The sequence below is a fragment of the Streptomyces sp. TLI_55 genome (assembly GCF_900206255.1).
GTDB lineage: Bacteria > Actinomycetota > Actinomycetes > Streptomycetales > Streptomycetaceae > Streptomyces > Streptomyces aquilus.
Genome location: NZ_OAOJ01000001.1, coordinates 8,545,505 through 8,601,350, shown reverse-complemented (window position 1 = coordinate 8,601,350; position 55,846 = coordinate 8,545,505). Strand labels below are relative to the sequence as shown.

The 55,846-nt window shown below is 71.4% G+C and carries 53 protein-coding genes and 2 pseudogenes (2 of these 55 cut by a window edge); 27 read left to right on the top strand and 28 right to left on the bottom strand.

The window, feature by feature from the left end; all coding sequences use genetic code 11:
• The 8 genes from CRP56_RS39425 to CRP56_RS39395 all read right to left on the bottom strand — a co-directional run.
• Positions 1-1,060, bottom strand: partial view of an NADH:flavin oxidoreductase gene (locus tag CRP56_RS39425; protein ID WP_097272399.1) — the 5' portion only. The gene continues 68 nt to the left of window position 1, outside the view; the window shows 1,060 of its 1,128 coding nt (coding positions 1-1,060); it begins with the start codon at positions 1,058-1,060; its stop codon lies off the left edge, out of view.
• A gap of 85 nt (positions 1,061-1,145) precedes the next feature.
• The gene (locus CRP56_RS39420; RefSeq protein ID WP_257041566.1) at positions 1,146-1,889 is read right to left on the bottom strand and encodes an ATP-binding protein; all 744 of its coding nucleotides are present in this window, start codon (positions 1,887-1,889) and stop codon (positions 1,146-1,148) included.
• The gene (locus CRP56_RS39415) at positions 1,886-2,923 is read right to left on the bottom strand and encodes an AvrD family protein (RefSeq protein ID WP_097272397.1); all 1,038 of its coding nucleotides are present in this window, start codon (positions 2,921-2,923) and stop codon (positions 1,886-1,888) included. Before CRP56_RS39415 ends, CRP56_RS39420 begins: the two co-directional genes overlap by 4 nt.
• A complete protein-coding gene (locus CRP56_RS47275) occupies positions 2,920-3,171 on the bottom strand; it encodes a hypothetical protein (RefSeq protein WP_143664973.1) in 252 nt (83 codons plus the stop codon). Before CRP56_RS47275 ends, CRP56_RS39415 begins: the two co-directional genes overlap by 4 nt.
• A 244-nt stretch (positions 3,172-3,415) precedes the next feature.
• Positions 3,416-5,134: an acyl-CoA dehydrogenase family protein gene (locus CRP56_RS39410; RefSeq protein ID WP_097272395.1), complete on the bottom strand. Its 1,719-nt coding sequence runs from the start codon at positions 5,132-5,134 to the stop codon at positions 3,416-3,418.
• A 1-nt stretch (position 5,135) separates the two neighbouring features.
• Positions 5,136-6,257, bottom strand: a complete 1,122-nt coding sequence (locus CRP56_RS39405; RefSeq protein ID WP_097272392.1) for a Gfo/Idh/MocA family protein — start codon at positions 6,255-6,257, stop codon at positions 5,136-5,138.
• Between the two features lie 107 nt (positions 6,258-6,364).
• A complete protein-coding gene (locus CRP56_RS39400; RefSeq protein ID WP_097274929.1) occupies positions 6,365-10,996 on the bottom strand; it encodes a type I polyketide synthase in 4,632 nt (1,543 codons plus the stop codon).
• Positions 10,997-11,355: 359 nt separating this feature from the next.
• Entirely contained in the window at positions 11,356-12,081 is a 726-nt protein-coding gene (locus tag CRP56_RS39395) for a TetR/AcrR family transcriptional regulator (RefSeq protein ID WP_097272390.1), read from the bottom strand.
• Between the two features lie 323 nt (positions 12,082-12,404).
• On the opposite strand from CRP56_RS39395, the gene CRP56_RS39390 reads away from it, so the two are divergent.
• From CRP56_RS39390 to CRP56_RS39370, 5 genes are all read left to right on the top strand, one after another.
• Positions 12,405-14,663 (top strand): MMPL family transporter, encoded by a 2,259-nt coding sequence (locus CRP56_RS39390; RefSeq protein ID WP_097272388.1) that lies wholly within the window; start codon positions 12,405-12,407, stop codon positions 14,661-14,663.
• Entirely contained in the window at positions 14,660-15,682 is a 1,023-nt protein-coding gene (locus CRP56_RS39385; protein WP_097272386.1) for a hypothetical protein, read from the top strand. Before CRP56_RS39390 ends, CRP56_RS39385 begins: the two co-directional genes overlap by 4 nt.
• A gap of 190 nt (positions 15,683-15,872) precedes the next feature.
• Complete coding sequence (locus CRP56_RS39380; protein ID WP_179851229.1) at positions 15,873-16,715, top strand: IclR family transcriptional regulator; 843 nt, start codon at positions 15,873-15,875, stop codon at positions 16,713-16,715.
• 121 nt (positions 16,716-16,836) lie between these two features.
• Positions 16,837-17,082 (top strand): acyl carrier protein, encoded by a 246-nt coding sequence (locus CRP56_RS39375; RefSeq protein WP_097272382.1) that lies wholly within the window; start codon positions 16,837-16,839, stop codon positions 17,080-17,082.
• Between the two features lie 19 nt (positions 17,083-17,101).
• The gene (locus tag CRP56_RS39370) at positions 17,102-18,364 is read left to right on the top strand and encodes a beta-ketoacyl-[acyl-carrier-protein] synthase family protein (RefSeq protein ID WP_097272380.1); all 1,263 of its coding nucleotides are present in this window, start codon (positions 17,102-17,104) and stop codon (positions 18,362-18,364) included.
• Positions 18,365-18,490: 126 nt separating this feature from the next.
• Here the strand turns inward: CRP56_RS39370 and CRP56_RS39365 are convergent, their stop codons facing one another.
• A complete protein-coding gene (locus CRP56_RS39365) occupies positions 18,491-19,483 on the bottom strand; it encodes a helix-turn-helix domain-containing protein (RefSeq protein WP_097272377.1) in 993 nt (330 codons plus the stop codon).
• A gap of 137 nt (positions 19,484-19,620) precedes the next feature.
• Here CRP56_RS39365 and CRP56_RS39360 point away from each other — a divergent pair, with 137 nt between their 5' ends.
• On the top strand, positions 19,621-20,388 hold the full coding sequence (locus CRP56_RS39360; protein WP_097272376.1) for an IclR family transcriptional regulator: 768 nt from the start codon (positions 19,621-19,623) through the stop codon (positions 20,386-20,388).
• Positions 20,389-20,413: 25 nt separating this feature from the next.
• Here the strand turns inward: CRP56_RS39360 and CRP56_RS39355 are convergent, their stop codons facing one another.
• Positions 20,414-20,851, bottom strand: coding sequence for a methyltransferase domain-containing protein (locus CRP56_RS39355; protein WP_097272374.1), 438 nt, complete (start codon positions 20,849-20,851; stop codon positions 20,414-20,416).
• On the opposite strand from CRP56_RS39355, the gene CRP56_RS39350 reads away from it, so the two are divergent.
• Positions 20,741-21,358 carry a LuxR C-terminal-related transcriptional regulator gene (locus tag CRP56_RS39350; RefSeq protein WP_257041558.1) on the top strand — a complete coding sequence of 206 codons (618 nt, stop codon included), beginning with the start codon at positions 20,741-20,743 and terminating at the stop codon, positions 21,356-21,358. The two genes, CRP56_RS39355 and CRP56_RS39350, sit on opposite strands and share 111 nt — an antisense overlap.
• A 20-nt stretch (positions 21,359-21,378) precedes the next feature.
• On the opposite strand, the gene CRP56_RS39345 is transcribed toward CRP56_RS39350, so the two are convergent.
• The gene (locus CRP56_RS39345; protein WP_097272369.1) at positions 21,379-22,518 is read right to left on the bottom strand and encodes a helix-turn-helix domain-containing protein; all 1,140 of its coding nucleotides are present in this window, start codon (positions 22,516-22,518) and stop codon (positions 21,379-21,381) included.
• An 87-nt stretch (positions 22,519-22,605) separates the two neighbouring features.
• Between CRP56_RS39345 and CRP56_RS39340 the strand changes: the two genes are divergently transcribed.
• Positions 22,606-23,661: a ferredoxin reductase gene (locus CRP56_RS39340; RefSeq protein WP_097272367.1), complete on the top strand. Its 1,056-nt coding sequence runs from the start codon at positions 22,606-22,608 to the stop codon at positions 23,659-23,661.
• A gap of 7 nt (positions 23,662-23,668) precedes the next feature.
• Positions 23,669-24,793: a fatty acid desaturase family protein gene (locus CRP56_RS39335; protein WP_097272365.1), complete on the top strand. Its 1,125-nt coding sequence runs from the start codon at positions 23,669-23,671 to the stop codon at positions 24,791-24,793.
• 12 nt (positions 24,794-24,805) lie between these two features.
• Here the strand turns inward: CRP56_RS39335 and CRP56_RS39330 are convergent, their stop codons facing one another.
• Positions 24,806-25,678 (bottom strand): LLM class F420-dependent oxidoreductase, encoded by an 873-nt coding sequence (locus CRP56_RS39330; RefSeq protein WP_097272363.1) that lies wholly within the window; start codon positions 25,676-25,678, stop codon positions 24,806-24,808.
• 261 nt (positions 25,679-25,939) lie between these two features.
• A complete protein-coding gene (locus tag CRP56_RS39325; protein ID WP_179851355.1) occupies positions 25,940-26,461 on the bottom strand; it encodes an HAD domain-containing protein in 522 nt (173 codons plus the stop codon).
• 101 nt (positions 26,462-26,562) lie between these two features.
• On the opposite strand from CRP56_RS39325, the gene CRP56_RS39320 reads away from it, so the two are divergent.
• The 3 genes and pseudogenes from CRP56_RS39320 (at position 26,563) to CRP56_RS39310 (ending at position 28,027) form a co-directional block, all read left to right on the top strand.
• Positions 26,563-27,366, top strand: a complete 804-nt coding sequence (locus CRP56_RS39320) for a phosphotransferase (protein ID WP_097274927.1) — start codon at positions 26,563-26,565, stop codon at positions 27,364-27,366.
• Between the two features lie 71 nt (positions 27,367-27,437).
• Positions 27,438-27,584: pseudogene (locus CRP56_RS39315) on the top strand (peptidase E); the annotation flags it as partial.
• A gap of 53 nt (positions 27,585-27,637) precedes the next feature.
• A complete protein-coding gene (locus CRP56_RS39310; protein WP_179851228.1) occupies positions 27,638-28,027 on the top strand; it encodes a hypothetical protein in 390 nt (129 codons plus the stop codon).
• A 14-nt stretch (positions 28,028-28,041) separates the two neighbouring features.
• Here the strand turns inward: CRP56_RS39310 and CRP56_RS47270 are convergent, their stop codons facing one another.
• The 3 genes from CRP56_RS47270 to CRP56_RS39300 form a co-directional block, all read right to left on the bottom strand.
• On the bottom strand, positions 28,042-28,239 hold the full coding sequence (locus tag CRP56_RS47270; RefSeq protein ID WP_143664972.1) for a hypothetical protein: 198 nt from the start codon (positions 28,237-28,239) through the stop codon (positions 28,042-28,044).
• A 70-nt stretch (positions 28,240-28,309) separates the two neighbouring features.
• Positions 28,310-29,023 (bottom strand): TetR/AcrR family transcriptional regulator, encoded by a 714-nt coding sequence (locus CRP56_RS39305; protein WP_097272357.1) that lies wholly within the window; start codon positions 29,021-29,023, stop codon positions 28,310-28,312.
• Positions 29,024-29,128: 105 nt separating this feature from the next.
• Complete coding sequence (locus CRP56_RS39300; protein WP_097272355.1) at positions 29,129-29,959, bottom strand: oxidoreductase; 831 nt, start codon at positions 29,957-29,959, stop codon at positions 29,129-29,131.
• A 91-nt stretch (positions 29,960-30,050) separates the two neighbouring features.
• On the opposite strand from CRP56_RS39300, the gene CRP56_RS39295 reads away from it, so the two are divergent.
• Entirely contained in the window at positions 30,051-30,629 is a 579-nt protein-coding gene (locus CRP56_RS39295; protein WP_097272353.1) for a TetR/AcrR family transcriptional regulator, read from the top strand.
• Between the two features lie 24 nt (positions 30,630-30,653).
• On the opposite strand, the gene CRP56_RS39290 is transcribed toward CRP56_RS39295, so the two are convergent.
• Entirely contained in the window at positions 30,654-31,550 is an 897-nt protein-coding gene (locus tag CRP56_RS39290; RefSeq protein ID WP_097272351.1) for an NAD(P)-dependent oxidoreductase, read from the bottom strand.
• A gap of 97 nt (positions 31,551-31,647) precedes the next feature.
• Here CRP56_RS39290 and CRP56_RS39285 point away from each other — a divergent pair, with 97 nt between their 5' ends.
• Together CRP56_RS39285 and CRP56_RS39280 are read left to right on the top strand one after the other, a co-directional pair.
• Positions 31,648-32,007 (top strand): winged helix-turn-helix transcriptional regulator, encoded by a 360-nt coding sequence (locus tag CRP56_RS39285; RefSeq protein ID WP_097272349.1) that lies wholly within the window; start codon positions 31,648-31,650, stop codon positions 32,005-32,007.
• Between the two features lie 14 nt (positions 32,008-32,021).
• Positions 32,022-33,044: an LLM class flavin-dependent oxidoreductase gene (locus CRP56_RS39280; protein ID WP_097272347.1), complete on the top strand. Its 1,023-nt coding sequence runs from the start codon at positions 32,022-32,024 to the stop codon at positions 33,042-33,044.
• Positions 33,045-33,099: 55 nt separating this feature from the next.
• Here the strand turns inward: CRP56_RS39280 and CRP56_RS39275 are convergent, their stop codons facing one another.
• On the bottom strand, positions 33,100-34,704 hold the full coding sequence (locus CRP56_RS39275; RefSeq protein WP_373559734.1) for a DUF4246 domain-containing protein: 1,605 nt from the start codon (positions 34,702-34,704) through the stop codon (positions 33,100-33,102).
• Positions 34,705-34,775: 71 nt separating this feature from the next.
• Here CRP56_RS39275 and CRP56_RS39270 point away from each other — a divergent pair, with 71 nt between their 5' ends.
• On the top strand, positions 34,776-35,966 hold the full coding sequence (locus tag CRP56_RS39270) for an acyltransferase family protein (protein WP_097272343.1): 1,191 nt from the start codon (positions 34,776-34,778) through the stop codon (positions 35,964-35,966).
• A gap of 107 nt (positions 35,967-36,073) precedes the next feature.
• Entirely contained in the window at positions 36,074-36,892 is an 819-nt protein-coding gene (locus tag CRP56_RS39265) for an SAM-dependent methyltransferase (RefSeq protein ID WP_097274925.1), read from the top strand.
• 15 nt (positions 36,893-36,907) lie between these two features.
• Here CRP56_RS39265 and CRP56_RS39260 read toward each other — a convergent pair whose 3' ends face one another.
• Positions 36,908-37,828 (bottom strand): helix-turn-helix domain-containing protein, encoded by a 921-nt coding sequence (locus tag CRP56_RS39260; RefSeq protein WP_097272341.1) that lies wholly within the window; start codon positions 37,826-37,828, stop codon positions 36,908-36,910.
• Positions 37,829-37,933: 105 nt separating this feature from the next.
• On the bottom strand, positions 37,934-38,164 hold the full coding sequence (locus CRP56_RS39255) for a DUF397 domain-containing protein (RefSeq protein WP_097272339.1): 231 nt from the start codon (positions 38,162-38,164) through the stop codon (positions 37,934-37,936).
• A 150-nt stretch (positions 38,165-38,314) separates the two neighbouring features.
• Between CRP56_RS39255 and CRP56_RS39250 the strand changes: the two genes are divergently transcribed.
• On the top strand, positions 38,315-38,815 hold the full coding sequence (locus tag CRP56_RS39250; RefSeq protein ID WP_257041556.1) for an ATP-binding protein: 501 nt from the start codon (positions 38,315-38,317) through the stop codon (positions 38,813-38,815).
• 1 nt (position 38,816) lies between these two features.
• Entirely contained in the window at positions 38,817-39,341 is a 525-nt protein-coding gene (locus CRP56_RS39245) for a hypothetical protein (protein WP_257041555.1), read from the top strand.
• A 222-nt stretch (positions 39,342-39,563) separates the two neighbouring features.
• Here CRP56_RS39245 and CRP56_RS39235 read toward each other — a convergent pair whose 3' ends face one another.
• From CRP56_RS39235 to CRP56_RS39220, 4 genes are all read right to left on the bottom strand, one after another.
• Positions 39,564-40,862: an MFS transporter gene (locus CRP56_RS39235; protein WP_097272337.1), complete on the bottom strand. Its 1,299-nt coding sequence runs from the start codon at positions 40,860-40,862 to the stop codon at positions 39,564-39,566.
• Complete coding sequence (locus CRP56_RS39230) at positions 40,859-41,965, bottom strand: PLP-dependent cysteine synthase family protein (protein ID WP_097272335.1); 1,107 nt, start codon at positions 41,963-41,965, stop codon at positions 40,859-40,861. Before CRP56_RS39230 ends, CRP56_RS39235 begins: the two co-directional genes overlap by 4 nt.
• Before the next feature lie 139 nt (positions 41,966-42,104).
• Entirely contained in the window at positions 42,105-42,524 is a 420-nt protein-coding gene (locus CRP56_RS47265; RefSeq protein ID WP_143664971.1) for a hypothetical protein, read from the bottom strand.
• Positions 42,525-42,635: 111 nt separating this feature from the next.
• Positions 42,636-43,088 (bottom strand): hypothetical protein, encoded by a 453-nt coding sequence (locus CRP56_RS39220; protein ID WP_097272331.1) that lies wholly within the window; start codon positions 43,086-43,088, stop codon positions 42,636-42,638.
• Positions 43,089-43,261: 173 nt separating this feature from the next.
• On the opposite strand from CRP56_RS39220, the gene CRP56_RS39215 reads away from it, so the two are divergent.
• From CRP56_RS39215 to CRP56_RS39200, 3 genes and pseudogenes are all read left to right on the top strand, one after another.
• Entirely contained in the window at positions 43,262-43,612 is a 351-nt protein-coding gene (locus CRP56_RS39215; RefSeq protein ID WP_097272329.1) for a VOC family protein, read from the top strand.
• A 153-nt stretch (positions 43,613-43,765) separates the two neighbouring features.
• The gene (locus CRP56_RS48665; protein WP_257041548.1) at positions 43,766-44,746 is read left to right on the top strand and encodes a hypothetical protein; all 981 of its coding nucleotides are present in this window, start codon (positions 43,766-43,768) and stop codon (positions 44,744-44,746) included.
• Positions 44,747-44,967: 221 nt separating this feature from the next.
• Positions 44,968-45,323, top strand: a pseudogene (locus CRP56_RS39200) (cytochrome P450); the annotation flags it as partial.
• 69 nt (positions 45,324-45,392) lie between these two features.
• On the opposite strand, the gene CRP56_RS39195 reads toward CRP56_RS39200, so the two are convergent.
• Positions 45,393-46,823: a DHA2 family efflux MFS transporter permease subunit gene (locus CRP56_RS39195; RefSeq protein WP_257041547.1), complete on the bottom strand. Its 1,431-nt coding sequence runs from the start codon at positions 46,821-46,823 to the stop codon at positions 45,393-45,395.
• Positions 46,824-46,992: 169 nt separating this feature from the next.
• On the opposite strand from CRP56_RS39195, the gene CRP56_RS39190 reads away from it, so the two are divergent.
• Positions 46,993-47,484 carry a MarR family winged helix-turn-helix transcriptional regulator gene (locus CRP56_RS39190; protein WP_306459462.1) on the top strand — a complete coding sequence of 164 codons (492 nt, stop codon included), beginning with the start codon at positions 46,993-46,995 and terminating at the stop codon, positions 47,482-47,484.
• A gap of 10 nt (positions 47,485-47,494) precedes the next feature.
• On the opposite strand, the gene CRP56_RS39185 is transcribed toward CRP56_RS39190, so the two are convergent.
• Together CRP56_RS39185 and CRP56_RS39180 are read right to left on the bottom strand one after the other, a co-directional pair.
• Positions 47,495-48,328: a calcium-binding protein gene (locus tag CRP56_RS39185; RefSeq protein ID WP_257041546.1), complete on the bottom strand. Its 834-nt coding sequence runs from the start codon at positions 48,326-48,328 to the stop codon at positions 47,495-47,497.
• A 76-nt stretch (positions 48,329-48,404) separates the two neighbouring features.
• Positions 48,405-48,797: a hypothetical protein gene (locus CRP56_RS39180; protein ID WP_097272325.1), complete on the bottom strand. Its 393-nt coding sequence runs from the start codon at positions 48,795-48,797 to the stop codon at positions 48,405-48,407.
• 133 nt (positions 48,798-48,930) lie between these two features.
• Between CRP56_RS39180 and CRP56_RS39175 the strand changes: the two genes are divergently transcribed.
• Entirely contained in the window at positions 48,931-50,136 is a 1,206-nt protein-coding gene (locus CRP56_RS39175; protein ID WP_097272323.1) for a metallophosphoesterase, read from the top strand.
• 123 nt (positions 50,137-50,259) lie between these two features.
• Here the strand turns inward: CRP56_RS39175 and CRP56_RS39170 are convergent, their stop codons facing one another.
• The gene (locus CRP56_RS39170) at positions 50,260-52,140 is read right to left on the bottom strand and encodes an ATP-binding protein (protein ID WP_097272321.1); all 1,881 of its coding nucleotides are present in this window, start codon (positions 52,138-52,140) and stop codon (positions 50,260-50,262) included.
• 322 nt (positions 52,141-52,462) lie between these two features.
• Here CRP56_RS39170 and mscL point away from each other — a divergent pair, with 322 nt between their 5' ends.
• The 3 genes from mscL to CRP56_RS39155 all read left to right on the top strand — a co-directional run.
• Positions 52,463-52,909, top strand: a complete 447-nt coding sequence (gene mscL, locus CRP56_RS39165) for a large conductance mechanosensitive channel protein MscL (protein WP_097272319.1) — start codon at positions 52,463-52,465, stop codon at positions 52,907-52,909.
• A gap of 183 nt (positions 52,910-53,092) precedes the next feature.
• Entirely contained in the window at positions 53,093-55,300 is a 2,208-nt protein-coding gene (locus tag CRP56_RS39160) for an MMPL family transporter (protein WP_097272317.1), read from the top strand.
• An 89-nt stretch (positions 55,301-55,389) separates the two neighbouring features.
• Positions 55,390-55,846 carry the 5' portion of a sensor histidine kinase gene (locus CRP56_RS39155; RefSeq protein WP_097272315.1) on the top strand. 746 nt of this gene lie beyond the right edge of the window, so 457 of the gene's 1,203 nt are visible here — the first part of the coding sequence; its start codon is at positions 55,390-55,392; the stop codon falls past the right edge of the window.

Sequence of the window (55,846 nt, the reverse complement as noted above, 5' to 3'; positions counted from 1 at the left end):
TGGCCACCCACTCCGGGTCCGAGAGCAGCAGCCGCCCGACGGCCACGAGGTCGAACTCGTCCCGCTCCATGCACTCCACCAGGCGGTTCAGCGAACCGTTCGCCGCGCCCTTGCCCTCGATGAGCGCGCTCAGGAACTCGCTGTCGTCGAGCCCGACCGAGCCGACGGCGACCGTCGGCAGACCGGTCAGCTTCTTCACCCAGCCGGCCAGCGAGAGGTCCGAGCCGGGGAATTCCGGCAGCCAGAAGCGCCGGGTCGAGCAGTCGATGACGTCGACGCCCGCCTCGATCAACGGGCCGAGCATCAGCTCCAGTTCGTCGGGGGTGGCCGCCAACCGGGCGCCGAAGTCACCGACGGTCCACTGGGAGATCCGCAGGAAGAGCGGGAAGTCGTAGCCGACCGCGGCCCGGCACGCCGCCACCAGCTCGGCCGGGAAGCGGGTACGGCCGCCGAGGTCACCGCCGTATCCGTCGGTGCGCGTGTTGATCTCGGGGCGGAGGAACTGGTCGATCAAGTAGCCGTGTCCGCCGTGCAGTTCGAGACCGTCGAAGCCCAGGCGCTGGGCGTCCGCGGCGGCCTGGGCGAACGCGGCGACCACCTCGGCGATGTCGGACTCGGAGAGCGTGCCGGGCCCGGCGGCGGGCACCTGTGGGTCGGGCACGTCGGCGCCCTTGCGTTCCAGGCCGGCGTGCCACAACTGCGGGATGATGCGGCCGCCTTCGGCGTGGACCGCTTCCACGACCCGGGCCCAGCCCGCGAGGGCGTCCTCGCCGTGGAAGCGCGGCACGGTGGTGGTGGGGGCGGCCGCGGGGTGGCCGACGACCGTGCCCTCGGTGACGATGAGGCCGACGCCGCCCCGGGCCCGGCGCGCGTAGTACTCGGCGACCTCGGGGCCGGGAACGCCGTCGGGCGAGAAGTTGCGCGTCATCGGCGCCATGACGACACGGTTGGGCAGGCGCAGCCCACCGACCGAGAAGGGGCGGAACAGGGGGGCCACCGCGGGGACGGAGGCGGGCGTGGGGGCAGGCGTTCGGGGGGCGGAGGTGGTGGTACCGGGCATGAGGGCTCCCTCGGTTGCAGAGGTCGGACGTCAGGGGTGGGGTGGCGCGCCGGGGGCACGGGCCGGTTCGCTCCCCGGCGCGTTCTCACGCGGAGCGGCGCTCGGCGGCCTGCGCGGTGTGGCGGTACGCGTCGGCGGTCTCCCGGCGGGCCAGTTCCACCGCGCGGTCCAGACTCGTGCGCGCGGGCAGGCCGAAGATGTCGACGATGGTGGCGAGACGGTTCTCGAGGGTGCCGCCGACGACGTGGTACGGGATGCCCAGCTCGTCGAGCGTGTCGCGCAGCAGCTCGTCGGACATGCTCCGGAAGCGCTCGGAAACCGGGCGGTGCCCGTCGGCGACCAGGTCGAACTCCACCGGCAGATGGATGAAGACGTCGTAGGCCCGGCGCGCGTGGTCCTTCAGCACCGCGCCCAGGGCGTCGATCACCTCCTCGTAGAAGTCCGGCGCCGCTCCCCCGGTCTCGTAGCCGTCGGTGGGATGGATCCCGGCGCGGACGCGCACCTTGCCGTAGACCCACTCGTGCAGGGAGGACCCGTCGGAGACGAATCCGTCGGGGAGGTGGGACTCGTGCACGGCCCGCTCGGTGAACCGGTGGACGCCCAGCTGGACCAGTTCGGCGGCCGTGCACTCCTCCAGGCGTTTGCCCGGCAGCACGTCGGCCAGGATCTCGCGCATGGTCCGGGCGTGGGTGCGCGGTACTCCCGTGAGGTGGGCGAGGGCGATGGTCGTCGTGGTCTTGCCCGTGCTGTAGGTACCGGAGATGGCCAGGCGCCGCATGGACGTGCGGTTGCGTTCCGCGCGCGCCGGGGTGGGGGCTGTCGTCGTCATCGTGGTCCTCGGTCGGGTAGTCGGTGTGCCACGGAGAACCTTCCGGTGATGCCGTGGAAGGCGTAGCCGAGTTCGCAGACCCGCCAGGTGTCGTCGGCGATGATCAGAAGGCGGGTGTCCTCGATGCGCGCGTGCACGGGGAAGGCCTGATCCAGTGCGCGCAGCGGCATACGGGTGGACAGGGCTGCCTTGCGCAGCCAGAGGGTGTCGCTGTCACCGCGGTCGATGCCGTCGAGTTCGTACAGCAGGACCTGGGCGAGCTGGCCCGTCACGGTGATGGCGTCGATCATGGACGCGCTGGGCAGGTAGGCGGATTCCAGTCCGGTGGGCCGCGGCCGGCTGTCGCTCTCGCCGGGCGCGGGCGTGATGCGGACCGTGGCGTCCACGCGTCTCGCGTCCCGGTCGACCGTCAGATGGGTGACCCGCTGGTCGCGGTGGCGGAAGAGCTCGGCGAAGTAGCGCCGGCACGGCTCGCCCAGGGCGTCCTCGGCGCTCGGGTGACGGGCTTCGGCACGGTCGGGCCGGTAACCGCCCGCCACTTCGTGCTGGATCTCGCAGCGGACCTCCATCGAGCCGATCCGGACGTCCAGGGAGGAGGCCAGCAGGCCGTCGGCGACGCGCTCCGACTCGGCGGGGCGGAAGACGCCGTGCACGGGGATGTCGGCGAGGTCCTCTTGTGGATGGACGCCGGCTCGCAGGCTGACCGCGCGCAGCCACATGCGGGAGCGGGCGCCCGCGTCGAGGCCGTAGGCGTGGCCGAGCAGGATCTCGGCGAGCTGCGCGCCCAGGGCCAGGGTGTCGACGCTGCTGAGATGCGGCAGAAGCTCGCCGGTGCCCTTCGCGGACCAGTGGGCGGGGTACGTCACCGAGGCGTGGGCGGTCGCCTCGGTGGAGTCGGGGCGGCGGGAGACCCGGATGGCCTCCAGCCGGTGCCGCACACGACGGAAGCCGGCACCGAAGTAGCGGTGCTCGCCGGGCCCGAGATAGTCGTCGATGGCGGCGACACTCAGCCGGGCCCCGGCCGGGCCCGTCACGGGCGCCTCGTGGGAACGGCACGGGCGGGCGGGCGGTTCACCCAGGGGGCGGCCATCAGCCGGTGGAACATCTCCTGCGAGGAGAGCAGAAGCGTGGCCGCGGGCGGGAACGGGGCCGCGGGCGGGAGCGTGCCTGGCGTGCGGTCGGGGTCCGCGGGCGGGTACAGGGCTGTCGTGCGGTCGGGACCTGCAAGCGGGAGCAGGCCTGGCGTGCGGTCGGGACCTGCGGACGGGAGCAGGGCTGTCATGCGATCCGGACCTGCGGACGGGAGCAGGCCTGTCATGCGATCCGGAACTGCAGGCGGGAGCTGGGCTGTCATGCGGTCGGGGCCTGCAGGCGCGAACGGGGCTGACGTGCGGTCGCGGTCCGCGGGCGCGAGCGGGGCTGACGTACGGTCTGGGTTCGCGGGTGGGGGCTGCGGGGTGGAGTAGCGGGTCGGGCGGGGCGGGGCGGTGTGCATCACGAGCCTCCTGTCGGGGCCGCGGGCGGGGTCACAGGCCGAGCAGATCGTCGAGGTGCCGGTCCCGGGAGAGCACCGCGCGGGCGATGCCGGCGTGGTCCGGTTGGTCCGGGGCGTCCAGCTGTGCCCACAGGTCGCGCAGCCGGAACCGGGCCGCCGTGCAGTGGACGTCGGTGAGCCGCTGGTGGCCGTCCTGTTCGGCCGTGGCGAGGGCGGCCGTGGTGCCCAGCAGTTCGCGGGCGATGCGGCCGAGCAGCAGCAACGGGTACTGCTGAGAAGCTCGTTGCCGCTCCTTCGCCGCGCGCGTGCGGATGTCATGGCAGGCGGCGGCGAAGCGGGCCAGGTCCTCGTGCAGGTCGTGCAGGTGACGGGCGTTGCGCGGGAAGAAGTTCTCGGTGGCCGGTAGCACGCCCGGCACGGCACCGTCACGGAAGCCGCCGGCCGGCTCGGTGTCCGCGAGGTGCGTGAGGAGGGCTTGGGCCGCCTGGACGTCGATCAGGTCGTCCACGCCGCCTGCGGTGCGCAGCACCCTGATGTCGCGGAAGGCCCGCTCCAGCGGTACGGGCGGTGCCCCGCGTCGGCGTTTGGAGCGGTCGGTCTCCAGCCCTTCGCCGCCCAGCAGTGAGACCGTACGGTCCACGACCCTGGCGGCCGTCTCGGTGCAGAAGTTGCGGGCGAGCAGGCGCTCGAACCAGCGGTCGCCGGGGGCCGGGGCGCCGAGGCTCCAGCGGACCACGGCGTCCATGGCGCGGACGTCCGCCGCGTTGGCGGCGAGGGTGCGCTGGACGAGGTCGTACTCCCCCAGCCCGATGCCGTCGACGCGGCGGCGCGCGGTGAACTCCCGCGACCAGCGCAGGCAGTTGCGGGCGAGGGCGAGTGCGGGGGCCGCCTGGATGAGCAGCCGCGCGGTCAGGAAGGCCGAGGTCCGTTCCGGGGTGCGGCGGGGGTCGCCGTGGGCGACCGTGACCACATGGTCCCTGGGGATCGTGACTCCGTTCAGCCGCAGCCAGCCGTTGGGCAGGCCCCGTACGCCCAGGTACTCCAGGCCGGCTCGGACCTCGAAGCCGGGGGTGCGGGTGTCCACGACGGCAAGGCCGACGCGGGGGCCGTCCTCGTCGCGGACGGTCACGGTGACGCCCAGGAGGTCGGCGACGGGTCCGTTGCTGATGAACAGCTTGTCGCCGTTGAGGACGTACGCCGAGCCGTCGGGGGTGGGGACGGCGGTCGTCCGCGGCCACTGGTTGGCCTGTCCGGCGGGCTCGGTGTCGGCGAAGCCGGAGATCATGCCCTCGCGGGTGCGGCGTCGGATCAGATCGCGCAGGGCGCCGTGCGGGAGCGTCGGCAGCAGCGAGGTGGCGACCCCGATGCCGTTGTGGACGGCGAGCAGGAAGCCGATCGCGACGGAGCGGGAGGCGACCGCCTCCACGGCCCGGAACAGGCCGTACGGCGTCAGCCCGAGCCCGCCGAGGTCCTCGCCCGTCGCGAGCCGGAACGCGCCGAGGTCGCGCAGCCGCGCGATCACGAACGGCGGGATCTCGCCCTCCCGGTCGACGGCGTCCGGGTCGACCTCGGTGTCGAGGAAGGTCAGGAGCCGCTCCACCTCGGGCGGCTGTTCGACGTTCTCGGGCTCGGACGGGTCGCGCCAGACGTCCCAGGACGGGTCGCCGCCGGTGAGGGTGGTCAGGAAGGTGGCCGCGGGCTGCCGCGTGGGCTGCGCCGTGGGGCGCTGCGCGAAGAGTTGGACGGTCATCTCATACCTCCCGGACCTGGCTCGCCGCGGCCTGGTCGGCGGAGCGGACGGTGTCGAGGAGCCGGTGCAGCCGCAGGCCGGTCTCGAAGTCGGGCACGGTGTGCGAGCCGCCGCGGATGTCGCGGGCCAGCGCGGCGTAGAGCTCCGCCACATTGCGTACGGCGGTGTCCGGCACGTCCACGGCGGTCCGGCAGTCCGGCGGCACCGCCACCTCCCGGCGGCCGTCGGTGGCGGCGCTCTTGTCCTCGTACAGGCGGATGTCGCTGATCTGGATGCCGTGTCCCGCGCCGGGCCCTTCGGAGACGAGGGTCAGGGTGCCGCGGGTGCCGGAGAACTCCAGGCGGGTGCCGGCGTGCCCGGCCTTGCCGTCGTGGACGTGCACCGACACGGGAACGCCGGTGACCAGGAACCCGCCGACGACGATGTGGTCGGCGCTGGTGACGCCGACGCTCTCCGCGGTGTCGGACACGGTCAGCCGGGGCTGCTGGACGGCGAGGGACGCCCAGAGCCTGCCGACGGATCCGCACAGGAACTCCAGCAGGTCCAGCGTGTGCCCGCCGGCGACCTCCAGGGTTCCGGCGCCGTTTCGCCGGTCGAGGGTGTAGACGGCGTCGGACGTGACGGTGCCGCCGGCTCCCTTGGCGCGGGTGGCGAAGACGTTGACCGCGGTGACCCGCCCGATGGCGCCGGAGGTGAGCAGTCGGCGGGCGTGGCGGGCGGCGGGCGCGTGCCGCGCCTGGAGGCCGACGGCCGCGTGGACGCCTGCCCGCCGGGCGGCCTCGGCCATCACCTCGGCTTCCTTGGTGGTACGGCCGAGCGGCCATTCGCAGTAGACGTGCTTGCCGGCCTCCAGGGCGGGCAGCACCAGGTCGGCGTGGTCCGGTGTCTTCACCGCGACGACCACCAGGTCCACCTCGGCGTGGCCGCTGAGGCGGGCCGGGTCGGTGAAGGCGTGGGCGGCTCCGTACTGTTCGGCGGCGCGGCGGGCGCTGCCGGCGCGGGTCGTGGCGACCGCCGTCAGCTCGTACTCCGGCAGGGCCGCGAGGGCCGGCAGGTGGGCCGTCCTGGCCCAGCCCCGTTCGGTACCGGCGCCGATGACACCTACACGAATCGGTTCGGTCATGGTTCTTCCTCGTCTGGGGAGGGACGGGGGCGAGTGCGGGGCGCACCGGGGCGGAGCCGTCGGCGGGGGAACCTGCCGGTTCCGCCCCGGTGCCGTGCGGGGAGGCGTCAGGAGGACAGCGCGGCGAGTTCCTCGCCGAGGATGCGCACCGCGGTGGTGATCTGCTCCTCGGTGTGCTCGGAGGTGATGAAGAACCGCAGCCGGGCGAGGCGTTCCTCCACCGCCGGGTGCAGGATCGGGTTGGCGCTGACGCCGCGGGCGTAGAGGCGGTCGGCCAGGAGCAGGGCCTTCGCGGAGTCGCCGGTGATCGCGGGCACGACCGGGGTGCCTTCGCTGGTGCCCACGTCGACGCCGGCCTCGGCGGCGAGCCGCAGGAAAAGGGCGGCGTTGTCGTGCAGCCGGGTGACACGCTCGGGCTCCTCGCGGATCAGCCGGAGGGCGGTGAGAGCGGCCGCCGCGGACGCCGGCGGCAGGCCCGCGCTGAAGACGAAGCCCGGCAGGGTGTACCGGAAGTGCTCGATGAGCTCGTGCCGTCCGGCGACGTAACCTCCGCAGCTGGCGAGCGACTTGGACAGGGTGCCCATCCACACGTCCACGTCGTCGGGGTTGACGCCGGAGAACTGGGCCATGCCGCCGCCGGTCTTGCCCATCACGCCGATGCTGTGGGCCTCGTCCACCATGAGCAGGGCGTCGTGGCGCTGCTTGACGGCGATGAGCGCGGGCAGGTCCGCGGTGTCGCCGTCCATGCTGTAGACGCCCTCCACCACGATCAGCACCCTGCGGTAGCCGTCGCGCACATGGCTGAGGATGCGGTCGAGGGCCACCAGGTCGTTGTGCGGGAACGGCTGGCGGGCGGCGCCGGACTGGCGGCACCCCTGGATGATGCTGTCGTGCGCGAGGGCGTCGTGCAGGATCAGGTCCTCGGGGCCCATCAGGTGTCCGATGACGGTGACGTTGGTGGCGTGCCCGCTGACCAGGCTCACGGCGTCCTGGGCGCCGACGAGTTCGGCGAGTCCCCGGTCGAGTTCCACGTGCAGCGGGCGGTTGCCGGACAGGATGCGGGCGGCGGACACCGAGGAGCCGTAGCGCTCGACGGCCTCCTGGACGGCCGTGGCGACCGCCGGGTGGCCGGACAGGCCGAGGTAGTTGTAGCTGGAGAAGGAGATCAGCTCGCGGTCGGCGACCCGGGTGGTGTCGCGGATGGTGCCCTCGTGCGGCAGGAAGTACGGGTTGACGACGCCGGAGGACTCGATGCTCCGCTTGCGCTCCAGGGAGGCGAGGACCTCCGGGAACACCCGGACGTCGGCGGCCGCGCTGCGGTCCTGCGTGCCGCGGGGCTGATGTGCGGGTGCCGGGGCGGCGAGCGCCGGCACCGGTTCCGTGACCGGCGGCGGGGCGGCGGCGGGGGGCGCCGCCGCCGTCACGCCGAGGCGGTCCCCGAGGGTCGCGACCAGGTCGCCGATCGTGGCGATCTCCATCATCTCGGCGGCCTTCACCTGAAGCTCCGGCCACCTGCCGCGCAGCCGGGTGGCCAGCTCGGCCAGCATGATCGAGTCGAATCCGAGGTCGGTGGCGAAGGCGTGCTCGGGCCGCAGGAAGTCCTCGGGGTAGGCGCTGACCTGGGATATCCCGGCGTACACGGCCGCCCGCACCTCGTCGGTCGCGACCTGGGCCGGTGCTGCGGCCGGCGCGAGGGAAGCGGCCTCGGCTTCGGGCAGCTGCTCCTGCACCGGGGCCTGGACCGATGCGGTGATCGTGGGGACGGCTGTGGACGGCTGTGTCTTGGCCGGGTCGAAGGACTGCAGCAGGGACACCTGGGCGTGCAGGAACTCGATGAGACCGCTCATCCTCGGCTCTCCGATCGGGGTGGTGGCGAGGGGGGAGGGAATGACTGTGCGCAGGCTCGGCTCGGGGGTGCGGGCGACGGACGGCGCGGGTGCGACCGGGGTGGGGATCACCGTGCGGGGCCGGGGGCGGCCGGTGCCGGTGCGGACGGTGTACACATCCGTCCGCAGCGGCGACGGCGGCAGGGACAGCAGGCGGCCCGTGTCGGCGGGGAACAGCACGGCCGGGTCCAGCGGGACCCCGGCCACGGCGAGCCGGCCGAGCGCGGTGAGGAAGGCGCGGCCGTCGTCGGACCGGTTCGTCGTCAGGGGTACGAGTTCCAGGTCCGCTCCCGCGGCACTGCGCCGGGCCATGCGCAGGAGGGTGTCGCCGCCGTAGATCTGCACGAGGAAGCGGGCGCCGGTCGCGGCGACGGACCGTACCGCGTCGGTGAACCGGACGGGAGCGGTGTTGTGACGGGCCCACAGGTCCTTGATGTCCTGGGTTTCCCGGCATTCCTGACCGCTGACGCCGGAGATGAAGGTGCAGGCGGGCTCGGTCAGCGGCAGGCCCGCGATCGTTTCCGCCATCACCTCGTCGGCGGCGGCGACCAGGGGTGAGTGGAAGGCGTGCGACACCCGCAGCAGCACGGCGGCGACGCCCTGCTCGGCGCAGTGGGCGCGCAGCGCCTCCACGTTCTCGACGCCGCCGCTGAAGACGAGTTGGCCCTCGTGGTTGTAGCAGGCGGGCCAGACACCCTCGACGGCCAGGGCGAGGCGCTCGGCCTCGGCGGCGGGGGCCTGCACCGCGAGCATGGCGCCGCTGCCGGACGGCACGGCGGCGGCCAGCGCCGCCCCCCTGCGCGTCATGAACCTGACAGCATCGGAAGCGGTGAACGCCCCGGCCGCGACCGCGGCGGGGAACTCGCCGACGCTGTGGCCGACGGCGACATCGGGCCGGATGCCGCAGGCGGCGAGCAGTTCGACGGTGGTGGCGCCCGTGATGCCCAGGCCCGGCTGACACATGTCGGTCACCATCAGGGCGGCCTGCGCGTCGCTGTCGTCGGCGTCGTGCGCCTCCCACAGCAGTCCGGGCAGCACGGTGGGCACCGTGTCGGACTCCTCGGCGGTCAGGGCGCCCAGTTCGGCCGCGCGGTGGGCGGCCGAGGGGAACCGCCGGACCAGGTCCGCCAGCATGCCGGGCCGCTGCGAGCCCTGCCCCGGAAAGGCGAAGGCGATCCGGCGCTCGTCCGCCGGCAACGGCTTCGCCGCCGCGTGGATGCCGGGGGCCAGTTCCCCGATGGCGCCGTCCGCCAGTCGCCGTGCGGCGAGTTGGAGCCGGTCGAGGAGTTCCTCCCGGCTCGCGGCGACGAACGCGAGGCGAGCGGTGAGCAGTTCGCGCCGGGCCAGGGTGTGGGCCACCACGGCGGGCGTGGCGTCCGGGTCCGCGGCGACCGATGCGCGGATGTCCTCAGCGTGCCGGGCGAGGTCCGCCACCGACCCGGCGGACAGCAGGAACAGCCAGGGCTCGTCGGGGAGTTGGCCGTCGACCGGGTCCGGCTCGATGGCCGGGGCGCCTTCCAGGACCGCGTGCACGTTGGTGCCGCCGAAGCCGAAGGAACTGACGCCCGCCCGACGCACGCCGTCGTGCGGCCACTGCTGCGCGGCAGTGGCCACCCGCAGGCCCGCGGTCTCCAGGTCGAGGGCACCGTTGACCTGCATCTCGGCGGGCTGCGGCGGTACGACACCGTGGTGCACGGCGAGCGCGGCCTTCACCAGCCCTGCCGCGCCGGCCGCGGACAGCGTGTGCCCGATCAGCGCCTTGGAGGAGGAGACGTAGCACGGCTGGGTCGAGCCGGACTCGGCGCGCAGCAGCCCGATGGCCTCGATCTCGGTCCGGTCGCCGACCGGCGTGCCCGTGCCGTGCGCCTCCAGCAGGTCGATCTGCCCGGGATTCGTGCCGGCGTCACGGTAGGCGGCGCGCAGCGCGGCGAGCTGGCCCTGCGCCTGCGGTGTCATCGGGCCGCCGCCCCGGCCGTCGTTGGCGGAGCCGACCCCGGTGACGACGGCGTAGATGCGGTCCCCGGCGGCGACGGCGTCCTCCACCGGGCGCAGCACCAGGAGGGCGCCTCCCTCGCCGAGCACGAAGCCGTCGGCGCGCTCGTCGAACGGCCGGCACACTCCGTGCCGGGACAGCGCGCCGGACCGGGCGAAGCCGACGAGGGGCGTCGGGGAGAGGCCGATGTACACCCCGCCCACCAGCGCGATGGAGCAGGCGCCCGAGCGCAGGCTGCGCACCGCGGCGTCCAGGGCCACGAGCGCCGAGGAGCAGGCCGCGTCCAGCGAGATGGAGGGACCGCCGAGGTCGAGGACCTCGCTCACGGTGCAGGGGACCATGTTCGCCAGAGCCCCGGGAATGGTGAAGGAGTTCATGGGCATCAGCGAGGAATCGGTCGCCTCGTGCAGCCGGTCCAGCAGCTCCGGGTCGCTCTGCCCGTCGTGGAAGGAGCCGTCCGCCAGCAGGTTCGCGGTGATGCGGGAGACGCTGATGTCCCGGTGGTCGAGCGAGGTCACCCCGGCGAAGACGCCCGTGCGGGACCGGTCGAAGCCGGTGCGCTCCCAGCCGGCGTCCTGGAGCGCCTCGCGCGCCAGGTCCACGAAGAGCTTGGCCTGCGGGTCCATCGTGCGGGCCCGGCGGGGCGGGATGCCGTAGTGGGCGGGGGCGAACCGGTCGACCTCGGGCAGGAACGCGACCTGGTCGGTGTAGACGCCGTGCGGCTCCCTGAAATCGCCCGGCCGGTGGTAGGCGGAGTGGTCCCAGCGACTCGCGGGGACCGCCGAGAACTGCGTCTCGGCATTTACCAGCATTCTCCAGAACTCGCCGATATCGGCGGCCCCGGGAAATCGGCACGACATGCCGACGATAGCCATATCAGCCACGAACGCTACCTCGATCCGACCTCGATTGCGAAAATGGCTCGACGCCAGAAGAAGAAGGCGGCGGTAAAAGTAGATGCGCTCGCCACTGACGTCGACAACGGAGAGCTTGGCGGCGACTGCGGAGCGTACGCAAGCGCTCTTCTCAACCAGTGGAAGAAAACCTGTGAGCGTTGTGTGAGCAGAATGAGCAAAACCCGGGGCTCCGATTGACCTGACGTTTTCCGTTCAGTAAGAAAGCGGCCCTGAAACCATGAACAGAAGGAGAAATTCGCTCACTTCATGCCGCCGCCCGGTTCCCTCGCGAGGACACGCGAGGGAACCGGGCGGCGTCTGCGTCAGGCCTGTGCGCTGTCCCCCATGGGACGCAGGCCCACCTGGTGGGCGAGCGCGACCACCGCCTTGCCGAAGAGGGCGTCTCGGTCGTCGATGACCCGGTTGAACTGCCCGAAGACCTCGAAGCTGATCAGCCCGAAGAGCTGCGCCCAGGCGGCGGCCAGGCGGGGCGCGACCGGTCCCGGCAGGGTGCGGTCCGGCTGGTCAAGCAGCTCGCGGATCTCGTCGGCGACGACCGAGTCGCAGTCCGCCGCCGGGAGGTCCGGCTCGACGAGGACGCCGGCGTCGTGGGCGGCCTCCGCCACCCCGAGCAGGACCAGCGCGACCCGGGAGGCCGGGGCCACGGTGTCCTGCGGGGCGGCATAGCCGGGCACGGGCGAGCCGTAGATCAGCGCGTACTCGTGCGGATGCTCGAGCGCCCAGGCGCGCACGGCGCGGCAGACGTCGGCCCAGGCCCGCAGCGGGTCGGCGGCGCCCGCGGCGGCGCGAGCGCTCTCGGCGGCCTGCCCGATGGCGTCGTAGGCATCGACGATGAGGGCCGTCAGCAGATCGTCCCGGCTGGGGAAGTAGCGGTAGAGGGCCGATGAGACCATGCCCAACTCACGGGCGACCGCGCGCAGCGAGAGCCGCGCCGCGCCCTCGGCGGCGAGCTGTCTGCGGGCCTCGCCCTTGATGGCGGCCGCCACCTCGGCGCGAACCCTCTCCTTGGCTCCTTGGATGACATCCATGACGACAGTGTGCCACCCGCGAGAGCACTGCCCAAGCATCGGAGCACTGCTCTCCCAATGAGAGCAGTGCTCTTGCACTGAAGCGGTGCTCGCTGTAAAACTACCCTCGACAAAGAGCAGTGCTCTCTGAGCAGAGCACTTGTCACGCCAGTGTTTTCCCAGGTCAGTGGCGAGTCGAACGCAATCCGTCCGCAGATCCGCGGCAGTCGCTCCCCCGTCCCACTGCTCCGCCCCCGCACCACCGCTCTCCCCGTTCCCCCCATCCAGCCCCGGCCGACCGCTGGCAGGCCCGCGGGCACAGCTGAAGAAAGGACCTCAGCGTGATGGTCACTTCGGTGCCGTCCGGGAGCGACCGAAAGAAACGTCGCGGCCCCTGGTTCACCCTTCTCGCCGGACTCCTCCTCCTACTGGTCGCCGGCGCCGCGAGCTCCGGGGTGCTGGACCGTCTCAAGTCGGGCGGCTTCGACGACCCCGGCTCCGACTCCGTGGCCGCCGCCGAGGCGCTGGAACGCTCGTTCCCCGACAGCCAGCCCAACCTCGTCATCCTGATCAAGGACCCCAGGGGCGGACCCGGCAGCGCCGCGGCCCGCAACGAGGCCGAAACCATCGGCAAAACGGTCTCCGGCACCGCCGGCACCCGGGTCGTCGCCTCCTACTTCGACAGCGGCGACAAGAGCCTGCGCTCCGGTGACGCGGCCCTGATCCTCGTCCGGGTCGACGGTGACGAGAACGAGAGCATGCGCACCGCCGACACGCTGCACGAGAAGCTGTCGGACCCGGACGGCGCCGTCTCGGTCTCCTTCGGCGGCATCACCGCCATCAACAACGACATGAACAAGCAGGTCGAGAAGGACATCGTCGCCGCGGAGAGCATCGCGATCCCGATCACCCTGCTGCTGCTCGTGATCGTCTTCCGCGGTCTGATCGCCGCCCTGCTGCCGATGCTCCTGGCCGTGCTCACCATCGTCGGGGCACTGGCGGCCGTCAACGTCGCCGCGCAGTTCACCGACGTCTCCGTGTTCGCCGTCAACCTGATCACAGCGCTGGGACTGGGTCTCTCCGTCGACTACAGCCTGCTGATCGTCACGCGCTACCGGGAGGAACGCGAGGCCGGCCGCGACAACGCCACCGCCCTGCGCGTCACCCGCGCGACCGCCGGCCGCACGGTGGCCGTCAGTGGCGCCGTGGTCGGTGCAGCCCTCGCCACGCTCCTCGTCTTCGACCAGTACTTCCTGCGCTCCTTCGCGCTGGCGGGCATCGCCGTGGTGCTGTGGGCCGTCCTCGGATCGCTGTACCTGCTGCCGGCGTCCCTGGTCCTGCTCGGCGACAGGATCGACGCACTCGGCCGCCGCCGGCGCACGCGGCGCGCCCCGGCCGCGGACACCTTCTGGGGCCGGATGGCCGGCCTCGCCTTCCGCCGTCCCGCTCTGCTCGCCACCCCCGTGATCGCTCTGCTGCTGCTCATGGCGGTGCCCTTCGCCGACGCCCAGTTCGGCGTACCGGACGAGCGGGTGCTGCCCAAGGCCACCGAGAGCCGCACGGTCACGGAGGCCGTGCGCGACGACTTCGGCGTCGGCGACGACCGCGCGCTGAACGTGGTCTCCGAGGACTGGAAGGGGAGCGACGCCGATCTCGCGCGCTACTCCGCGGACCTGTCCGAGACCGCCGAGGTCACCCGCGTCGTCAGCGCCGCCGGGGTGTTCCGCGACGGCTCCCGGCTGAGCCCGCTCGACCCGCGCACGGCCGCTTCCTTCCAGGACGGTGACGCGGTCCGCCTCCAGGTGCAGACGGACGTGGTGCCGTACTCCGAGCAGGGCGGCGACCTGGCCCGCGCCGTCCGAGCGGTCGATCCGCCCGGCGGCGGCAAGGTCCTGGTCGGCGGTCAGGCGGCCCAGCTGGTCGACATCACCCACTCCATCGCCGGCAAGCTGCCCCTGGCGATGGCCCTGATCAGCATCCTCAGCCTGCTGTTCCTGTTCCTGCTGACGGGCAGCGTGCTGATGCCCGTCAAGGCGCTGCTGTTCAACGGCCTGAGCCTCGTGGGCATCCTCGGCGTCGCGGTCTGGGTGTTCGTCGACGGCCACCTCTCCGGCCTGCTCGGCTTCACCCCGTCGCCGCTCGCCGTGTCGATGCCGGTCCTGGTGTTCTGCATCGCCTTCGGCCTGTCCATGGACTACGAGGTCTTCCTCGTCTCCCGCATCAAGGAACGCTACGACCGCACCGGCCGGCTGGAGGATTCCGTACGCGAGGGACTCGGCGCCAGCGGCCCCGTCATCACCGCCGCCGCCGCCATCCTCGCGGTGTCCTTCTTCGCCATGCTCACCTCGGGCGTCTCCCTGATCAAGATGTACGGCATGGCCACCGGCCTCGCCATCGTGCTGGACGCGGTCCTGGTGCGCGGGGTGCTGGTGCCGGCCTTCATGCGGGCCGTCGGCCCCTACAACTGGTGGGCCCCGGCCCCTCTCAAGGCACTCCACCGCCGGTTCGGCATCAAGGAGTCCGCCGAGGTGGAGCCCGCCCCGGCAGCGACTGCGCACCTCACTTCCGCCAGCGAGCCCCAGACGACGGGATCACGGCCGTGACCGAGACCGACAGCACCCCCACCTATCCCCTCGACCGCCTGCGCAGGGTCGCCGACATGGCGGCCCGGGCAGCCAACGCCCACAACACCCAGCCCTGGGACCTGCGTTACCACGCCGATCATGTCGAGCTGGGCTGGCGCGCGGAGTACGCACTGGGCCCCAGCGACCCCTCGCACCGCGACCTGAGGCTGTCGCTGGGCATCTACCTCGAGACCCTGCTGATCTGCGCCGCCGAGGCCGGGATGGCGCTGCGCTTCGAGCCCGACTACGACGCCGGCGCCGCCCGTGTGGGGCGGATCGTGCCCGGCGAGTGGGTCGAGCCGAGCACCCGGTCGGTGGCCGACGTCGAGGCCCGCCGCGTGTGGCGGGGTGCCTGGACCTCGCAGCAGGTGCCCGGGGCGGTGGTCGAGCGCTGCCTCAAGACCGCCGAGGAGGCCGGATTCCGGGTGGCCGTCGTCCCCACGGACGCCGCCAGGCCGCTCCTGATCCGCGCCTACCACTGGTTCTTCGGCCACGCCGGGATCGCCCGGGAGCTGCTGGCCTGGGCCAGGCTCTCCCCCCGCCACCCCGACTACCGGCGCGACGGCCTCAACGACGTGATGCTGGTCCTGAACAAGGCCGAGGCCGCCGCCATGCGGACGTTCTTCGCCCCCGTGGTGTACCGGACGCTGCGGCCGCTGGGGCTGGTCCGGCTGCTGACCACCCTGTCCTCCAGCGCGACCAGCGGCGACGGCGTCGTGATGGTCGTCCTCGGCCAGGGCGACGATCCGGCCGGCGAGGTCGAGGCCGGGCGGCTGGTGACCCGGCTGTGGCTGGACCTGTTCCGGGACGGGATCTACGTCCATCCGCAGAGCCACGTCATCGACTGCCCCGACACCGTCGGCGAACTGGGCCGGCTGTGCGGGGCCCGGGGCGGCGAGCGGCCCCTGGTCTTCTTCCGGGTCGGCTATCCCACCACCGATCCCGCGGCCCGGCCGCGCCACCCGCGCCGCGGGCAGCCGGCGACAACGGCCTCCTGAATTCCTTCCGGCCGCCCGGGCCGGCCAGGCACCGGGCGGCCGGAAGGGGAATTCCCGTTGAATTCCCGTCGACACCGATCAGCGAATGCGACAGCAGAGAACCCCGAGGGAGATCCCCGACCACAGCACCGCATCCAACCGCGAACGCCAACCACCGTTTCGCGAAGAACGAGAAAGGGGATCACGTCGAATGTCCTCCCCCCACGCCCCGCCGGACCGCTCCGTCGTCGAACGCACCCTGGGTGTCCTGGGCGCCTTCGACACCGCCCATGTGAGTCTGACCGTCAGCCAGATCAGCAGCCGGTCGAAAATACCCGTGGCCACGACCTACCGCATTGTCTCGAAACTCGTCTCCTGGGGAGCGCTGGAACGCGCGGAGGACAACAAGTACACGATCGGCCTTCGCCTGTGGGAGGTCTCCCAGCTCGCTCCCCGGCATGCCGACCTCCGCGCGGCGGCCGTCCCCGCCATGTTCGACCTGCGCTCCACCACCCGCCGCGCCGTCCTGCTCTCCACACGGGACGGCATCGAGGGAATCTGTCTGGAGAGCGTCTCCGGCAGCGCCCGGCCCCTGCACCGCTCGTGGTCCCGCGGGCACCGCTTCCCCCTGCACGCCACGGCTTGCGGCCGGGTCCTCCTCGCCGCCGCCGGCACCACCGTCCAGGACGAGCTCTACGGCGGCGAGCTGCGGCCGTACACGGAGCGCACCGTCCGCACCCCCGCCGTCCTGCGCGACCTCGTCGCCCACACCCGGCGCCAGGGATACGCCGTGTCCGACGGCGAGTTGCTGGACGGCGTGGTGGAGATCGCCGCGCCGGTCCACGGCGGCGACGGAGCCGTCCTGGGCGCCATCGGTCTGATCACCGTGGGCACGGCGTCCACCGCTGTCCCGGACGCCGTCGGTCATCTGCTGGCGGCCGCCCGGCGGGTCTCTCGGTCCCTCGCCGACGCCCCCGCACCCGGTGGCAACGCGGTGCCGTCCCCCCGCACCGCCCGGTCCCGCATGCACCGGCCCCAGGGCGCCTGCGCCTAGCACCCGGCGGCCGGACTCCCGCCAGGCCGGCCGCCGTTCGTCCCACCCACACCCCCGTCCCCACTCTCCCCCGACACCGGCTTGCCGACAGCAACGCCGTCCCGCTCACAAGGAGACGCACATGAACGCCGTACAGGAAGACATCCGCAGCGGTCTGGCCGACATCGTCAACGAGATCGCCGGGGTGCCGCACGAGGAAGTACTCCCCCACAAGACCTTCGCCGACGATCTCGACGTCGACTCCCTGTCCATGGTCGAGGTCGTGGTCGCGGCGGAGGAGCGGTTCGGGGTGACCATCCCGGACGAGGCGGCCGGCCGTATGAAGACCGTGAGCGACGCCATCGACTACATCCTCGCCCAGCACTGACGACTTGGGAGTCATCCTCATGCAACCGACTGATCGCAAGGTGGTCGTGACCGGCGTCGGAGCGACCACACCGCTGGGCGGTGACAGCGCCACCACCTGGCAGGGGCTCATGGCGGGCCGCTCCGCCGTACGGCTGCTGACGCACGACTGGGCCGCCGACACCCCGGTGAAGATAGGCGCGCAGATCGCGGTGGAACCCGCCGACTGCCTGTCCAGGACCGAGGCCCGCAAGCTCGACCGCTCCGCCCAGTTCGCGCTGATCGCGGCGCGCGAGGCGTGGGCCGACGCGGGCTTCACCGCACCGGCGGGTGAAGACACCTCCGTCAACCCCGACCGGCTCGGCGTGGTCGTCGCCTCCGCCATCGGCGGCGTGACCTCCCTGCTCCAGCAGTACGACATCCTCCGGGACCAGGGCGTCCGCAAGGTGTCTCCCCACACCATCCCGATGATGCTGCCCAACACGCAGGGCGCCAACGTCGGACTGGCCCTCAACGCCCGGGCCGGGGTGCACTCGCCGGTCAGCGCGTGCGCCTCGGGTGCCGAGTCGGTCGGATACGCCATCGACATGATCCGCACCGGCCGGGCCGACATCGTCGTGGCCGGTGGTACGGAGGCCGCGATCCACCCGCTGAACATGGCCGGCTTCGGCAACATGATGGCCATGTCCAAGCGCAACGACGATCCGGCGGCCGCCTCCCGGCCGTACGACTCGGCCCGCGACGGCTTCGTCATCGGAGAGGGTGCCGGTGTGGTCGTACTGGAGTCGGCGGAGCATGCCAGGCGGCGCGGCGCCCGCGTCTACGCCGAGGCCGTCGGCCAGGGGCTCTCCTCCGACAGCCACCACATCACCCAGCCGGAACCGACGGGCCGCGGCATCTCGGCCGCGCTCACCGCGCTGCTCGACTCCAGTGACCTCACAGCGGCCGAGGTCGTGCACGTCAACGCGCACGCGACCTCGACGCCCCGGGGCGACGTGGCCGAGGTGAAGGCCCTGCGCAAGGTCCTCGGCGACGCCATGGACCATGTGGCGGTGTCGGCCACGAAGTCCATGACCGGGCATCTCCTCGGCGGCGCCGGCGGTGTGGAGACCGTGGCGACGGTCCTGGCCCTGCATCACCGGCTCGCCCCGCCGACCATCAACCTCGACGACCTCGACCCGGAGGTCGAGGCCGACATCGTGCGCGGCGTGCCAAGGGCGCTGCCCGACGGGCCGATCGCGGCCCTCAACAATTCGTTCGGCTTCGGTGGACACAACGTGGTGCTCGCCTTCCGCACGGTGTGATCCGCGGAAGCCGCCCGACCGGTCTGCGGTCGGGAGTGGCCGCCCGACGCACGCGAACGCCAGTGTCCCCAGAAGACCGGACCTAGATCAACCACCCTTCCGGAGAGTGGAAAGAGGATCGGGAATTCACGGGGGGCACGACTCCGCCGCGAATTGAATACCGGTCAGTTCACAACTCGTCGGTAACAACTCCTCAGGGCCATCGGTGACGTTTGCCGGTGGCCCGATGAGCGTGCCGGTGCTCCGCCGAAAAGCGCCTGGCGTCATTTTCACCCGGCGTATGAAGAACTTGGTGAAGTTCGTAACCTCGGTGAACCCCAGCTGACGGGCCACGGCGCCGATGGGCAGATCCGTGTGCGCCAGCAGGCGACGCGCTTCCAGTGCCACCCGGGCGTCGATGACGTTCTTGGTGGTGGTGCCGGCGACGGCATGGCACGCACGGGACAGGGCGCGGGTCGTGCAATTCAGCGCGGCGGCGTAGTCCTCCACCTGGCGGGTGGTGCGGTAGGAGCCCTCCAGTTCCTTCCGGAACCGCACGAACAGCTCTCCCCAGGTGTTGTCGCGGGCCGGGACGAGTGGGGTTCCGTCCTCATGGGTCGACCGGCATATCTGATAGGCGTTCAGCAGGAAGACCGCCAGCAGGTGTTTGAGGACGTCCTCGCCCAACGCCCGTTCGGGCCGCTGGAATTCCTCCTGCATGAGGGACAGGATCCTTCCGAGCTCGGCCTGTTCAGGCTCGCCCAGCCGCCAGTGCGAGGGCCGCAGCACATCGTCGAGCATCCCCAGGCGCGCCGTCATGCGCGGGGGAAACGCCTCGGTGAACATGATGAGATCGCCCGCCAGATCAGGCTGCGGAATGGCCTGGACCACCTGGTTCGGCCGGATCCACAGCAGGCTGCCCGGACGGCACTCGAAGCGCGTGGAGTCCAGCGAGAAAGTACCGGTCCCCTGGGTGACCAGCAGGAGCTGATGGAATTCCAACCGGTGCGGGGAGGCGAGGGACTCCCGGGGAACCCACTGCAGCAGTTCCTGGAAAGAGGTCACCGCGATACCGGATCCCGGTCGGCATACCGGCGAGTAGGGAACAACAGGGATCGGCAAGGAGTCGAAATCGACCATAGGACTTCCGGAATCAACCTTTCTCGAGTCTCTTGAAGGTTTAATCATAGGGGTGGCCGCCCGTCGCCAGATCCCATCTGGCGTTCGCATGAGTCGAGTTCACTCGGCTTGTGCGCACACGAAAGGAACAAGACGGGATGACCATGCCTCATTCCGGCACGCCGGAGCGCTCGGTCGTCGACCGCGCCCTGAGCGTTCTCGGAGCGTTCGACCGGCAGAACCGCACTCTGACGTTGAGCGACCTCAGCCGGCGGTCGGGCCTCCCCCTCGCCACGGCACATCGCATCGTGAACAAGCTGCACAGCTGGGGAGCGCTGGAGAGAAACGGGGACGGCAGTTACAGCATCGGCTTAAGGCTCTGGGAGACGGGAACGCTGGCACCCCGCTGCTCACCCCTCGCCGAGGCGGCACAGCCGTACCTCATGGAACTGCACACCCGCACCTCGGCAGGGGCGTACATCGTGATCCGCGACCGGGTCGAAGGCGTCTGCCTCTCGTTCGTGGTCAACGGGAGCGACACCCTGATGAGTTGGATCGAGTCCGGGGACCGTATGCCCCTGCACGCCTGCGCCGCGGGACTGGTGCTGCTCGCCCATGCCGAGGAATCCGTGCAGAACGAGGTCTGCGCCGGGCCGCTGCACGCGTACACCTCGGCGACCCCGAGCCAGGGCGCCGCGCTGCGGCAGGCCCTCGCCAAGGTCAGACGCGAGGGCTACGCGGTCACCCAGCGCACGCTGCAACCGGACGTCAGCAGCGTCGCGTTCCCCGTCCGCTCCGCCGACGGGGCCGTGGTGGCAGCCGTGGCTGTCGTCGCCCCGGCCGCCACGTTCCAGCTGGCGAAGCTGCTCCCCCCGGTGTCCGCCACGGCCGACGCCGTGTCCCAGCACCTCCGCCCCTCCGGGTGACCGGCCGGGCCACCCTTCTGCCCGGTCAGAGGCTGACGGACGCCGCTGACACGTGTTGCCTCGGTGCACGGGCCAGGTGCACGAAGGCCGGGGGCAGGTTGGGCCACACCACCGGGCCGCGCTCGACCGTGGTGAAGCGCTCGCGCAGTCCGGCCGCGAGGTGTCGGCCGGGCGGGGTCCACGCGGCGTGCAGATAGGCGAAGGTGGTGAACCGGCCGCTCGGCGCGAGGGCCGCCGCGACGGCGTCCAGCGTCCGGTTCCGGTCCGTCGTCGGCATCACGGTCCACGGCAGCCCGGACACCACCGCGTCCACCGGCCCGCCCGCCAGGTCCGCCAGGTCGGCAGCCGCACCGTGCACCACGGTGAACCGCTCGTCGTCGAGGGTGGCGGCCAGGTGCTCGGCCAGGTCGGGGTTGAGCTCGATGGCGACCAGCCGGTCGTCCGCGGCGAGCCGGCGCAGCACGGCATCGGTGAGGACGTCCGCATGCCCGGCGTGGACGGCCTGACCGCCACCCGGAAGCTGTGCGCCGGACCGGACGCGCCGAAGGTGCTCGTCGTGACCACGTTCGACCTCGACGAGTACGTGTACGGGGCCCTGCGGGCCGGGGCGAGCGGGTATCTGGTGAAGGACGCGCTCGGCGAGGAGATCCTGGTGACCGTGCGGGCGGTGCTGCGCGGGGACGTGATGCTGGGGCCGTCGGTGATCCGCCGTCTGGTGGAGCGATTCGTGCTGCCCGCCGCGTCCACCGCGCCCGACGACCGCCTCGGCCTGCTCACCGCCCGCGAGCGCGAGGTGCTCACGCTGGTCGCCCGCGGCCTGAGCAACCAGGAGATCGCCGCCCGACTGTTCCTGGGCGAGACGACCGTCAAGACCCATCTGGGCCGGATCCTGGGCAAGTTGGAGCTGCGGGACCGGGTGCACGCCGTCATCTACGGGTACGAGAGCGGCCTGATCCGCGTCGGCGGATGACGCCGCCCCGGGATGTCTCGTCAGTCGGTCCGAAGGCCGACCGCCAGCGTCAGTTCAAGCATCCGCTGGGGCGAGGCGAGATCCGGAAACAGTTCCCGCAGCTGCGACATGCGGTAGCGGACGGTCTGGGGGTGGACGAACAGCGCCGCCGCGACCTCCTCGCGCCTGCCCTGGTGCAGCAGCCACGCGCGCAGCGTCTCCTCCAGCCGTCGTGCGGTCGCGACGGGCAGGGTCCGCAAGGGTGCGAGGGCGCAGGCGCGCAGGTCCGCGAACGCGTCCGCGTCGGCACTCAGCACCAGCTCGGGGAGGTGGTCCTCGGTGTCGTGGATGTCGGAGGAGAGGGAGCGCGCGCGGGCGGCTCGGGCGTACGAGGCCGACGCACGGGTCCATGGCCGGGCCGGGCCGACCACGGCGGCCCGGTCGGTCAGCTGCCGCAGGAGATGGGACCGGTCGGCATCGGAGACGAGCAGCACACCGGTGGCGTCCGGCAGATCGTCCAGGACGAGGGTGCTCGGGTCGAGCGTGCGATGCGCAGGCCGGGCCTGGGCGGCGGGCAGCAGGACCGCGGTCAGCGAAACGGGCGGCTGCCATCCGGCCCGCTGCGCGGAGGCCAGCAGCACGTCCGGGCTCGCGCCGGCGACGAGGTCGCGGGCCAGCTGCTCCAGATGGCGTTCGTGGGCCCGGCCCCGGGCGGCCAGCTCGTCGGCGTGGCCCGCGGCGCTCGCGGCGGAGAGCTCGTCGATGTAGGCGAAGGTCAGCTCGGCGAACTTGGCGACCTCGGCAGCGGGCAGACCCGCGGGTACGGCACCCGCCGCCAGGCCTCGCCAGGCCACCCGGGCGCCGACCCGGTAGGCGCTGAGCAGGGCGTCCATGGAACGGCCGTCGCGCACCTCGCCCCGGCCCAGCTCGTAGGCCGCGTCACTGGCGTCGCCGCTGGTGGCGTTCCCGCTCGCGAGGTCCAGGTAGTGCCCCAGGGCGGTGCGGACGGCGCGGCGGATCGTGGCGCCCATGTGGCCCGAAAGGGCGTTGGTGTACGGAGGAACCTCGTCGATGATCGCCTGCACGACCTCGTCGGCCGTGGTCTTCAGCGCGGCCCGAAGGGCGGTGACCGTCGTCTCATCCAGAGCCAGCTCGCTGGCCCGCTGGACTGCATGGCTCATGTTTTTATTCCCTACGAACAATCCCAACCACCAAATTCACGTCCTACGGTCAGGACTTTACGCCTTGGGACGCAGCAAGCTGGTGTCATGACGAGTACAGCCCTGCGCAGCAGGGCGTGGAAACTGCTGGAAATGGTCACGACGCCACTGCTGCCGTCGGACTACCTCGACCTGGTCAGCCCGCTGCGCGCGGGCGCCGACCTGCGAGGGCGCATCGAGGCCGTGCACCCGGAGACGGGTGACGCCGCGACCATCGTGATCAGACCGGGACGCGGCTGGCGCGGCCACACGGCCGGTCAGTACGTGCGGATCGGGGTCGACGTCGACGGGGTCCGCCTGTGGCGTGCCTACTCCCTCACCTCGCCCACCAACCGCCCCGACGGCCGCGTCACGATCACCGTGAAGGCGATCCCGGACGGCAAGGTCAGCAACCACCTGGTCCGCAGGGCGAAGCCGGGCACGCTGATCCAGCTCGACCAGGCGACCGGTGACTTCGTGCTGCCGCGGGTCAAGCCCGCCAAGGTGCTCTACCTGACGGCCGGCAGCGGCATCACGCCCGTGATGGGCATGCTGCGCGACTCCGAGTTCGACGACGTCGTCATGGTCCACTCCGCGCCGCAGCCGCAGGACGTGATCTTCCGCGGCGAACTGCACGATCTGGTCGCGGCCGGGAAGCTGCGCCTCACCGAGCTGCACACCGACACCCACGGCATGCTCGACATCACCCGTCTCGACGCACTCGTACCCGACTGGGCCGAGCGCGAGACCTGGGCCTGCGGCCCCGCGGGCCTGCTCGACGCCGCCGAGAAGCACTGGAGCGAGCACGGCGTACCGGAGCGGCTGCACACCGAACGGTTCCGCCCCAGCATCGTCGCCACCGGCGACGGCGGCGAGGTCACGTTCAGCACCACCGGCAAGACCGTCGACGCGGACGGCACCACGCCGTTGCTGGACGTCGGCGAGGAGGCCGGTGTGCTCATGCCCTCCGGGTGCCGCATGGGCATCTGCTTCGGCTGCGTCACCCCGCTCAAGGCGGGCGCCGTCCGCGACCTGCGCACCGGCGAGATCACCGAGGCCGAGCCGGGCGTCCTCATCCAGACCTGTGTGTCCGCCGCCGCGGGCCCCTGCGACATCGAACGGTAGGAGCACTTTGACCGCCATCGACCCCACCGCCCATCTGACCGCAGAGCAGATCGAGGAGCTCGGCCGCGAGCTGGACGCGATCCGCGACGAGGTGATCGCCAGCCGCGGGGAGCAGGACGCCGCGTACATCCGCAAGGTCATCGGCGCACAGCGCAAGCTGGAGCTGGCCAGCAGGGCCGTACTGCTGTTCTCGATGTTCCCGCCCGCGTGGGTGATCGGCACCGCGGGCCTGTCCGTGGCGAAGATCATGGACAACATGGAGATCGGCCACAACATCCTGCACGGCCAGTGGGACTGGATGCGCGACCCGAAGATCCACTCCACCACCTGGGAGTGGGACCACGTCTCCCCGGCCGACCAGTGGAAGCACTCCCACAACGAGCTGCACCACACGTACACCAACGTGATCGGCAAGGACAACGACCTCGGCTACGGCATCATGCGCGTCGACGAGGACCAGAAGTGGCACCCCTTCCACCTCGGCCAGCCGCTGTGGAACTTCATCAACGCCTGCTTCTTCGAGTACGGCATCGCCGCGTACGACCTGGAGCTCGGCAAGAACCTGCACAAGCGCCGTCGCAACAACCCGGAGTTCCGCGCCCGGGCCAAGGCCGTGGGCCGCAAGATCCGCAAGCAGGTGCTCAAGGACTACGTGGTCCACCCGCTGCTGTCGGGCCCGTCGTTCCTCCCCACGCTCGCCGCCACGTTCACCGCGAACCTGGTCCGCAACATCTGGTCCCACTCGGTGATCATGTGCGGGCACTTCCCCGAGGGTGTCCAGGTCTTCGAGCGCCGGTCGATCAAGGGCGAGACGCGCGGCCAGTGGTACCTGCGCCAGATGATGGGCTCGGCGAACATCAGCGGCAGCAAGGCCATGCACTTCATGACCGGCAACCTCTCGCACCAGATCGAGCACCACCTCTTCCCGGACCTGCCGAGCAACCGGTACGCCGAGGTCGCGGTGAAGGTGCGCGCGCTGTTCGAGAAGTACGAGCTGGAGTACGTCACCGGCCCGCTGCCCAAGCAGGTGTTCTCCGCCTGGCGCAAGGTCGTGCGCCTCTCGCTGCCGAACAAGAAGCCCAAGGCCCCGGTCACCGTGCTGGAACGCGAGAAGGAACTCGTCGCGGCCTGACCGACCGCGAGCTCACGTCAGCAGAGAAGCCAGCTTGCTCCAGGCCTCCCGCGGGAGCGACGCATCCCCTGGCCTGCTGCCGTCCACGATCTGCAGGGCCACATGATCCGCGCCTGCGGCGATGTACTCGTCGATGCGGGCGCGGATCCGCGTTTCGTCTCCCCAGGCGTAGACCGCGTCGACGAGGCGGTCGCTGCCGCCGTTCGCCAGGTCGTCCTCCGTGAAGCCGTTGCGCAGGAAGTTGTTGGTGTAGTTGGGCAGGGTCAGGTAGATGGCGAGGTAGTCACGGGCCACGGCGCGGGCTCGGGCCGGGTCGGACTCCAGGACGACCTTCAGCTCCGGGGCCAGCAGCGGTGCTTCGCCCAGGCGCTCGCGGGACATGGCCGTGTGCTCGGCGGTGACCAGGTACGGGACGGAGCCGGCGGCGCGGTCCCGGGCGAGGTCGATGGTCTTCGGGCCGAGGGCCGCGAGGAGGCGGCGGTCGGCGGGCTGGCCCGCCTCGTCCAGCGCGTCCAAGTAGGACACCAAGGCCGAGTAGGGGCGCTGGTACTGCTCCGCGAACCTGGCGTGGCTGACGCCGAGGCCCAGGACGAAGCGGCCCGGGTGCGCCGAGTCCAGTGCGGCGAAGCTCGCGGCGGAGGCGGCGGGCTCGTGCTCCCAGATGCTCTGGATGCTGGTGCCGACCACGATCCGGGACGACGCCTCGATCAGCGGTGCGGCGTCGCGGGCGGAGCTGCTGCCGCCGAGCCAGAGCGCGCCGTAGCCCAGCTCCTCCAACTCCGCCGCCACCTCTGCGAGTTCACCGCTGCGGGACGGGTCCGAGGAGCGCAGGCCGCTGCTCCAGATGCCGTATCGTCCGACGGTTTCCTTCAGGCTGTCGGTCATGAGTGGCCTTTCCCTCCAGTCGGTGTGCGCCACGGCCGTACACCGACGACAACCGGAGGGTGCCGCCGGATCTTCCCCTCAGCCTCTGAGACGTCTCGCTTCGTTCACCAGGCGTCCCAGTGCAGCACCTCCTCCCTGGGGATCAGCGCCCCGTACGCCCGCGTCGACGGCTCCCTCCGCGAGGCGGCCCGCACCATTGGCCGAGGACTCGACGCCCCGGCGCGCTAACCGCACCGCCCGCACCGAGCCGTTGAGCGGTGGTCAGCCCTGGTGGGACTGGAGCCACCGGTCGAGGGCGACGAAGTCGTGGTCGGTAAGGCCGTAGCGTGGATCGACGTGGTACAGGAGAGCGTGTCCCGGGTGGTGGGCGGTGATCCAGTCCCGGTCTCGGTCGGTCATCTCGTCGTCGACCCAGACGAAGGCGCGACCGGCGGCCCAGTCCAGGAGCGGACGGGTCTTCCAGTGCAGTCCGTCCCTCGGGCGGTCGTCGGTGGCGTCCGGCCAGTTCACGACGGGCAGACGAGGCAGGCCGAGCCAGGGGGCAATGCAGTCGTTCGCGTCGTCCATCCAGGTCGTCGCCCACACCAGCTCGCAGGGAAGTGCCTGCAGCCGAGGCCCGTACTCAGGGTTGATCCTGGTGATGAGCGGGTTGGTTTCGACCTCAGACGGTGCGCGCCCGCTGTCGTAACTCGGGTAGCCGTCGGGGAGCTCCTCCCGCGTCGCGCCGAAGGGGATGAGCGGACCGTCAACATCGAGGAAGAGCAAGGGCAGCGGGGAGTCGATCACGACGGCACCGTAGCGGTCGTGAGGTCAAGCCGGTGTCCGGTGTGATGTCCCGATCAAGGATCCACACCTTCCCGCGCCTCGGCGGTAGCGTGATCAGCATGACGACAGACGGTGAAGTCCTGGTCGGCGGCATGGTGAATGTGGGCGCGGTCATCCGTCACGGTGCCCTGGTGGAACGTCCGGCGCCGCCCACCGCGCGCGCCCTCCACGCCCACCTCCTCGCGCTGGAAGAGCAGGGATTCGACGCGACCCCTCGACCCGTCCGACTCACCGACGACGGCCGTGAGCAGCTCACCTTCATCCCGGGCGACGTCCCTCTTCCGCCGTTTCCGGACTGGGCGATGACCGAGGCCGCGTTGAGTTCGGTGGGCAGCCTGCTGCGGCGTCTGCACGACGCGAGCGCGGCCGTCGCGGTGGACGTATCCGCCGCGTGGCCAAGGGCGCTGGCCGACCCGGAGGGAGGGACGATGCTGTGCCACAACGACGTGTGCCCGGAGAACGTCGTCTTCCGCGACGGCCAGGCCACGGCCCTGATCGATTTCGACCTGGCGGCCCCCGGCCGACCCGTGTGGGACGTTGCCATGACCGCCCGTTACTGGGTTCCGATGCTCGATCCCGCATCCGCGGCCGGGTTCTACCCAGCGGGACTGGATGATGCCCCGGCACGACTGCGTATCCTCGCCGACGGCTACCGCCTCTCCCCGCAGGAGCGCGCTGGACTCCCCCGCGTCATCGAACAGGCCACCGCATCCTGCCGGGCCTTCGTCGCCGACCGCGTGGCCGACGGTGACCCCGGCTACGTCCAGGCGCTGTCCGAGCGCGGTGGCTGGCGGCGTTGGGACCGTATTGAGGAGTGGCTGGTGGCTCAGCGCGAGGTGTTCACGGCGGCCCTGTTGAAGTGAGGGGCTCTGTAGGGAGAGCGCAGGCGCCTGGGTTCGTTGCGAGCGTCCCTCAGCCGTGCTTGGCTCGCCCGATGAACCGTCTGTTGACGGCGAGCGACCTCACTAACCAGACACCGCGGGATGCGTTGCGGGACATGCTGGGCAAGCCGTTCGGATCGGCGGACGTCGTGTACGTTCCCACCGCGTCGCTCGCCGAGCCGGGCGACCACAGCTGGTTACGTCATCGGCGGCAGAGCGGGAGCGTCGTCAACAGCTCCGGCAGGAGGACCCAGTGACATCCGTGCAATCACTCAGCCCCGAGGAGCAACTCGCCGCCGCGAAGCGGCAGTTGAGCCTCCCTCGTATCGTCGCGATCTGCGGCTCCACGCGTTTCATGACCGAGATGGCGGAGGCCGATCTCCGGGAGACCAAAGCCGGAAGGATCGTCGTCAAGCCGGGCTGTGACCTCAAGTCACCGCACGACCTGTGGTCCGATCCTGGCGAGGCCGAGGCCCTGAAGGTTCGGCTCGACGATCTGCACCGGGCGAAGATCCGGCTCGCTGACGAGGTGCTCGTAGTCGGCGACTACATCGGAGACAGCACCCGAGCCGAAATCGCCTACGCCCGGTCGCTCGGCAAGCCCGTCCGGTTCACACACCCCGAAGTCGACCCCGCCACCTGACGATCGTCGAGGATTCAGGGGCGCCGGTATGGCGGGCTGCAGAGCAGGTCCTTGCGATTGCCGTCATCGAGGCAGACCCGCACGGACGCGGCCCCGCCGGGGACATTGGCCGGAACGTCGAAGCTGCTGAAGCTCTTGGTCGTGCCACAAGCCATGTCGGAATCGATGGAACCGGCAGAGCCCAACTGCACACCGTTGGAGTCGTAGGTCACGAACGCAGGTGTGGAAGGCACTGGCCCCCTGCCACGGCGATAGAGCACGTGATCGCACCCTCAGCACGCCTCAGCGCCGCTTCGCGGCCTCGGAGGAGCCCATGCCCTGGCCGGCGCGACGCATCGCCTCGTACAGTGCGGCGTCCTCCGGCGGGTCCGGAAGTGGTCCGCGGGCCGGGGCCTGGAAGGACTGGATCATCCACGCCACCAGGCGACGCCAGGCGTCCGGGGCGGCGTCGCCGGTGGCGCTGAGGACGCCGGCGTTGGCCATCAGGAGCAGCACGAGATCCCGGCTGGTGAAGTCCTCGCGCAGGCGTCCGCTGTCCTTGGCGCGGTCGATGAGTTCGAGGAAGCCTTCGTAGGCCTGGGCACGCAGTGCTTCCAGGGCCTCGGCGCCGGGGAAGCTCATGGTCATCATGTCGGCGAAGCCACGGTCGGCGGCCTGCATCGCGCAGACCTCCTCGATGTAGCCGGTGAACCCGTCCCACGGGTCCGGGTTGGCCAAGGCCTCGGCGGTGGCCTGCGCGTACGCCGCCATGCGGTCCGCGAAGACCGCGGCGACCAGCTCCTCCTTGGCGGGGAAGTGCCGGAAGATGGTGGCGATCCCCACGCCCGCCTCCCGCGCGACCGAGGCCATCGACGCGTGCAGGCCGTCGCGCCCGAAGACCGTGCGCGCGGCGGCGATGATCCGCCCTCGGTTGCGCTCCGCATCGCTGCGCAGGAGCTGGCCTGCGGAGTCCGTCGCGCCGCCGGCGCTGTGGACGTTCTGGTTCCGGGAGGACATGACCGCAACACTAGCAAACCGGAAAGACCCATCCGGTTTCACCGACCGCTCTGCTGAAGCCGACAGGGCGACGGTCCAGGGGTTCACCGGCGGCCCTGGCTGACGTCAGCGTGCGAGGCCGACCGCACGGGAGATGACCGCGTCGAAGGCGCGGTCGGGCAGGATACGGCGCAGCGTGATGAGCGGCCGGGCGGCGAAGCCCTTGACGTAGCGGGTCTTGGGGCGGCGGGCGGTGACGGCCTTGCCGATGGCGTCGGCGATGACGGAGGGCGGGGAGTTGCGTTTGGCGTTGGCCTCCGAGCGCAGGGTGGCGGCGACGGCGGTGGCCTGAGCGGCGTAGGCGCCGCCGGTGGAGGACTTCTCCAGATTGTCGGCGGCGATGCCGCCCCATTCGGTGGCGATGCCGCCGGGCTCGATGACGACGACGTCGACGCCGAAGGGCTTGGCCTCCACACGCAGGCAGTCGCTGAGGGCCTCGAGGGCGAACTTGGTGCCGTGGTACCAGCCGCCGAACGGGGTGTAGATCTTGCCGCCCATCGAGGTGATGTTCACGACGGTGCCGGAGCGCTGGGCGCGCATGTGGGGCAGGGCGAGCTGGGCCAGGCGGATCGCGCCGAAGACGTTGACCTCGAACTGGTAGCGGGCCTCGTCCAGCGGGACGTCCTCGAGGGCGCCGTAGGAGCCGTAACCGGCGTTGTTGACGAGCACGTCGATGCGGCCGGTCTCGGTGACGATCTTCTCGATGCCGGCCCGCATGGAGCCGTCGTCCGTGACGTCCATGGCCAGGGGGCGTACGCCGCGGTCGGCGAGTTCGCTCAGGCGGTCCGCGCGGCGGGCGGCGCCGTAGACGGTGTAGCCGAGCGCCTGGAGCTTGAGGGCGGTGGCTTCGCCGATGCCGGAGGAGGCGCCGGTGACGAGGGCGGTCTTGATTGGCATGGCGGATTCCTCCACGAGTAAACTGAACCCCGGTTCACCATCTATCGTGAACCACAGTTCATGTTGACGCAAGTGGAGAGGTGGACGACCTGTGGCCCAGGCCAGGGCGCCGCGCGCCGACGCGGTCCGCAACCGAAAGAAGATCCTTGCCGCGGCCGGTGAGCAGATCGCCGCGCACGGGCCCCAGGTCGGGATGGACGAGATCGCCGCCGCGGCGGGCGTCGCGGTCGGCACGCTCTACCGGCACTTCCCCACCAAGACCGATCTGGTCGCGGCCGTCGTCGCGGAGTACATCACGCGGGTCGCCGACGACGCGGAGGCCACGTGTGCGCGGGTCGCCGCCGGGGCCCGCGCGCTGGACGAACTGACCGCGTTCCTCGGTCGTGTCGTCGAGACGTCCGCGACCGACCGCGCCGTCAAGGCCGCCGCGCAGACCCTGGGGGCGGAGCCGGGTGACCGTAGCGACGAGGACCGCGCCGGAACAGCCGTAGCGGCCATCATTCACGCGGGACAGGCCGCCGGTGACGTCCATCCCGACGTCACGGTCGACGACATCTACCTGCTGTTCGCCACCTCCCCGATCGACCAGCCCGCACCAGCGCGCACCCGGTGGCTCACCCTCGTCACCCCGGGACTCACGACCGTCCGGCCCGACGAAGCTGCCAGGTGACGGCGGACAAGCACGGCCGCCCCATCAACCGGAAACCCCCTGCCTCACCAGCAGGTCGATCACCCCGGTCAGGCCCTCCTCCCCGCTGCCCTCGGCGAGGCGCCGGCGCATCAACTCGAAGTAGGGGCTGAGCAGTTCCGGACTGACGCCCTGCTGTTCCGCGGTGCTCAGGAAGGTCGGCGTGCCGGCCACCTGCATGGCCAGGTCGGACACCACGCCCTTGGTGTAGTCGCCGCTGCGCAGCTGGTCGGCGGTCTGGTGGACCGCCGGGGCCATCGCGACCAGCCAGTCGGCGAGGAGGGGGGCGAGCGAGGCGGGGTCGATGTCCTCCTTGCGGATCAGCGCGAAGGCGTGCGCGGCCCCGGCGAACATCCCGTACATCGCGCTGAGCAGTGCCACGTCGTGCAGGGCGGCGAAGCCCGCGTCCTGGCCGACGTAGGTGGTCCCGGCCGGGACGCCCAAGGTCTTCTGGTACTGCGCGAACACCTCCCGCGAACCGCTGTAGAACACGTAGCCGCCGGATTCCGGGACGCCGATCATCGGAGGGACCGCCATGATTCCGCCGTCCAGATAGCGGGCGCCGTGCGCGCGGGCCCACTCGGCGCGAGCGCGGGCCTGGGCCGGGGTGCTGGTGGTCAGGTTGACCAGGTCCCTGCCGGTCAGGTCGATGCCGGTCAGCGCCTCGCCGACCGAGTCGTCGTCCAGCAGGCACACGATGACGAGGGGGTTCGCCGCGACCGCCGCGGCGGCACTGGCTGCTACGTTCGCGCCCTCGGCGGCGAGCACCGCGGCGCGGGACGGGGTGCGGTTCCAGACGGTGACCGGGTGGTCGGCGGCCAGCCACGCGCGGGCGAGGGCGGTGCCCATCGCGCCGAGGCCCAGCAGGGTGACGGGGGTCTTCTCCACGGTGTTCTGTGTCATGCGGATTAGGCTGGTCGCAGGCCCGGAGGTGATCAAGTACGTACTTCGCAGTGGGTGGTTACCGCGGGGTGAGTGAGCAGTTCAGAAGGGTGGGGGCATGACGACGCTGAACCGGCCGTGCACATCTCAGGCGCACGTCTGCGGGATCGACACCGCGATGGAAGTGATCGGCGGCAAGTGGAAGGTCCTGATCCTCTGGGCACTGCACGAGCACCCCTACCGACGCTTCGGCGAGCTGCGCCGGCTGGTCCCCGGGATCACCGAGAAGGTGCTGGCCTCTCATCTGCGCGAGATGGAAGCGGACGGTGTCGTACGACGCGTCGCCTACGACGAGGTGCCGCCCCGGGTCGAGTACTCGCTGACCGAGGAGGGCACCCGCCTCAACGACGCGCTCCAGCCGCTGGCCGCATGGGGACGTGAGCGGTCGACCGCGCCGGGGAATGAATGCCGACCTTGATTGTTGAAAGTGATATGAAAAAGATCGGGTTCCTGTCCTTCGGACACTGGACACCGTCGCCGCACTCTCAGACGCGCTCCGCCTCCGACGCCCTGCTCCAGGCGATCGACCTCGCGGTGGCCGCGGAGGAGCTGGGCGCCGACGGCGCGTACTTCCGTGTCCATCACTTCGCGCGGCAGTACGCCTCGCCGTTCCCGCTGCTCGCCGCCATCGGCGCGCGTACCAGCCGCATCGAGATCGGCACCGGCGTGATCGACATGCGCTACGAGAACCCGCTGTACATGGCCGAGGACGCGGGCGCCGCCGACCTGATCTCCGGTGGCCGGCTGCAGCTCGGCATCAGCCGGGGATCCCCGGAGCAGGTCATCGACGGCTGGCGGCACTTCGGGCATGCGCCGGCCGAGGGAGCCACCGACGCCGACATGGCACGCGCTCACACCGAGCGGTTCCTCGAGGTGCTGCGGGGCGAGGGATTCGCGGAGCCCGACCCCAACCCGATGTTCTCCAACCCGCCGGGGCTGCTGCGCATCGAACCGCACTCCGAAGGCCTCCGGGACCGGATCTGGTGGGGGTCCGGCTCGAACGCCACCGCGGCATGGGCGGCCGGCCTCGGGATGAACCTGCAGAGCTCGACCCTCAAGTACGACGAGAGCGGCGAACCGCTGCACGTCCAGCAGCGCAAGCAGATCGAGGTCTATCGCGAGGCCTGGCGGGAGGCGGGGCACACGCGCGAGCCGCGGGTGTCGGTCAGCCGCAGCATCTTCGCGCTGGTCGACGACCGCGACCGCGCCTACTTCGGCCGTGAGGGCAACTCCAAGGACCAGATCGGCTACCTCGACGCCGACACCCGCGCGATCTTCGGTCGTTCCTATGCCGCCGAACCCGACGTCCTGGTCAAGCAGCTCGCCCAGGACGAAGCGGTCGCCGCGGCCGACACGCTGCTCCTCACCGTGCCGAACCAGCTGGGTGTCGCCTACAACGCCCATGTGATCGAGAGCATCCTGACCGAGGTCGCTCCGGCGCTGGGCTGGCGCTGAGCACGACCCGCCGCCCCCGAGCGGCCCCTGCCCATGCAGGGGCCGCTCGGGCGTCTCAGTGCTCGCAGAGGGAGAACTCCCGTTCGTAGAGCTGCTCGTTGTGCTCGTCGACGAAGAACTTGCGTTCCTGCATGAGCTGCTCGCGGTACTCCTTGGCCTGCTCCAGCGTCATGGTCGAGGAGTCGGACCAGGGCTGCTGCGGGGGCACGTCGGAGGTCGAGACGATCTTGTGCGACGGGTCCACCAGGAACAACGCGAGGATCTTGCGATGTCCGGGGCGGGTCGGGTCCGCGAGCCGGAAGGAACCGACGCGGTGCTGCAGGACGTTCGGGAAGGCCAGGCAGCGCCCCGCGGGCGTCGACGCCGAGCCCAGGAGCTGGTTCAGGGCGTCTTCGTCCTCCAGGCCGTAGACCTCACGCAGACCGTTGTCGTCGTTCTGCTGGTAGTCGGGGTCGTCGAGTGCCGCCCGGAAGCTCAGCCGGCTGTCGGTGATGTTCTCGCTGTCCCAGTAGTAGATGCCGGTCGAGACGATCCGCTCGTTGAGCATCCCCTCGACATGCCAGGAACCGCCGGGGTACTCGGGCCGCTCCGGGGTGAGGTGGATGGCGGCGACCTTGACGATGACCTGGAGGGAGCGGCCGCGCAGGTCGACGCGGGCCGCCGCGTCGGGTATCCGGGGCGGGGTGAAGGCGGGGGCGTCCGGGACGACCGGACGGCGGTTCTCCCACCAGGCGTCATGGGCTTCCGCCCAGGCGTTGCGGGCTTCGGTGTACGCCGCGTCGTCACTGTAGGAGGACCTGTGCGGGTACTCCGGCTCCGAGTCGTACCACCCGTACGGGTCGGCCTCGATCCGCGGCGGTCGCGGTTGGCGCAGATCGGTCAGTACGTTCTCCCAGAGCGGGCGGAAGCGCGCGAACAACTCCGGTAGCACGGCCAGCAGTTCGCGATGCGTCTCGGGGTGGACGTTGTTGACGTACGACCGGAAGGCGACGGCGCCGTCCTCGCTGACGTCCACGTCCGTCGGCAGCCACTGGAACCGCTCCGAGAACTCGTACTTCGAGTAGCGGTCCGTCGGATTGTGCCAAGCCCGCTCGGGTTCGCCGCTCACGCCTCTCACCAGGCAGAACAGGGACGGGTGGACCAGATCCAGGACGAGGCCGTCGGATCCGGGATGCCAGTCGCGCTCGGCTTCCGGGACCTCTTCCAGAGGCCGCACCGCCTCGCGCAGCCGCGCTCCGAGCTCGTCGTCGACGAGGGTGTCCGACTGCCACACTCCGTCGACGGCGGACACCTCTGTGCCGGTGCGCGCGTCGCGCAGCGCGGCGTAGTGCCGCAGCTCGGCCAGCACGTAGTCGACCTGTGCTGCGGTGAGGCCCTGGGCGACCGCTTCCCGCGTCCACTTGGCGACGATGTCGGCGTCGTTCATCTTGTCGAACCACCGCGGCTTCGCCCGGATCTGCGCACTGCACTCCATCATCTGGAGCTCCCGCAGTGTCCGGGGGGTCACGAACCCCGTGGAACGGGAGGCTTGGAAGGGCAGCGGAAAGGCGGACAGCTCAGTCAACTCTCTGAATCTTCCCGGTAGGTGAGTGGTGCCCGGAACGATACGGGAGGGCACTGACACTGCTGGGATGCGTACAGCTGGGTGACAGACAGGCATGTGATCGTGCTTTGCGGACAGGTGAACCGGGTTACCGGAAAACAGTCGGCAGGTGAGAAGCGATCTCGTTCATGGCCAGTACACCGGACTCGACAGCCGTGCCAGCGACGGAGAGAAGTACGGCGGTCACGGACCGGAGACGCACGGCCCCGGCGGCACCAGGTGTACGCCGGGGGTTCCCTTCCGCGACCCTGCACAGCGGCCGGGTCGACGCGCTGGACGGTCTGCGCACCCTCGCGGTCGCCCTGGTCCTCGTCTACCACGTCGACCGCACGCTGGTCCCGGGCGGCTCGATCGCCGTCGACGTCTTCTTCACCCTCAGCGGCTTCGTCATCACCCGCCAGCTGCTCGCCGAGTACTCCCGCACCGGCACCCTCGCCCTGCTCCCCTTCTACCGGCGCCGCTGGCTGCGCCTGGTCCCGGCGCTGCTGGCGGTCTGCGCGGTATGTCTGGTGCTGGCGACGACGACCTCGCTGTGGGGCTTCGACGGCTCCTGGCAGGCGGTCGGCCTCGCGGCGACCTTCCTGACGAACGTCTTCCGGGCCGCGGACCCGGCGTCGTACATGGGCGGCCCGCTCGCCCACACCTGGTCACTGGGTGTGGAGGAGCAGTTCTATCTGCTGTGGCCGCTCCTGCTGCTGGGCCTGCTGCGCCGCCTGCGGGCGCGTACGGTCCTGCTGTGCACCGCCGCCCTGTGCGTGCTGCCCCTCCTGTGGCGCTGCGTCCTGTGGCATCCGGACGCCGTCCACCGCATCTACAACGGCACCGACACCCGCGCCGACGAACTGCTGGCCGGAGCGCTGGTCGCCGTGGTCCTGGCACGGTTGGGGCAGGACGATCCGCGGCTGGGGCTGCTGCGCGTCTGGACCGGGCGGCTCGCCCTCCCGGCCCTCGCCCTGCTCGCGCTCGTGGCCTGGAAGGTCCCGGTGACCGGGAACGTCGGCGTCTGGACAGCCCTTTGGTACACGGGCGGGATTTTCGTCGTGGCCGCGCTGTCCGCCACCCTGGTCGCGGGGCTGGAACTGCGGTCCGACGGTTTGCTGTCCCGTCTGCTGGGATGCGCGCCGCTCGCCTGGACCGGCCGGAATCTCAGTTACGGCATCTATCTGTGGCATTACCCCGTCGTGCGGCTGTTGGCCTCCCTCGACGTCGAGGTCGGCCTGCTGACGGGCACGGTGGTGCTGACCGTGGCGATGGCCTTGATCTCGTACTACCTCGTCGAGCGCCCCTTCCTGCGCCGCGCGCGGCGGCACCGGACCTGACGGCAACCGGGACTTCGCGCATACGGTGGCTGGGCCAAGTGCCTTGTCTCTAGGATGGATTGCCTCATGCACCGGTCGACTCGGTGCCGTACGTGACGGGGGAGACGATGGAGTCCGGGAAGCGGTTGTCCACCAAGATCGACGCCACGGTTCCGACGGCCGCGCGCATGTACGACCACTATCTGGGCGGCAAGGACAACTACGCGGTCGACCGTGCCGCCTGCGAGGAACTGGACAAGGTGGTGCCCAGCACCCGGGCGCTGGCGCTGAACAACCGGAGTTTCCTGCAGCGGGTGGTCGGGGTGCTGGCGCAGGAGTACGGCATCCGGCAGTTCCTGGACCACGGGTCCGGTCTGCCCACGCAGAACAACGTGCACCAGGTGGCGCAGCGCATCGACCCGACCTCGCGCGTGGTGTACGTGGACAACGACCCGATGGTGCTGGTGCACGGCCGCGCCCTGCTGGACCAGAACGACCGTACGGCCGTGATCCAGGCCGACATGCGCGACACCGACGTGATCTTCTCCCACCCCGACACCCAGCGGCTCATCGACTTCTCCCAGCCGGTGGGCGTGCTGTTCAACTCGGTGTTCCACTGCATCCCGGACAGCGACACGGACGGCCCGCTCGCCGTGGTGAAGCGGGTGACCGAGCAGCTCGCGCCCGGCAGTTGCCTGGTGATGTGCCAACTCGTCAGTGACGACCCGAAGGTGCGGGAGTTCGTCACCGACTTCATGGACAAGGCCACGCAGGGGCACTGGGGCCGGGTGCGTGAGGAGAAGGACGTGGCGCAGTGGTTCGAGGGGCTCGAGATCCTCGAACCGGGCCTGGTGGAGGTGTCCACCTGGCGGCCCGACAGCGAAGTGGCGCCGCGTCAACTCACGCAGGAGTGGATCGAGTTCGGCGGAGCCGGCCGCATCCGGTGACGGTGCGGCACCGGCTCAGCCGCCCCCGTACCGCTGCTTGACGGTGTCGCGCAGCAGGCCGAGGGAGTCGCGGGGGCTGAGCGCGTCGTCGGCCAGTTGGTCCAGCGCCACGCGGTACTGCTCGGTCTCGTCGCGGTCCTCCAGGAACGTGGCGCTCTTGAGGTGCTCCAGGTAGACGATGTCGGGGAGGTCGAGACCGCCGAAGCGCAGGTAGGTGACCGGGATGGCCGGTGCGGAGGCGTTGGTCACGTCCAGGGGGACGACCTGGATGACGACGTGCGACTGCTCGGCCATCGTGACGAGATGTTCCAGCTGTTCGCGCATGATGTCGCGGCTGCCCATGACCCGCAGCAGCACCGACTCGTCGACGACCGCCCACAACTGCGGTGCGTCCGGCCGCCCGAGCAGCTCCGCGCGCTTCGTGCGCAGCTCGACCCGGCGGTTCACCTCGCGGTCCGGGGCCGAGGGCAGGCCGCGCTGCACGACAGCGCGGGTGTAGGCGGGCGTCTGGAGCAGTCCGGGAACGTACTGGATCTCGAACGTACGGATGGAATCGGCCGCTTCCTGCAATCCGACGAGCCGGTCGAACCACTCCGGCATCAACCGTTTGTCGAAGCGCTGCCACCATCCGGGCTCACCGGCTCGCCGCAGCAGCTGCAGGAGGACGGACGCCTCGTACTCGTCGGTCTTGTACAGGTTGAGCAGCGCCTGGACGTCGGCCTCGGTGGGCGGCCGGCGGCCCTTGCCCGCCTCGATGCGGGACAGCTTCGCGGGGCTGAACCCCACGGCCCGGGCCGCCTGTTCCTGCGCCATGCCCGCATCCTCGCGCAGGCCCGCGAGCTGTACGCCGACCAGCATCTTCAGCAGGGTCGGTGCGGGCTCGGCGCGATGCAGGTACGGCTCGAGCCGGGAGACGCGCGGTGTTTCCGAGGGCATCCTGACTCCCCGTGGGCGGAGGGCAACAGCCCGCATTATCGCACCGGTTGGGCCCAGTGCGCATGTTCCGGGGAGGAGCCCGGTGCGGGCCGCGCCGATCGCCCTTCACACCAGGTCGTCGAACTCGCCGTCCTTCACACCGGCCAGGAAGGCCGCGACCTCGGCGGACGTGTACACCAGCGCGGGACCGTGCGGGTCCCGGGAGTTGCGTATGGCCACGCCTCCCTCGGCCAACGGCGCCACCTCGACGCAGTTGCCCTCGGCGTTGCTGTGCCGGCTCTTGGTCCAGCGGACGCCCAGTGAACTCGCTTGTACCCCGTTAGGCACTGTCGGCACGGCAGTCTCCTCGCGCACGATTGGCTCGATCCAGACGCGCAATTTCTCGTGAAATTGCACGGACTGGCTTTCGGGGTGGATAATAACCCCGTCGCCAACACCCGTACTGGCGCCTGGTCCTGACGCCCTGACGCCACCTCAGGAGATGCCGTGTCGCAGCCCGCGCGCCCAGCACTCTGGTCTGGCCCGATCGGGGTCCCGGCACACCAGGCCGCGCCCCCCTCCCCCGCACCGCGACCCACGCGCCACACCGCCACCCTGCGCCTGCCCGGCAGCAACGAGGGATGCGCGCTGGCCCGCGAGTTCACCGATCGCGTCCTGGACGAATGGGAGTTGGGCGAGTGCCGGGACGACGCGCTGACCGTCGTCTCCGAACTCGCCGCCAACGCCGTGCTGCACGGCCGCAAGAGTGAAACGCCCGACGCGGAGTGTGACGTATGGCTGCGGCTCACGCGCCGTGCGGCCCACCTGGTGTGTGCCGTGACCGACCAGGGCGCCGGACTTCCGCGGGCGGGGCATGCGCCGGACGCGTTCAGCGAACACGGCCGTGGTCTGTTGATCGTGGAGGCCCTGTCGCAGCACTGGGGCTGGACCCGTCACTCTCCCTCACGCAAGACCGTCTGGGCCATGCTGGCCACAGGGGGCACCTGACATGGCACCGCTCACCGAGCGCGCGGGCGGTCAGGAAACAGTGGGGTGCCTCCCGCAGGCCACCACCCTCCGCGACGTCGGTCTCGTGCCCTGGGGCGACATCGAGGACTCGACCGGGTCCGCCGCCGCGATCCCCTACCTGCTCGCCGCCATCGCCTCCGGCGACGAAGCCGCCGCGCGGGACGCGCTGGACCGGCTGCGGTACCGCATCTGCCGGCACGGCTTCGTCGTCGGACAGGCCACCGCCGTCACGGTCCCCTTCCTGTGGGACCTGGTACGGCGCCCGCAGACGACATGCCGCGCCCAGATCCTGCGCCTGCTGCGGAACATAGCCGACGCCCGGCAATGGGAGACCACGGCCGCCGCCTACCCGAAGCTCCGCCGCCACGGACATCACGTCGAGTGGGAGTCGGCCGCCCGCCGCGCCGTCCGCAGCGGGCGCGGCGTCATCCCGGGCCTCCTGACCGAGCCGGACGTCGAACTCGTGGACGCGACGAAGGCACTGGCCTCCACGCTGACGGACTGAGGCCCAGGGCGGCTCGGGCGATGCGGGGCCGCCCGATGTCGAGAACCTGCGCGAGAACCCGATGGTCGCCCTGACCATCGACACCGAGGGGCACCCACCCAAGATCCTGCTCATCCGCGGTCGCGCCGAACGCGAGCAGGCCTGAGGCGCCCCCTGGGGGGACATCAGGGGCAGGCGTGCGCACCGCGTCCGCCCGCCCCTGCCTCCTTCCCGGACGGTGGGTCAGGCCGCGGCAGGCCGGAGTTGAGGAGCCGGGGCGGTCAGACGCCCGGTGCGGTGCAGTCCGTAGAGGGCGGCCGCGCAGGCGAGGCCCAGCGCCGTCAGCGAGATCCACGGCAGCGCGGGCATGCCCGCCTCGCGGGCGGCGTCGAGCGCGGCGCCGGTGAGCAGGTTCCCCAGGGTGATACCGATGCCGCAGATGGTGTTGTACAAGCCGTAGTGCGTGGCCACGAGGCGGTCACCGGAGAGCCGGACGATGGTGTCCATCTCGAAGGGGTACGCGATCATCGTGCCGACGGCCAGCAGCAGCGCGGTGAGGGTCGGCGGCACGGCTGCCAGCAGCCACCGCCCGAGGCCGGACACCGGCACGGGAACGGCGGTGGCCGCCAGCAGCGGTACGAACGCGACGCCCATCACGGCCAGCCCCCGGGTGAGGGCCTGCCCCGGTCCGTACCGGGCCTTGCACCAGGCGGTCACCCGTGTCTGCCCGAGGATCGTGCCGAGTCCGGAGACCGCGAAGAGCAGTGCCACCGCCGCCGTACCGAACTCCCCGTCGCCACCTAGTCGGCGCACCTCCAGCGGCAGCGCGAGATACACCTGGAAGGACAGCACGTAGGAGCCGATCATGGCGCCCGAGAAGAGCAGGAACGGCCGGTTGGCCAGGATGCCGCGCCACTGGGCCAGCACACCGTCGCCGCGCTCGCCCTGCCGGCCCGTGGTGTCCTCCGCGCGGCGGGCGGGCAGCGCGCGCAGCTGTACGACGCTCAGCAGCGCGAAGATCCCGGCGGCGACCAGGCAGGTGACCCGGAAGTCCACTCCGGTCAGGACCATCCCGGCCAGCGGGCCCAACAGGATTCCGGCCTGGTAGAAGACGTTGAACAAGGCGAACGCCTCGACCCTGCGCTCCCCCGCGTCGGCGGCCAGGTACGCCCGGACCGCCGGGTTGAACAGGGCCCCGGCGAGCCCGGTGGCCGCGGAGGCGGCGATCAGCGCGGCCAGTGAGTCGACCAGGCCGAGCATCGCGAAGCCGACGGTGCGCAGCACGCAGCCGGCCACGATCAGCGGCTTGTACCCGAGGCGGTCCGCGAGGGTCCCGCCGACGAGGAACATGCCCTGCTGGCTGAAGTTGCGCACGCCCAGCACGAGTCCGACGACCCAGCCGGCCAGGCCGAGGGTGCCGGACAGATGGGCGGCGAGATAGGGCATCAGCATGTAGAAGCCGAGGTTGATGGTGAACTGATTGACCATCAGCAGCTGGACGCTGCGTTCGTAGGTGCGGACCTGTGCGAGGGTGCCCTTCACCGGTTCTCCTCCTGGGCCTGGTCGCCCGGGTCCGCCGTGAGCGGGTCGGCCACGGTGGTGCAGCGGGTCCAGCGGGTGACCTCCTTCTCGTCCGCGCGGCCGATCACCTCGGGTTCGGGCGCGGGCGGGGAGTCGAGCAGGCCGTGGGCGGCGCAGTAGTCGTCGTCGAACACCGTGCCGAGGTAGCGCTGTGGCCCGTCGGGGAAGATCGCCGCGATGCGGGTCTGCGCGGGCAGGGTGCGGGCCAGCCATCCGGCGACCAGGGCGACCGCCCCCACGCTCCACCCGCCGGTCGCGTAGTGGGAGGTGGCCAGTTGGCGGCAGGTCCACACGGCCTCGGCCGGTGCCACCCAGTGGACCTCGTGGAAGACGTCGTAGGCGACGTTGCGGGGGTAGATGCTCGAACCCAGGCCGCGCATCAGCCGCGGCCGGGCGGGCTGTCCGAAGATCGTGGAGCCGATCGTGTCGACCCCGACCACCCTCACCTCGGGGTAGAGCTGCTTCAGCACACGGGAGACCCCGGCGGAGTGTCCGCCGGTGCCCACGCTGCACACCAGGACGTCGATGTGGCCGAGTTCGGCGGCCAGTTCCAGGGCGAGCGGGGTGTAGGCGCTGGTGTTGTCCGGGTTGTTGTACTGGTCCGGACACCATGAGCCGGGGTGCCGGTCCAGCAGGGACCGGACCCGGTCGCGGCGGGCCTGCTGCCAGCCGCCGGTGGGGTGCGGTTCCGCGACCACGTTGACCTCGGCGCCGTACGCGGTCAGCAGCCGGGTCATGGACAGCTCCAGGCCGGGGTCGGTGACCAGGGTGACCGGGTGGCCGTAGACCAGTCCGGCCAGGGCGAGGCCCAGGCCGAGGGTGCCGCTGGTGGACTCGATGACCCGGGCGCCGGGCCGCAACTCGCCGCGGGCGCGGGCCCGTTCCACCATGTGCAGACCGGGCCGGTCCTTGATACCGCCGGGGTTGAAGCCCTCCAGCTTGGCCCAGAAGCCGCGGTCCGCGGGGGTCAGCGGCTCGGAGACCCGCAGCAGCGGTGTGTCGCCGACGAGCGCCGACAGGGCGGACCGGTCGGGCGTGACGGTGGTGTGCGTCTGTGACTGCATCTCGTTCGCTCTCGCTCGATGAATACGCGTGCGTGCTCATCTCGCGCCGCGGGCCGGACGGCGGACGGGTGACCCGTCCGCGCGTGCGAAGCCATGGCGCGGCAGCCGACCTGGAACGGTTCGGCTGCGGACGGGAGTTCTAGATGCGCCACCGCGAGGTGCGGACGAGCGCGGCCTTGCCGGTACGTCTTCCACGGCGGCGACATGGCGCCCGGCCCGCGGCCGGTCGCATGGGGGCCACGGATACGCCGACGAGTACGGCCGTCCCCACCTCGGCGGGTGCGTGCTGCGCCGCTTGAGCCGTGGCCAGGACAGCCGCGTCCAGGGCGCATTCCTCGTCGCCATGGTGTCGATGGGGCCCGTGGGGCACCGCGCCGCCCGCGACCGACGCCGGGTACGAAGTGGCGGTGACGCCATGAGTCTCCCGCCCCTCCCCGCCGGACAGGCCGTGGACGAGGGCGCACAGGCCGATCACCGCCAGCAGCGCGGCACGCAGCAGGACGAGGAGGGGGGTCGCGGCCCGCAGGGCAGGCGTGGGCGTACGGAAAGGTGACGGCACAGATCCTCCATGCGCACGCTGCCTCTTCGGTCACGGCTGATGCAGCCGGCGTGCGTGGTGGTGAGGGTGGGACGAAGTCAACAGCGGTGAAGCCGCTCGAAACTCGGGCCTCTAGACCTGTTGCACGACGGACGACCCCCGAGCGGCAGACGGCACAGCGGCGAGCAACGACCCGCCGAAGGCCCGCCGCGCCACGTGCGTCCCGGAACCGGTGGATTCGCCAACGGACACTGCAAACGACGGGGGCGTCAGTACCGGTCCTTGCTGCGGCTGACCGGATACACAGTGCTCGTTCGGATGCGAGGAGCCATGACCCTCACGCGGCTCACCTATCGCGGCGAACCGGGACACCGCCCGCTCGGCGGCCACGCCGACATCCGCGGCGACCGAGACGGCTGCGGGCCCTGTCACGCCTGTGACCAGGTGTCCTTCGGCGTTCTCGGCATGGAAGCCATGGGTGAACACGATGCCGAACAGCAGCACGGCCAGGGCCGACACCCGCAGCAGCGGGCCCGCAGCGACGCGGACACGCGGCACACACAGGAGTGACCAGGCCGTGATCATGCCGTGATACTAGCGGCTCATGGGCCTGGGACCGCCAACTCCCGCGCCACAGCGCAGCAACGCGCCACAACATGACCGGTTTGCATCGGCGAGCCCCCTACGGGCACGGCGATCACCGTCGTGCCAGGATGCCAGGACCCGACCACCCTCCCGTCGATGGGCAGGAGCAAGCCATGATCAACGGTGCGCATGTCATCGTCTACAGCCAGGACGCCGAGAAGGACCGCGCCTTCATCCGTGACGTCCTCGGTTTCCCCGGCGTCGACGCGGGCGGCGGGTGGCTCGTCTTCAAGCTGCCCCCGGCCGAAGTCGCCGTACACCCGACCGACGGCCCGCCCCGGCACGAGTTCTACCTGATGTGCGACGACCTCGACTCACAGCTCGACGAGTTCCGCGCCCAGGGCGTCGAGGTCACCCGCCCGATCAGCGAACAGCGTTGGGGCAGGCTGACGGCGGTCCGGCTGCCGAGCGGCGCCGAACTTCCGCTGTACCAACCGCTGCACCCCGTCGCCCACAGCTTGTGACCCCATAGCCCCGCCGGCCTCCCGCCCGAAGCTAGGGTCACGCGTATGACGCATGATCAGGGGGATGAGTCCGATTGGAGCCATCCCGTGCCGGAGGGTGGGCTCTCGGCTCACGAAGAAGCACTGTTCCGGGCTGCCGCCGAGCGTGGTGACATGTTCGCGAGCTGGCGGCTCGGCAGGGCACTTCTGGCGGTCGACGGCCGGGCGCAGGAGGCGCGGCGGCTGCTCACGGCGGCGGCCGACGCCGGGCATCGTGCGGCTCGTGTCCGTCTGGCCTGGCTGGATGCGGGCCGGCGGCTGTACGACGCCGACAACCGGCCCGAGGTCGACCGGTGGTTTCGGCGCACTGCCGCCTCCGGAGGCCACCTGGCCAACATGGCCGCCTACCGCGACCGCCACCGCGAGGCGTTGCTACGTGACCTGGCCGCGGCCGGAGACGCCTACTCCGCCGACTATCTGGCCATCGCAGCCGGGCAGCGTGGGGACACGGACGCGCAGATCCAGTGGTACGCCCGGGCCGCCGAACTCGGGCATCACACCTCGGCGCTTCTTCAGGGACACGCACTGGAGGGGCAGGGCAGGCTGCAAGAGGCGGAGGACGTGTACCGACGCGCCGCCGCCTGCGCGGACGCCTCGACCTGGGAGGTGACCGATGCCAGGTACCAGTTGCGCGAAGTACTGCGCCGCCAGGGCAAACCCGTCCCCGTCGACCTCCAGAACACCGAGCCGCCCCCACCCCAGGTCCGCGGAGAGCCCACCCACACCATCGTGGCGACCGCCGTCGTGACCACGGCCCTCGTCCCCTTCGTCCAGACGCTCGCCGCCAAGGCAGCGGAGCAGGCCTACGGCGCGGCCCGCAGCCTCATCAGCCGGCTGCTCCACGGCGACGACCAGCCGCCTACGACCACTCCCCCGCCCGGCCCCGCATTCCATGTCCTGCACGACCCCCAGTCGGGCACGCGCCTCGAACTGCGCTCCGAACGGCTCGACGACGAGGCGCTCAACGCGCTCACCCTGACCGACCTGGAGGCGCTCGCCGCCCCGGATCCCGCGGGAAGAACCGTCACGATCCGCTGGGACAGCACGGTGGGACTGTGGCGGCGCCACGTCGACGACACCGGGGAGCGGTCGTGAAATGACGCAGCCGGTGCTCCACGTGGCCGAGGAGGCCTCGTCGCGGATCAACTCAGCGACGAGGAGTGCCGCACCGTCGCCGACGGCCTGCGCCGGGTCGTGCTCCAGGTGGAAGGCCGTGGAGAGGAGCGCCGGCAGGCCCTCCTCGGTGCGGGCCGGGGTGCCCGCCGCGGCCTGGTGGAAGACCAGGCCGTTCAGGGCCGCGAAGACGGTCTCCGTCGGCGAGGCAGCGCCTCGGCGGCGACGGCACGGACCTGGTGTCGAAGCTGGTCGACACCACCCCGCGCGACGGCGTCCCGCTCTCGTCGCAGGACTTCGACAACTACTTCCTGCTCCTGGTCGTCGCCGGCAACGAGACCACCCGGCACACCATCACCCACTCGATGCCGACACTGCTGCAACACCCCGAGCAGCTCGCGAGGTTGAAGGACGACCAGACTTCGACGTGGCCCGGCAGAACAACGACCACGTCACCTTCGAGGAGCTCATCCCCCGGCTCGACGGCGACGTGCCGCGGGTGCGCTCCAACTTCGTCAACGGCATCAAGAAGCTGCCGGTGGAGGTCACGCTCGCCTGACAAGGACGGCTCTCCTTGTGATGCCGGCGTTCGGCTCCGCGTCGCCCCCGCCTCGCGCTCCGCAGGCGGTCAGGCGTCGACCGCCTCGCGCCAGCCGGCCGGCTGGGTCGACGCGGCGACGCGGGCCGCGCGGTCCGGCATGGTGAAGGCGAAGAGCGCGGCGACCGCGGAGACGGCCGCGAGCACCAGGTAGGCGTGCTGGAAGGCGGAGACGGGCGGATGGGCGTCGGCGCCCGTGCCGACCGCTGTGGCCGAGGCCAGCACGACGGTCACCACGGCGGGCGCGGCGGCGTTGGCGGCCTGCCGTACGACGGTGTTGAGGGTCGAGGCGTGCGAGACGTCGGCCTTCGCTATGGCGGTGAACGAGGCGACCGTGGTCGGCATGAACACCCCGCCCATCGCCGCGCCGAGCAGGAACATCAACCCCCGGAACGCCCACAGCGAGGACTCCGCGTCCAGCCGGGAGAAGGCGACCAGGACCAGCGCCACCCCGAGCAGTCCGCAGCCCGCGATACGGCGTGGCCCGACCCGCGCGTAGAGCGGGCCGACGAGCTGGACGGTGAGCAGCACGCCGAGGGCCTCGGCGAAGGTGGCGGACCCGGACTCCCAGGCGCTCAGCCCGAGGCCCTCCTGGAGGAAGAGCGGGCCGAGGAACATCGCCCCCATGAAGCCGATGAAGCCGATGAACGCGGTGATGTTGGTGTCGCGGAAGAGCCGGTCGGCGAAGAGGCGGACCCGCAGGGCCGGTTCGGGCACCCGCAGCTCGACCACCACGGCCGCCGCCAGCAGGACCACGCCGCCGACCAGTCCGGCCAGCACCGGCGCGCTCCCCCAGCCCATCTCGGCCCCCTCGCTCACCCCGAACATCAGCCCCGCGGTGCCGAACGCGGTGAGCACCAGGCCCGGCACGTCGAGGCGGCCGGGGACGTGGTCCCGGTGCCGGTCCAGGAAGAGCAGGCCGAAGACCAGGACGGCGACGCCGATCGGGAGGTTGGCGTAGAACACCCAGCGCCACGACAGGTGGTCGACGAGCCAGCCCGCCCCCATGGGGGCCAGGGCGGGCGCCACCTGCTGCGGGATGATCATGTAGCGGGAGACTTTGACCTGCTCGGACAGGCTGAAGGTGCGGTAGAGCAAGGCGGCGGTGACCGGCAGCAGAATGCCGGCCGCCAGTCCCTGGAGGGCACGCCAGGCGACGAGTTCGCCGAGCGATCCGGCCGCGCCGCAGAGTCCCGAGGCGAGGGTGAAGACGGCGAACGAGACGAGCACCGTGCTCCGGCCGCCGAAGCGGTCCCCGAGCCACGCCGAGACGGGCACGGCCAGGCCGACACAGACGGGGTAGACCACGACGACGGCATCGAGACCGGCGGTGGCGAGCCCGAAGTCCCGTCCGATGGACGGCAGGGCGACGGTCGTCCCGGCTCCGTCCACGATGGACATGAACGCGGTGACGACACAGACGACGGGGACGACGATGCGCTGGTTGAGGCGTACGGACACATACTGAGCATACTCAGTTTGAGTAACCTCAGTGTTTCTTGGAGCCCATCCCCCGCACCGGGACGGCCGGTCGCCCGACGGCCCGCCGCCCGCATGCGATAGGAACGGACACGCGGCGCACAGCAGTTGTGGCCCGAGAAGACAAGCCGACGACGACAGGAGCGCCACGGTGAGGGACGTACCGGGCAGCAGCGATCCATTGATCGACGAGATGTTCGCCACCACCCACCGGCTGCGGACCTACGTCGACGGACGGCTGGCCGAGAAGGGCACCTCCGTGGCACGGCTGCGCGCCCTGCGCTTCCTCGCCCACACCGCCGAACCCATGCGGATGCGCGACCTCAGCGACATGCTGGGCATCGCCGCCCGCACCGCGACCAGCCTGGTGGACGCCCTGGAGCGGGACGGCCTCGTGGCACGGCTGCCCCACCCCACCGACCGCCGCGCCCACCTGCTCGCGCTCACCGACGCGGGCCGCTCCCGTCACCAGGAGGCGGAGGACCTGGACCGAGAGGCCTTGAGCACGGCCACCGACGCCCTGACCGCCGAGGACCGCGCCACCCTGCGCACGCTCCTCGGCCGCATCCGCGACACGGTCGACGCCGCGCCGAAACACCCCCAGCCCGCCGGTACGACACCGGGCGGACGGCAGGCGGAGTAGGTCGTTCGGTTCAGGAGCGTACGTCGACGTAGTCGCCGGCCGCCTTGGCAGGCCCCGTGGTGGTCGAACCGGCGAAGTTCCAGCGCCAGTAGCCGTCCTCGACCGCCTTGACGGTGGTGCGCAGGGTGCCCGTGCTGCTCGTGTTCACCGTGGCCACCGTGGTGTAGGTGCTGCTGCCCTTGGGGCGGAACTGCAGCTTCACCGCCCGGCCCGCGTACCCCGCATACCGGTAGGTGTCCCAGTTGGCCCGCACCAGTTTGCCGGTGACGGTGATCCGCGCACCCTTCGCCACCGGTTCCGGGGCGGCGTTGACGGTGAGCCGCGCGGCACGCTTGAGGGCGAACGACCCGGCGCCGGGGGCGAAGACGGAGCCGCCGTCGACCGCGTCGACCAAGGCGTCCACCGACCACGTGCCCGCGTTGGCGTTGGCCAGGTCCACCGGGTCGTCGCTGCCGGGGGCCGGGTGGGCGTTCACCGTGAAAGTCGTCGTGCACGACGTGGCGGTCTCGCAGAACGCGTCGGTGGTGTAGAAGCCTCCGTGCGGCCCCTTCAGGTCCACGTCGGCGAAGGACAGCCCGGAGTCGTCCGCTCCGGTGACCGTGACCGGGAACACCACGTCGCGGGTGATCCCCACGATGACGTCATGCCCCGAGTTGACCACCGCGCCACTGACCACGGGTGCGGTGACCGGGGTGCCGGGCACGGCGTCAGCCGAAGCCCCCGCCCCCACCAGCACGACGGCGACGGCACCCACCACGGCACCGCGCCTCGCCGTACGGGCCGGTGCGGGGACCTCACGCCGGTCGGTCTGTCTGTGGCCCGTCAACGCGACGTATCGGCTCATCGATCCTCCAACGGAAGGCAGGGCTGCATCGCCTCGTACGACCACCGAACCGGCCCGATCGTTGCCCTTTCTCGCCCTACCAGAGGGTGCTCGGTCCAGCGATCACCCAGCCGGCGTCGACAGGCTTGACCCATAAGCTCAACGCGACCTCGACCACCTGGGCGCGGTGGGTGATCTCGACGTAGACATGGCTGCCGGTGTCGCCCCAGTGGAAGTCCGCGAGACCGAGTTCGCCGAGCCAGGACAGATCCTGCTCCCACTCGTCGGCGGCAGCGCTTCCGCTCTCCTCGTCCCCGTCGGCGGACGCGTCGACGACCCCGGTCCACAGTGACTTGAGCACATGCCGGACCGGGTGGTGATCGATGAGCTGCTCGGCCCCTTGGATCCTCCCGGCTCGGAGCAGGCTGAAGTAGCTGCGAACGACGGCTTCGACGTCCGTCCTGTCAGGGCGCTCCGTCCAGATCCTCACCGCGCGATCATACGAACATGCAGGCGAGCAGGGATGGTTCGCGTCATCGAACCCGGCGCTCCTCCCCTCCCCGCGGCCAAGCGCATGGCAAGAGGCATCATTTGTCGTACCGGACAGCAGGAGGAGCAGCAGCGTGACCGACACCAGCGACACCCGACCCGCAGACGGTGCGGCACCCGAGGCTCGGCCGAGCCCCGTGCTCCGTCTGGTGCGCTATCTCCCCCTGATCGCCCCCGTCCTGCTGTGGGCCGTGCCCTGTGGGGTGCTGCTGTACTCCGATCAGCACTGGCCGCTGCCCGTCACGGTGGTCGGCACCCTCCTGTTCGCCCTCGGGCTGATCGGTATGCCGATCGCGATGATGCGGGGCCACGGCCGGCGCCAGCAGGACCGGGCCGCGATCATCGGCGACAGCCTCCTGGGCGGCAGCTGGGTCCTGTTCACCTGGTCCGTGCTGCTCGGTGTGCTGCTGCGAGCGGCCCTGGCCCTGGCCGGTGTCGGGGACGGTCAGGACCGGGCCCGTATCGTCACCTGGGCGGTCCTCGGTGTGGCCGCCGCACTGCTCGCCTGGGGGTATTACGAGGCCCGGCGCGTCCCCCGCGTACGCGAACTCGACGTTCTGCTCCCGCGTCTGGGGGCCGGACTCGACGGCACCCGTGTCGCCCTCATCACCGACACCCACTACGGGCCCCTCGACCGCGCCCGCTGGTCGGCGCGGGTCTGTGAGGTCGTGAACACCCTGGACGCCGACCTGGTCTGCCACACCGGCGACATCGCGGACGGCACGGCCGAACGGCGCCGCGCCCAGGCCGCCCCGCTCGGCACCGTGGAGGCCACCCGGGCCCGGGTGTACGTCACCGGCAACCACGAGTACTACAGCGAGGCTCAGGGCTGGGTCGACCTGATGGACGAGCTGGGCTGGGAACCGCTGCGCAACCGCCATCTGCTGCTCGAACGGGGCGGCGACACCCTCGTGGTCGCCGGCGTGGACGACGTCACCGCCGAATCCTCCGGTCTGGCCGGGCACCGCGCCCACCTCGCCGGTGCGCTGGACGGCGTCGACCCGGATCTCCCGGTGCTGCTCCTGGCCCACCAGCCCAAGTTCATCGACCGGGCCGCCGCCGCGGGCGTCGACCTCCAGCTCTCCGGGCACACCCACGGCGGTCAGATCTGGCCCTTCCACCACCTGGTCCGTATCGACCAGCCCGCGCTCGCCGGCCTCACCCGGCACGGCTCCCGCACCCTGCTCTACACGAGCCGCGGCACCGGCTTCTGGGGCCCGCCCTTCCGCATCTTCGCCCCCAGCGAGATCACGCTGCTGGTGCTCCGCTCCGCCCCGTAGGACCTCGGCGACGAGGTCACGCGCCGTACCCCCGGCGTCCACGCCTGGCAGGACCCCCACTGGCTCGTAATCGGACCGCGCCGACGGCGTCCGGTCACCCCAAGTCCGGTAAGTCCGCCGGTGTCAGGCTCCGGGAAGCGCCCCCGCTTCGCTGAGCAGCTGACGCAGCGCCGCCGTCCCCCGCGGGTCGGGCAGCGTGGGGTCCAGCGCCTCCAGGGCGCGGCGGGCCCGCCGGGCAGCGCGTCGGGGGCGGCCGTCGTGGTGGTCGAGGAGAGCCTGGGCGTGGCGGGCGAGCATGGTGGCCCAGGCGTCGGTGCGGACGCTCGGGTGGGTCAGGGCGCGGCGCGCGCTGTGCCGGGCGTCGTCCGGTGCGCTGCGGAGCTGCGCCACGGCGAGGGCGGCGAGGCTGACGGCGGGTGAGGGGCCGCCCGGGGCCAGGGCCGGGATGGTGTCGGCGGCCTGCCGGAAGTGCGCGGCGGCCGAGTGGACGTCGTGGTGGTGGCACGCCAGCACCCCGTGGACGTAGGCGACGCGCCCGACGGTGGCGTCGTCGCCGGCCAGCACGGCGGCCCGCCAGGCGCGCGCGAGCAGTTCGCCGGCGCGCCGCGGATCACGGTCCGCGCACATCCACGCCGCGAGCCACCATCCTTCGCGGCGCACGGGGCTGTCGGCGGGGGCAGGCAGGGACAGCAGGCCCAGCAGCGCCCGGCGGCCCTCCTCGACATGGCCGTAGACCATCCACCAGAACCAGAGGCCGACCATCGTCTCCACGGCCCACTCCACGTGCTCCTGCCGGGTGACCGCGTGGCTGATCGCCGCCTGGATGTCGGCGTACCGTTCGCGTACGAGTTCGACGGCCTGGCGCTGGCAGCCCGTGCTCCAGAGGTTGTCGGCCACGGCGGCGGTGCGTCGGCAGTGGAGCATGCGGCGTTCCGCGGCCACCCTGAACTCCTTTGTCCCGGTGAGCTGTTCGAGGCCGAAGTGGCGGGCCGCCCGCCGCATCCGGTAGCGCGGCATGCTGACGCCGCCCGGATGGTCCAGGCGCTCCAGGACCCCGCAGGACAGCAGCCGGGCCACGCAGAAGGGCACCTGGTCCGCCGTCACGCCGCCGCCGGCGCACACGAAGACGGCCGTCTCCTCGGTGAACGGGCCCTGGAGGATGCCGGCGCGTCGCCATACGGCGCGTTCGTCCTCCTCGCACAGCAGGTACTCGGCCGCCATCGCCTCCCGCAGCGAGCGGTGGCGCGGCACCCTGGGATCGTCGGCGCTCAGCCGGCACTGGTTGTGCGTGACCAGGCCGGGGAGATCGGCCGGCGCGTGCGCGCCGAGTTGGTGTGCGGCCAGTTCGATGGCGAGCGGAACTCCCTCCAGCACCGAGCACACCTCGTCGATGGCTCGCAGGTCCGACTCGGTCGGCCGGAAGTCCGCGACCGCCCGCCGCGCGCGCTCCAGGAACAGTTCCACCGCGGCGGACGGACGGCCGGCGTGCTGTGGCGAGCGGCAGTCGAGGGGCGCCAGGCGGAAGACCCGTTCCTCCCCCACGCCCAGCGAGCGGCGGCACGTCACCAGAACGCGCAGCGTGGGCAGGGCCATCAGCAACCGCTGCACCAGCCCCGCGCACTCCCACCGCACCGGGTCCACGTCGTCCAGGACCAGCAGCGTCGGCAGCGCGGGCAGGTCTGCGACGACCGCGAAGAAGTCCGTGCGTGATGCTGTCGGCCTGCCGGTGAGTTCCTCGAGGACGCGCCGTCCCAGACCTCCGGGCACGGCGGGCCCGCGTCCCGTCCAGCGCACGTGGACCACCCGCTGCCAGGGGCCGCCGCCCATCGCCGCCCGGCACAGCCGGCTCTTTCCCACCCCGGCCAGGCCGGTCACGCTGACCAGCCGGTGCTCCGCCATGGCCGCCCGCAGCGCGGCGAGGTCCTTGTCGCGACCGACCAAGGTGCCGCTCTCGGGATCGCCGGGCGTGCTGAGCCCGCCCGGGCCACCGACAGATGTCCACACTTTCGAATCTCCCCGTAACGCTCTGCGAATGCCATGAACACGAGCACGGCAGCACAGGCCCACCAAGAGAAGAACCGTCACTGCACGCTGCCACGGCCATTCCAACGCGCCCTGGATGCGCCGGGTAGCGCAAAGGAGCGCCGATTCACACCCGACAATGAAGGATCGAACACCCTTGCTTTCAATCCCTCGAATTCGGCCCGTTCACTGGAACGAGTGAGGCAGTTGGACGCCGGACAGGTCGAAAGGCAGCATGGCCGCCGTCGGCCGCCCGGTCGTCAGGTCCTCGGTGCCTCGGCGCACCTCATATCGGGAGTATTCAGTGCTCAAGGGTTTCCGTTCGTTCCTGCTGCGCGGCAACGTCGTCGATCTGGCGGTCGGCATCGTCATCGGTGCCGCGTTCACCGCTGTCGTCACCGGATTCGTCACCGCGTTCCTCACGCCGCTGATCGGGGTGGCGACCGGGGCTGTCGGTGACTTCAGCAAGCAGGAATTCACCGTCGCCGGGACCTCTTTCCCCTACGGCGCCTTCCTGAATGCCCTGATCAGTTTCCTGCTGGTCGCCGCCGTGATCTATTTCGCCGTCGTGCTCCCCGTGGGCCGGCTCCAGGAGCGCTTCAACCCGGTCAAGGACCAGCCGGTCGCCAAGGTCGACTGCCCGGACTGCCTGAGCACCGTGCCCGCGGCGGCGGTCCGCTGCGCCTTCTGCACCACCGAGCTCGCCGGCCGCCCCGGGTTCCCCGCCCAGGCGACCGCGTCCGTCGGCTGACGCCGGCCGAGCAGGCCGGGGGCACCGACGCGGTACCCGTGTCTCCTCCTTGAGGAGGAGACGGGCGAGCTGCCTTGGTGCCCTCGTATCAAGCGCAAGTGCGGACAGCCGCACGATGCCCGGACACCCCCGGTCCGGCCAGGCTGGTGACACATCCCGAACCAGACCTGGAGACCCGTTTCCGTGGCTACCTTGCTCTACCGGCTGGGCCGCACCGCCTTCCGGCGTCGCTGGCTCGTGACCCTGTTGTGGGCGGTGATCCTCGGCGCCGTCGGCGTCGGTGCCGCCAAGGCGCCGGGCGCCTCCGACAGCGGTACGTCCTTCATGCCCGGCATCGAGGCGCAGAAGGCCTTCGACCTGATCGGCGAGCGCTTCCCGGGCTCGTCCGCGAACGGGGCGAACGCGCGGATCGTGTTCGTCGCCCCCGACGGCGAGAAGGTGACGGCCGCCGACAACCGGGCCGCCGTCGACGCCTTCGTCAAGAAGGCCGCCGCCGCACCCGAGGTCTCCGGCGCCGTCGACCCGTTCGCCGCGAAGGCGGTGAGCAAGGACGGCACCACCGCGTACGCGACCGTCACCTACAAGGTCGAGGCCGACGACCTCACCGACGCCGACAAGGCGGTGCTGGAGAAGGCCGTCGACCAGGCCCGCGCCTTGGGACTCACGGTCGAGGTCGGCGGCACCGCGCTCGCCGAGCAGCCGGCGGCGGGCGGCTCCTCCGAGGCGATCGGCATCGTCCTGGCCGCGGTCGTCCTGCTGATCACTTTCGGCTCGCTGGCAGCGGCGGGACTCCCGCTGCTGACCGCCGTCATCGGCGTCGGGATCAGCATGGCGGCCATCATGGCGCTGGGCAGCGTCTTCGGGCTGTCCATGACCACGGGCACCCTGGCCTCGATGCTCGGGCTCGCGGTCGGCATCGACTACGCCCTGTTCGTCGTCTCGCGGTACCGGGAGGAGCGCGCGAACGGGCACGACCCACGTGAGGCGGCCGGTCTGGCCGTCGGCACGGCCGGCTCCGCCGTCGTCTTCGCCGGACTCACCGTGGTCATCGCGCTCGCGGGCCTGTCCGTGGTCGGCGTGCCGATGCTGACGAAGATGGGCCTGTGCGCGGCGGCCGCGGTGATCGTCGCCGTGCTGATCGCCCTCACCCTGGTCCCGGCCCTGCTCGGCATGTGGCCCCGGGCCGTGCTCTCCCGCGCCACCCGCAAGCACGGCCCTGCCACCACGGTGGCGGACAACGGCGGAACGCGCTGGGCGCGCTTCGTGCTGCGCCGCCCGCTCGCCGTGCTGGTGACGTCCGTCGTGGGCCTCGGCGCCCTGGCCCTGCCCGTCACCCAGCTGGACATGGGGATGCCGGGCGCCGAGGCCAAGCCGGTCTCCTCGACCGAGCGGCGTGCCTACGACGCACTCGCGCACGGCTTCGGCCCGGGCTTCAACGGCCCCCTGACGATCGTGGTCGACGCCCGGGGCGCGGACGACCCCAAGGCGGCCGCGGCCGCGATCTCCAAGGAGATCGGTGGCACGCACGGGGTGGTGTCCGTCTCGCCCGCACGGTTCAACCCGGCCGGCGACACGGCCCTGTTCTCCGCCGTGCCGGCCACCGGCCCGAACGACGAGAAGACCCAGGACCTCGTCCACACCATCCGCGCCGAACGCGCCGCCCTGGAGCGGGAGACGGGCGCGACGTTCAAGGTCACCGGCAGCACCGCGATGGACATCGACGTCGCCCAGGCCCTCCAGGACGCCCTCGTGCCCTACCTGGCCGTCATCATCGGCCTGGCCCTGGTGCTGCTGCTCATCGTCTTCCGTTCCGTGCTCGTCCCCGTCAAGGCCGCCTTCGGGTTCCTGCTGAGCGTGCTCGCCGCGCTCGGCTCGGTGGTCGCCGTCTTCCAGTGGGGCTGGGGCGCGGGGCTGCTCGGCGTGGAGCAGCCGGGCCCGATCATGAGCCTGATGCCGATCTTCCTGGTGGGCATCGTCTTCGGCCTCGCCATGGACTACGAGGTGTTCCTCGTCGCCCGGATGCGGGAGGCCTACGTCCACGGTGACCGGGCGCCTCAGGCGGTCGTCACCGGGTTCCGGCACAGCGCGCGGGTCGTCAGCGCCGCGGCCGTCATCATGATCGCGGTCTTCTCCGGGTTCGTCGGCGCCGCCGAGTCGATGATCAAGACGATCGGTTTCGGGCTCGCCGTCGCGGTGCTGTTCGACGCGTTCGTCGTCCGCATGGCGCTTGTGCCCGCGGTGCTGGCCCTGCTGGGCGACAAGGCGTGGTGGCTGCCGAAGTGGCTCGACCGGCTGCTGCCGCGCGTCGACGTCGAGGGCAGCGGCCTGGCCAGGACGCGCCCCGAGGTTGCCGGCGAGCAGCCCGTGTCGCCGGATCCGGTCCGCGTCTGAGCGCTACGACCGAGGCCGCGGCGCCCTCCACCGGGGCGTCGCGGTCCGCCGTATGTGAGCATGACCTTCTCCCCCGTCCTCGGAGTGCGATGAACACGAGCTGGCAGCGCTGGGCAGCGGCTCGCCCCCGAGCCGTCGAGGCGGGGGCGCTGGCGCTGGTGGCCGCGGCCACGATCAGCGGTGTCCTGGTCACCCGCGGGATCATGGCCACTCCGCCGCTGTGGCCGGCCGTCGCCCTGGCCGTCGTCGCCTGTGCCGCCCTCCACTGGCGACGCGCCCGGCCGCTGCCGGTGCTGGCCGTCGCCCTGGCGTGCGCCATGGGCATCGGCGCGCTCGGCTATCTGTTGACGCCGCTGCTGATGGGGCCGCTGCTGGCCGCGCAGTACTCCCTGAGCGTGCACTGTCCGCGCCGCACCACCTGGAACAGCGCCGTGACCGCCGCCCTCGGCATGGTGGCCACCGGGCTGTTCTTCCCGCCGTTCCACGACTCGCCCGTGCTCTCCATCGTCAACCCGACGGCCTGGGTGCTGCTGGCCGCGGCCTTCG

Bases quoted from the DNA above. Each gene is read 5' to 3' on its own strand.
- CRP56_RS39380 (WP_179851229.1), top strand. From the start codon at position 15,873: ATGTCCTCCCCCCACGCCCCGCCGGACCGCTCCGTCGTCGAACGCACC.
- CRP56_RS39395 (WP_097272390.1), bottom strand. From the start codon at position 12,081: ATGGATGTCATCCAAGGAGCCAAGGAGAGGGTTCGCGCCGAGGTGGCG.
- CRP56_RS48665 (WP_257041548.1), top strand. From the start codon at position 43,766: ATGTTCGCGAGCTGGCGGCTCGGCAGGGCACTTCTGGCGGTCGACGGC.
- CRP56_RS39360 (WP_097272376.1), top strand. From the start codon at position 19,621: ATGACCATGCCTCATTCCGGCACGCCGGAGCGCTCGGTCGTCGACCGC.
- CRP56_RS39320 (WP_097274927.1), top strand. From the start codon at position 26,563: ATGACGACAGACGGTGAAGTCCTGGTCGGCGGCATGGTGAATGTGGGC.
- CRP56_RS39300 (WP_097272355.1), bottom strand. From the start codon at position 29,959: ATGCCAATCAAGACCGCCCTCGTCACCGGCGCCTCCTCCGGCATCGGC.
- CRP56_RS39340 (WP_097272367.1), top strand. From the start codon at position 22,606: ATGACGAGTACAGCCCTGCGCAGCAGGGCGTGGAAACTGCTGGAAATG.
- CRP56_RS39375 (WP_097272382.1), top strand. From the start codon at position 16,837: ATGAACGCCGTACAGGAAGACATCCGCAGCGGTCTGGCCGACATCGTC.
- CRP56_RS39410 (WP_097272395.1), bottom strand. From the start codon at position 5,134: ATGACCGTCCAACTCTTCGCGCAGCGCCCCACGGCGCAGCCCACGCGG.
- CRP56_RS39265 (WP_097274925.1), top strand. From the start codon at position 36,074: ATGGAGTCCGGGAAGCGGTTGTCCACCAAGATCGACGCCACGGTTCCG.
- CRP56_RS39330 (WP_097272363.1), bottom strand. From the start codon at position 25,678: ATGACCGACAGCCTGAAGGAAACCGTCGGACGATACGGCATCTGGAGC.
- CRP56_RS39405 (WP_097272392.1), bottom strand. From the start codon at position 6,257: ATGACCGAACCGATTCGTGTAGGTGTCATCGGCGCCGGTACCGAACGG.
- CRP56_RS39280 (WP_097272347.1), top strand. From the start codon at position 32,022: ATGAAAAAGATCGGGTTCCTGTCCTTCGGACACTGGACACCGTCGCCG.
- CRP56_RS39420 (WP_257041566.1), bottom strand. From the start codon at position 1,889: ATGACGACGACAGCCCCCACCCCGGCGCGCGCGGAACGCAACCGCACG.
- CRP56_RS39275 (WP_373559734.1), bottom strand. From the start codon at position 34,704: ATGCCTGTCTGTCACCCAGCTGTACGCATCCCAGCAGTGTCAGTGCCC.
- CRP56_RS39220 (WP_097272331.1), bottom strand. From the start codon at position 43,088: ATGATCACGGCCTGGTCACTCCTGTGTGTGCCGCGTGTCCGCGTCGCT.
- CRP56_RS39215 (WP_097272329.1), top strand. From the start codon at position 43,262: ATGATCAACGGTGCGCATGTCATCGTCTACAGCCAGGACGCCGAGAAG.
- CRP56_RS39390 (WP_097272388.1), top strand. From the start codon at position 12,405: ATGGTCACTTCGGTGCCGTCCGGGAGCGACCGAAAGAAACGTCGCGGC.
- CRP56_RS39370 (WP_097272380.1), top strand. From the start codon at position 17,102: ATGCAACCGACTGATCGCAAGGTGGTCGTGACCGGCGTCGGAGCGACC.
- CRP56_RS39245 (WP_257041555.1), top strand. From the start codon at position 38,817: ATGGCACCGCTCACCGAGCGCGCGGGCGGTCAGGAAACAGTGGGGTGC.
- CRP56_RS39185 (WP_257041546.1), bottom strand. From the start codon at position 48,328: ATGAGCCGATACGTCGCGTTGACGGGCCACAGACAGACCGACCGGCGT.
- CRP56_RS39345 (WP_097272369.1), bottom strand. From the start codon at position 22,518: ATGAGCCATGCAGTCCAGCGGGCCAGCGAGCTGGCTCTGGATGAGACG.
- CRP56_RS47275 (WP_143664973.1), bottom strand. From the start codon at position 3,171: ATGACAGCCCTGCTCCCGTCCGCAGGTCCCGACCGCACGCCAGGCCTG.
- CRP56_RS39230 (WP_097272335.1), bottom strand. From the start codon at position 41,965: ATGCAGTCACAGACGCACACCACCGTCACGCCCGACCGGTCCGCCCTG.
- CRP56_RS39270 (WP_097272343.1), top strand. From the start codon at position 34,776: ATGGCCAGTACACCGGACTCGACAGCCGTGCCAGCGACGGAGAGAAGT.
- CRP56_RS39285 (WP_097272349.1), top strand. From the start codon at position 31,648: ATGACGACGCTGAACCGGCCGTGCACATCTCAGGCGCACGTCTGCGGG.
- CRP56_RS39365 (WP_097272377.1), bottom strand. From the start codon at position 19,483: ATGGTCGATTTCGACTCCTTGCCGATCCCTGTTGTTCCCTACTCGCCG.
- CRP56_RS39305 (WP_097272357.1), bottom strand. From the start codon at position 29,023: ATGTCCTCCCGGAACCAGAACGTCCACAGCGCCGGCGGCGCGACGGAC.
- CRP56_RS39260 (WP_097272341.1), bottom strand. From the start codon at position 37,828: ATGCCCTCGGAAACACCGCGCGTCTCCCGGCTCGAGCCGTACCTGCAT.
- CRP56_RS39290 (WP_097272351.1), bottom strand. From the start codon at position 31,550: ATGACACAGAACACCGTGGAGAAGACCCCCGTCACCCTGCTGGGCCTC.
- CRP56_RS39400 (WP_097274929.1), bottom strand. From the start codon at position 10,996: ATGTCGTGCCGATTTCCCGGGGCCGCCGATATCGGCGAGTTCTGGAGA.